Here is a 57,671-nt window from a genome sequence, read left to right on the forward strand (position 1 = left end):
ATTTAAGCAAGCCCAACATCAATCGAAAATCAGTGTTGCAAAAACGGGGGTGACCATAGATTTTTATAGTGCGGTTTCGCGGGTATGACTCTGGTGCGATGATAGGCCGAACGAGTGTGCTGCGTGTCGCGGTGGGTCAAGTTGTTGCAAAATGTAAAGTTATGTCGTTTTAGCGATAGGAAGATTAAGAATGCTTGAAAACGGCGTGATAACCCATACCATCGTGTTGTGAACAATGTTAATCCCTTTAGAGAGGAAATCAGACTGTTATGATGCGTATTGCGCTTTTCCTGATCACCAACCTGGCGGTGATGTTGGTATTTGGGCTGGTTATCAGCCTGACGGGAATTCGATCCAGCAGTGTCCAGGGGCTTATGATCATGGCTGGCCTGTTTGGCTTTGGTGGTGCGTTCGTTTCACTGCTGATGTCCAAATGGATGGCGCTACGCTCGGTGGGCGGTGAAGTGATCGAACAACCGCGTAATGAAACCGAGCGTTGGTTGCTTGAAACCGTGCGGGTACAATCGCAGCAGGCTGGCATTGCGATGCCGCAGGTCGCTATTTATCACGCGCCCGATATCAATGCCTTCGCGACGGGGGCACGACGCGATGCGTCGCTGGTGGCAGTAAGCACCGGTTTGCTGCAAAACATGAGCCGTGATGAAGCAGAGGCGGTCATTGCCCATGAAATCAGCCACGTGGCGAACGGTGATATGGTTACCATGACGCTGATTCAAGGCATAGTGAACACCTTTGTTATCTTTACCTCGCGCTTGATCGCGCAGGTGGCATCCGGTTTCCTTTCTGGCAACCGCGACGACGGTGAAAGCAGTAACGGTAACCCGCTGGTCTATTTTACCGTGGCAACGGTGCTGGAATTGGTGTTTGGTATTCTGGCGAGCATCATCACCATGTGGTTCTCGCGCTACCGCGAGTTCCATGCGGATGCCGGATCGGCGAAACTGGTGGGCCGTGAGAAGATGATTGCCGCGTTGCAGCGTTTGAAAACCAGCTACGAACCGCAGGAAGAAGGCAGCATGATGGCGTTTTGTATCAACGGTAAATCAAAATCTTTCAGCGAGTTATTTATGTCGCACCCGCCGTTGGATAAGCGCATTGAAGCGTTGCGCAGCGGCGCTTATCTGAAATAAAACTTCCACAAAAACAAACCATTCCACAACAGGGAGTCCATTACGGGCTCCCTGTCCGCAATAACGTGTTATCCTCTATACCTCTGTCTTGATAGCATAAATTCCTTTTTTACTGGGAAAACAGGGGATGAAAATCAGGAGAATGTTTCATAAAATAAAACCGTGATCACGGAAAAATGAAATATTGTTTCTATAATACTGGTACTACAGATCTATCGCATCAGGGTGGCGGTGAGTCGCAAGACTTGTGTCATCTGCTGGTGCTAGCCGTATTCTTTTCGATATGTTCTAAGGATTTACGATGGCCAAAGGCAAAAAGATTCCCGTCTCGTTTCATACCTACCAAGACGCAGCAACCGGCACCGAAGTGGTGCGTTTAACTCCTCCCGATGTTATTTGCCATCGCAACTATTTCTACCAGAAGTGCTTCTCCAATGATGGAAGCAAACTGTTGTTCGGTGGCGCATTCTATGGCCCCTGGAACTACTACCTGCTGGATCTGAACACGCAGGAAGCGACACTGCTGACGGAAGGCAAGGGCGACAACACCTTCGGTGGTTTCATGTCTCCTGAAGATGATGCGCTGTACTATGTGAAGAACACTCGCAACCTGATGCGCGTTGATCTGAACACGCTGGAAGAAACCACGATTTATCAAGTACCGGATGAGTGGGTAGGTTACGGTACCTGGGTTGCCAACTCCGATTGCACCAAGATGGTGGGGATTGAGATCAAGAAAGAAGACTGGCAGCCGCTGACCGACTGGAAAAAATTCCAGGAGTTCTATTTCACCAATCCGTGCTGTCGCCTGATCCGTATCGATCTGAAAACCGGCGAAGCGCAGACCATTCTGCAAGAAAAAGGCTGGCTGGGTCACCCGATCTATCGCCCTGGCGACGACAACACTGTCGCGTTCTGCCATGAAGGTCCCCATGACTTGGTTGATGCCCGTATGTGGTTCATCAATGAAGACGGCAGCAACATGCGTAAAGTCAAAGAGCATGCGGAAGGTGAAAGCTGCACGCACGAATTCTGGGTACAGGATGGCTCTGCCATGATCTATGTGTCTTACCTGAAAGATGACACCAACCGTTATATCCGCAGCATCAACCCGGTTACGTTGGAAGATACGCAACTGCGCGTTATGCCGCCATGTTCTCACCTGATGAGTAACTATAACGGTACACTCTTGGTTGGTGATGGTTCCGATGCACCGGTCGATGTACAAGATGACGGTGGTTACAAAATCGAAAACGATCCGTTCCTGTATGTGTTTAACCTGCAAACCGGCAAAGAACACCGCGTTGCACAGCACAACACCTCGTGGAAAGTATTGGGAGGCGATCGTCAGGTAACGCACCCGCATCCGTCCTTTACGCCGGACAATAAACGCATCCTGTTTACCTCGGATGTGGATGGCAAACCAGCCCTTTATCTTGCCGCCGTACCTGATTCAGTTTGGAAGTAACCCCAAAACCCCATCCCGGCAACGGAATGGAGTTTCTTCTATTCGTCACTGTGTTCCCGGTGACGAATAGAATAAGCCCTGAATATTTCGTGTTGCAGTAAGGTCGTCAGCAAACGAGTGAGGTTCGAAAAGCTTATAGGGATAAGTGATTCGGGCAAGCGAGCGTCGCTAACGCCACCGTAATGTGAAGTGTGACGGGTATAATAACTTTAATAATAAGTAAGTCCCTTGATTATCGTTATTGTTCCATTGCTATAATCAGCGTGTTCTCTTTATACTAAAACCATTGTTCTATTTTTTTAAAACAAAAAACTGAGTAGGGTACCCAAAAAAATGGCTATTGCAGATTTAGATAAACAGCCCGATTCCGTGTCGTCCGTTTTGAAAGTTTTTGGTATTTTGCAGGCATTAGGTGATGAAAGAGAGATCGGTATTACGGAACTCTCTCAGCGCGTCATGATGTCTAAAAGTACAGTGTACCGATTTTTGCAGACGATGAAGTCCTTGGGATATGTCGCGCAGGAAGGCGAATCCGAGAAGTATTCGTTAACGCTTAAGTTTTTCGAACTGGGCGCCAAGGCGTTGCAAAACGTAGATTTGATTCGTAGTGCGGATATTCAGATGCGCGAATTGTCCGCGCTGACGAAAGAAACTATCCACCTCGGTGCGTTGAATGAAGATGGTATCGTTTATATTCACAAGATCGATTCCATGTACAACCTGCGCATGTATTCCCGCATTGGTCGTCGCAACCCGCTGCACAGTACCGCCATTGGTAAAGTGTTGCTGGCATGGCGCGATCGTGACGAAGTGGTTGAAATTCTGAGTAAAGTGGAATTTACCCGTAGCACGCTGCATACGGTGGGTAGCGCTGATGAGTTGTTGCCTCTGCTCGATACCGTACGCCAGCAAGGGTATGGGGAAGATAAGGAAGAACAGGAAGAGGGCTTGCGCTGCATTGCTGTGCCCGTCTTTGACCGTTTCGGCGTGGTGATTGCCGGATTGAGTATTTCATTCCCTACCATTCGCTTTGCTGAAGAGAGCATGCACGAATATGTTGCCATGTTGCATCACGCAGCAAAAAACATCTCCGAGCAGATGGGGTATCACGACTATCCGTTCTGAATCGTCTTTCGCTGAACACACGATTGCTTCTCAAAAAGCCTGCCTGACGGTGGGTTTTTTAACATCTAGAGGATGAGAATAATGGCTGAGCATGTGAACCGCTATGGGCAACCTGTCGGCGAAGTGCTTCCTATATGGTCAGTGCGGGCGTTCCCAGGGCGTATCACGCTCACCGGGTGTTTTTGTCGGCTTGAACCATTAAGTGTGGCACGGCATGCCGATGCGCTTTATGCCGCCTACGCCGACGCGCCGGATGGCCGCGATTGGATCTATATGTTTGTCGGCCCGTTTCGTGACAAGGATGAGTACCGTGCTTATCTGACCGCGGTAGAACAGCGGCAGGATACTCAATCTTATGTGGTTATCGACACACGCACCGATAACGCGGTGGGTACATTCTCGTTGATGCGCGTTGATGTGAATCACGGCGTTATCGAAGTCGGTTCTGTCGCTTTTTCCTCTGCATTAAAGCGCACGCCACTTGCGACAGAAGCGCATTTTTTGCTGATGGGCTATGTCTTCGAACAACTGCGCTATCGTCGCTACGAGTGGAAGTGCGATAGCCTGAATGCACCGTCGCGGCGTGCCGCTCTGCGTTTGGGGTTTACCTTTGAGGGGGTTTTCCGTCAGGCTGTCATTTATAAAGGACGGACGCGTGACACTGCCTGGTTTTCGCTGTTGGATACCGAATGGCCACAACGCAAACTGTATTTTCTCGATTGGCTGGCACAGGATAACTTCGATGCTGAAGGAAAACAGATCCAATCGCTTGCCGCTATCAGGCAGTCTCGGCTGAAAGAGGGTTCATGAGCAGGATGTAATAGGCGTGGGCGGCTACGAAGTGATAGTATGACCCGGATATGCTTGGGTTGAGAGTATGAGTTGGGGTTGTTGTGAATATTTTACAGATTGTTTTTATCATGTTGATGGTGCTGTTTGCCTCTCTGGTATGGTTTTTTGTTAATCGCGCCAGTGTCCGTGCCAATGAAAAGATCCGCTTGTTGCAAGAAATTTTGGAACAGCAACGTATTCAAACCGCGTTGCTTCAATCGTTAGCGCCTGCCACTGCGGATGTTACGCCATCTGAGCCTGAAACAGTGTTGCACCCATCGGCCGCACCCGCACCCGAATTTGATGCGTTCAACGTTATTCCCGAGCGCTAAGGCTGATTGCAATAGCTTGGGTGCTCGCCTGCATTGCTTCTACATAGCGCACGTAACCAACGTGATGACGTGCGTACAATAATCAAAAACAGCAAATGGAAAAGTGAATACAACATGGCGGTAGAGAGTGAGCTGGTATTAAAACGGGGATTAAATAATCGCCATATTCAACTAATCGCCTTAGGCGGTGCGATAGGGACGGGGCTGTTTTTAGGGATCTCGCAGACCATTCAGATGGCGGGACCTTCTGTACTGTTGGGATACGGTGTCGCAGGCATTATTGCTTTCCTGATCATGCGCCAGTTGGGCGAAATGGTAGTTGAAGAGCCGGTTGCAGGGTCGTTCAGCCACTTTGCCTATAAATATTGGGGCAGCTTTGCCGGTTTCCTCGCAGGTTGGAACTACTGGGCAATGTTTATCCTGGTGGGCATGGCTGAACTCACTGCCGTCGGGATCTACATTCAATATTGGTGGCCTGATGTGCCCACGTGGGTATCGGCGGCGGTATTTTTTATACTGATCAATGCCATCAACCTGGTGAATGTGAAAGTATATGGTGAAACCGAATTCTGGTTCGCCATCATCAAAGTCCTGGCGATCCTTGGCATGATTGGATTTGGTGCCTGGTTACTGTTAAGCGGGCAGGGTGGAGAGCAGGCTACGGTACGCAACCTGTGGCAACATGGCGGTTTTTTCCCGCACGGCGTCAATAGCCTGGTGATGGCGATGGCGGTGATCATGTTCTCTTTCGGTGGATTGGAACTGGTCGGGATCACTGCCGCTGAGGCAGCCGAACCTAAGCGTTCCATCCCACAAGCGACTAATCAGGTCGTCTACCGCATTCTGATCTTTTATATTGGCTCGCTCTATATCCTGCTGTCGCTTTACCCATGGCAGAACGTGGTCAGCGGCGGCAGCCCGTTTGTGATGATTTTCCATGCGCTGGACAGCAACGCTATCGCCAATGTGCTGAATCTGGTGGTGTTGACTGCGGCGTTGTCGGTATACAACAGCGGAGTCTACTGCAACAGCCGCATGTTATTTGGTCTTGCGACGCAGGGGAATGCGCCGCGCTGGTTGTCTCGCGTCAATGGGCGCGGTGTACCGGTGCGTTCCATTGCGCTTTCTGCGCTGGCGACCTCGATTGGTGTGCTGATTAACTATGTGATGCCAGGTAAGGCCTTCGAGCTTCTGATGGCGCTGGTAGTCTCAACTCTGGTGATTAACTGGATCATGATTTGTGTGGCGCATCTGCGTTTTCGCCGCGCGATGGACCAGCGTGGCGTAGTGACCCACTTCAAGGCGATTTTCTATCCATATGGCAACTACCTGTGTTTGCTTTTCCTGGCAGCCATTCTGGTCATCATGCTAATGACCCCAGGTATCCGGATTTCTGTGTTGTTAATCCCGGTTTGGGTGGGCGTTATCTGGTTGGGTTTTTACCTGTCTCAGCGTCGTAAAGCGGCAGAAATGCTGGCGCATGGCGTGAAAGAATAGCAGGATTAAGCTGATTTTCTTCTCATCGCCGGTGTCATCATGTCGACGCCGGCGATGAAGTGCAGTGAGGTATTATTCGACTTTCGCTACGTCGGTCTTGCCTGCTTTTGCATTGGCAATTGCCGCATTCGCCAGCACGACAAAATCTTCGCTGGAGTGGGTGGCACCAGTTACACCATCAACGTTTTCCGGATTTTGTTTTTCAACCAATCCTTGAGCCAATTTGACTGTATACTCTTCTGGGTTCGCACCTGTTGCGGCTTTCATCTTCTTATTGTATTCCACATCAGTGGTTTTCAGATGACCGTCTTTTTGGCTGTTGTAGTCAAATTTTACGGCAGCGATTTTCCCGTCTTTGTAGGTCACTTCTACAAACGGTTTCCACCCTTTATCATCGAAATTAACGGTTTCAGCGCGGTATGTCCCGTCTTTGATGGCACCATCGGCAGCGTGAACACCCACAGCGAAAAGGCTTGCCACAACAATGGGTATGAACTTCATTTTCATGGTTTCATCCTCAGTATTCTTATCAGTGTATTTGTGCGTAAATGTATAAAGTAATCTGTCTGTTGGGGCCAATTTCAGGCACCAATAGTGGATGAAGAGTACCGCTGACTTTAGTTAAATAAAGTGTTCTGCTTAACAAAACGAGGTCATAACCATTATAATTGTAGGGCAATATGTGACCGGTAAGACAAACACGTTATGATAAGTGGGAAAATAGCGGTTATTTGACGCGCTAACGGACGTTGTAAGTGACTGGTTCATCACTGCTAATGGTGGTAGCATGAAGTTTGTCACCAATCCCACGCTTCGTGGGATTTTGATTTTGTGCCAGGTGTACCAATTTAACGACGGTTGGTTAGATGGTTACACAATGTTTTGAAAACTATATAAATTCATTTTCGTATGTGATCTTTCGTGTGGGTCACCACTGCGAATAAGGGAACTAGAATGCCTGTTATTACGCTTCCTGATGGAAGTCAGCGTCAATACGATCGTGCCGTTTCTCCTTTTGATGTGGCACTGGATATTGGTCCGGGTCTGGCTAAAGCCTGTATCGCGGGCCGCGTTAACGGTGAACTGGTGGATGCCAGCGATCTGATCGACTCTGATGCTCAATTGGCGATTATTACCGCCAAGGATCAAGAGGGGCTGGAGATCCTGCGCCACTCTTGTGCGCATCTGTTGGGACACGCCATCAAGCAACTGTGGCCGGATACCAAAATGGCGATCGGCCCGTTCATCGATAATGGTTTTTACTATGACGTTGATTTAGATCGCACGCTGACGCAGGAAGATATCGATCTGCTTGAAAAGCGCATGCATGAACTGGCCGACAAAGATTACGACGTTATCAAGAAAAAGGTCAGTTGGCAGGAAGCGCGTGATGTCTTCGCCGCGCGTGGCGAGACCTATAAGGTCGCCATTCTGGATGAAAACATCAGCCACGACGATCGTCCCAGTTTGTATAACCACGAAGAATACATCGACATGTGTCGAGATCCGCATGTGCCCAATATGTGTTTCTGCCATCATTTTAAATTGCAGAAAACCTCGGGTGCTTATTGGCGTGGCGATAGCAAAAACAAGATGTTGCAGCGTATCTACGGTACGGCCTGGGCGGACAAGAAACAGTTGGGTGCCTATTTGCAGCGTCTGGAAGAAGCCGCCAAGCGCGATCACCGAAAAATTGGCAAACAGCTCGACCTGTACCATATGCAGGAAGAAGCGCCAGGCATTGTGTTCTGGCACAACGATGGCTGGACAGTATTCCGTGAACTGGAAGCTTTTGTGCGCATGAAGCTCAAAGAGTACCAGTATCAGGAAGTGAAAGGGCCCTTTATGATGGACCGCGTGCTGTGGGAAAAAACCGGGCACTGGGAAAACTACAAAGAAGCCATGTTCACCACCTCGTCAGAGAACCGGGAATATTGCATCAAGCCGATGAACTGCCCGGGGCATGTGCAGATTTTCAATCAGGGGTTAAAATCTTACCGCGATTTGCCGCTGCGCATGGCCGAATTCGGCAGTTGTCACCGCAACGAACCGTCAGGCTCGCTGCACGGGTTGATGCGCGTACGCGGATTTACGCAGGATGACGCCCATATCTTCTGTACCGAAGAACAGGTTCGTGCAGAAGTGAATAGCTGTATCAAGATGGTGTACGACATGTACAGCACCTTCGGCTTTGAAAAAATCGTTGTTAAGCTTTCCACCCGCCCTGAAAAGTGCATCGGTAGCGATGATATGTGGGATCGCGCTGAGCACGATTTGGCGGCTGCGCTGACGGAAAACGGGATTCCGTTTGATTATCAGCCGGGTGAAGGGGCGTTCTATGGTCCGAAAATTGAATTTACTTTGCACGATTGTTTGGAGCGCGCCTGGCAATGTGGTACGGTGCAGCTCGACTTTTCACTGCCGGGCTGTTTAAACGCCTCTTATGTGGGCGAAAGCAACGAGCGTCAGGTGCCGGTGATGATTCACCGCGCCATATTGGGCTCCATGGAGCGCTTCATCGGTATTCTTACCGAGGAGTTCGCCGGATTCTTCCCAACCTGGTTGGCGCCGGTGCAAGCTGTGGTGATGAATATCACCGATGGACAGTCCGAATATGTCAGTGAATTGACGCGAAAACTGCAAGATGCAGGTATTCGTGTAAAAGCGGACTTGAGAAATGAGAAAATAGGCTTTAGAATCCGCGAGCACACTTTACGACGTGTTCCCTATATGCTTGTTTGCGGTGATAAAGAGGTGGATGCGGGCAAAGTGGCCGTTCGCACCCGTCGCGGCAAAGATTTGGGAAGCATCGACGTTAACGAAGTGATCAAGCAGCTGCAACAAGAAATTCGCAGCCGTAGTCTTCATCAGTTGGAGGAATAAGGTATAAAAGGCGGAAAACGAGTTCAACCGGCGCGTCCTAATCGCATCAATAGAGAAATTCGCGCGCAAGAGGTACGCCTAACGGGCGTCGATGGCGAGCAGATTGGCATTGTCAGTCTGAATGAAGCGTTAGAGAAAGCCGAGGAAGCAGGTGTTGATTTAGTTGAAATCAGTCCTAACGCCGAGCCGCCGGTTTGCCGAATCATGGATTACGGCAAGTTCCTCTACGAGAAGAGTAAGGCCACCAAGGAACAGAAGAAGAAACAAAAAGTTATCCAGGTTAAGGAAATCAAATTCCGTCCTGGTACTGATGATGGCGACTATCAGGTCAAACTACGCAACCTGGTTCGCTTTCTGGAAGACGGTGAGAAGGCCAAAATCACCCTGCGTTTTCGTGGACGTGAAATGGCGCACCAACAGATTGGTATCGAAGTGCTTAACCGCGTTCGTGACGATCTGAGTGAACTGGCAGTGGTCGAATCTTTCCCTACGAAGATCGAAGGCCGTCAGATGATCATGGTGCTTGCACCGAAGAAGAAACAGTAAGGCATTCAAGTAATAGAACCCGTGCGGTGTCCGCATCGCGCGGGTTTTGTTCGCCTTAGCTGATTCATTATATCAACAATGCGAAGTGGAAATTAACATGCCAAAAATCAAAACAGTACGTGGCGCCGCTAAACGCTTTAAAAAGGCCGCCAAAGGTGGTTTTAAGCGTAAGCATGCTAACCTGCGTCATATTCTGACCAAAAAAGCGACTAAGCGTAAACGTCATCTGCGTCCGAAGGGCATGGTCTCCAAAGGAGATCTGGGCCTGGTTGTCGCATGTCTGCCGTACGCATAAGTGACCTTTTTGAATCAAGAATAAGACTTTAGGAGAGAGCATATGGCTCGCGTAAAACGTGGTGTGGTTGCTCGTGCACGTCACAAGAAAATTCTGAAACAAGCGAAAGGTTACTACGGTGCCCGTTCGCGCGTTTATCGTGTTGCCTTCCAGGCAGTAATCAAAGCTGGTCAGTACGCTTACCGCGACCGTCGTCAACGTAAACGTCAATTCCGCCAGCTGTGGATTGCACGTATCAATGCAGCAGCTCGCCAAAATGGCTTGTCTTACAGCAAATTCATCAACGACCTGAAAAAAGCCTCTGTTGAAATCGACCGTAAGATCCTGGCTGATATCGCCGTATTCGACAAAGTGGCATTCTCTGCACTGGTTGAAAAAGCGAAAGCAGCCCTGGCGTAAGCCAGTGGAAAGAGGGAGCGTTGCTCCCTCTTTTCGTTTAAGGAGACGCCAGTGTGTCCTTTCTGTCACATTGAGCGATATCCATAACGGTTGTGATTGACTTTTGATTCGCGTCGATTTCCAATAAGACAGTGCTGTTTGTAGTAACATTTTTACCGTAAACGTGTCCGCCGATAGGCTATTGGCGATAAACATCGACACTGGTGACGCGCAAGCGTATTGACATTAAGGTAACGCAAGTATGACTACTGCTATTTTCCGTTTCTTTTTTTACTTTAGCACCTGATCTCAGGAGGCTTTGCGCGTAAGAAAAGAAACGAAAAATAGCGCTTGAAGCCTCCCGCCGGGAGGCTTTTTTGTTTGCGTTTGGTTCTAATCATGATAACTAGTCATACAGGCAGAAGAAGAGGAATGCAATGCCACATCTCGCAGAGCTGGTAGCGAATGCCAGAACAGCCATAGACGCGGCTCAGGATATTGCGACGCTGGATAATGTGCGTGTCGAATACCTGGGCAAAAAAGGGCATTTAACCCTGCAAATGACATCGCTACGCGATTTGCCCGCAGACGAACGCCCTGCGGCGGGTACGGTCATCAACCAGGCGAAGCAGGATGTGCAAGAAGCGCTGAACGTCCGCAAACAAACGTTGGAGTCGGCAGTGCTGAACGCCCGTCTGGCAGAAGAAACCATCGATGTTTCCCTGCCGGGGCGCACTATGGAAAACGGCAGTTTGCATCCGGTCACACGTACCATCGATCGTATCGAAACCTTCTTCGGTGAGTTGGGTTTCTCGGTAGCCACTGGGCCGGAAATCGAAGATGCCTATTACAACTTCGATGCGTTGAATATTCCGGGGCACCACCCCGCGCGTGCCGATCATGATACCTTCTGGTTTGATGCTACGCGTTTACTGCGTACCCAAACGTCGGGGGTGCAAATTCGCACCATGGAAAAACAGCAGCCGCCGATCCGCATCATCGCGCCAGGCCGCGTCTATCGTAACGACTACGACCAAACCCATACGCCGATGTTCCATCAAATGGAAGGGCTGATCGTGGATAAAAACATCAGCTTTACCAACCTGAAAGGCACTTTGCACGATTTCCTGCGTAACTTCTTCGAAGAAGATTTGCAGGTACGTTTCCGCCCGTCCTATTTCCCGTTTACTGAACCGTCCGCAGAAGTGGATGTGATGGGTAAAAACGGCAAATGGCTTGAAGTGCTGGGCTGCGGCATGGTGCACTCTAACGTATTACGTAATGTGGGTATCGATCCGGAAGTGTACTCAGGTTTCGCGTTTGGTATGGGGATGGAGCGTCTGACCATGTTGCGCTATGGCGTAACCGATTTGCGCGCATTCTTCGAAAACGATCTTCGCTTCCTCAAACAGTTTAAGTAAGGCGGGTACAGTATTATGAAATTCAGTGAACATTGGCTGCGCGAGTGGGTCAACCCGGCGATCAGCAGTGACGAACTGTCAGAACAAATTACCATGGCCGGCCTGGAAGTGGATGGCGTTGAGGCAGTTGCGGGGGTGTTTCATGGTGTGGTGGTGGGCGAAGTCGTTGAATGCGGCCAGCATCCCAATGCCGATAAGCTGCGCGTTACCAAAGTTAACGTAGGCGGTGAACGTCTGCTGGATATCGTGTGTGGCGCACCCAACTGCCGTCAGGGGCTGCGCGTTGCTGTTGCAACCATTGGTGCCGTGCTGCCGGGCGATTTCAAAATCAAGTCCGCCAAGCTGCGCAGTGAACCTTCTGAAGGGATGCTGTGCTCGTTCTCCGAACTGGGCATTTCTGAAGACCAAAGCGGCATTATCGAATTGCCGCACGATGCGCCGATCGGCACTGACATCCGTGCCTATCTCGGGCTGGATGATAACGCCATCGAAATCAGCGTGACGCCTAACCGTGCCGACTGCTTGAGTATCATTGGAGTAGCCCGTGATGTTGCAGTGCTGAACCAACTGCCGCTGACGGCACCGGACATTACACCGGTCGCCGCAACGGTTTCCGATACTTTCCCAATCCGCGTAGAGGCGTCTGACGCTTGCCCGCGTTATCTGGGACGCGTGGTACAAGGTATTGATGTGAAGGCGGCAACGCCGCTGTGGATGCGCGAGAAGCTGCGTCGTTGCGGTATCCGCTCAATCGATGCCGTGGTGGATGTGACTAACTACGTGCTGCTGGAGTTGGGGCAGCCGATGCACGCTTTCGATCTGGATCGTCTGGACGGCGGTATCGTGGTGCGTCTGGCGCAGGAAGGTGAAACCCTGACGCTGTTGGATGGCAATGAAGCAACGTTGAGTGCTGACACTCTGGTGATTGCCGATCATAGCAAAGCGCTGGCAATGGGCGGTATTTTCGGCGGTGAACACTCTGGGGTTAGCGGTGAAACCCGTAACGTGCTGCTTGAGTGTGCCTATTTCAATCCGCTAGCAATCACCGGGCGTGCCCGCCGTCACGGCTTGCATACCGATGCCTCACACCGTTACGAACGCGGCGTCGATCCTGCGTTGCAATACAAAGCGATGGAACGTGCGACCCAACTGCTGCTGAGTATTTGTGGTGGTAATGCCGGGCCGGTGATTGATGTGACCAATGACGCTCATTTACCTGCCCGTGCAACGATTACGCAGCGCAGAGAAAAGCTGGACCGTTTGATTGGGCATGTTGTCTCAGACGAACAAGTGAGCGATATCCTGACTCGCCTTGGTTGCAGCGTGGCACGCACCGATGCAGGCTGGACCGCCGTAGCTCCGAGCTGGCGTTTTGACATGGAGATTGAAGAGGATCTGGTGGAAGAGGTTGCCCGTGTTTACGGCTATGACAATATTCCCAATATCCCGACCTATGCGCCGCTCACCATGACGTCGCACCGTGAAGCGGCGCTTTCGCTCAAGCGCGTGAAAACACTGCTGGTTGACCGCGGCTATCAGGAAGCGATTACCTATAGCTTTGTCGATCCTAAAGTGCAATCGCTGATTCATCCCGGTGAAGAAGCGCTGATTCTGCCAAGCCCGATTTCCACCGAAATGTCAGCAATGCGTCTGTCGCTGTGGAGCGGCTTGCTCGGGGCTGTGGTGTATAACCAAAATCGCCAGCAGAGCCGCCTGCGCCTCTTTGAAAGCGGTTTAAGATTCGTTCCTGATAGTCAGGATAAACTCGGTATTCGTCAGGATCTTATGCTAGCTGGCGTGATTACCGGGAATCGCTATGATGAACATTGGGATCTGGCGCGTCAGACGGTTGACTTCTATGATCTTAAAGGCGATTTGGAAGCGCTGCTGTCACTGACAGGTAAACTTTCGGAAATTGAGTTCAAAGCCGAATCGCATCCGGCGTTGCATCCGGGCCAGAGCGCAGCGATTTATCTGGCAGGGGAACCGGTTGGTTTCATTGGCGTAATCCATCCGGGGCTGGAACGTAAACTGGATCTGAATGGCCGTACTGTGGTGTTCGAATTGAGCTGGAACAAGGTCGCAGACCGCGTGGTTCCTGACGCGAGCGAAATTTCTCGCTACCCGTCGAACCGTCGTGATATCGCGGTTGTGGTAGCAGAAAACGTTTCGGCAGGCGAAGTTTTGTCAGAATGTAAGAAAGTTGGGGCAAATCAGTTAGTTGGCGTAAACTTGTTTGACGTGTACCGAGGAAAAGGCGTGGAAGAAGGGTATAAAAGCCTGGCGATCAGTCTGGTATTGCAAGATACCTCTCGTACACTGGCAGAAGAGGATATTGCCGCTACCGTATCACAATGCGTAGAGGCACTAAAACAGCGATTCCAAGCATCCTTGAGGGATTGAACCTATGGCGCTTACTAAAGCTGAAATGTCAGAATGCCTGTTTGAAAAGCTCGGGCTGAGTAAACGGGATGCCAAAGAACTCGTCGAACTTTTTTTTGAAGACGTTCGCCGTGCTCTGGAAAATGGTGAGCAGGTAAAATTATCGGGGTTTGGTAATTTCGATCTGCGCGACAAGAACCAACGGCCGGGACGTAACCCTAAAACGGGTGAAGATATTCCGATTACGGCGCGCCGGGTGGTCACCTTCCGCCCAGGGCAAAAGCTCAAAAGCAGAGTCGAGAACGCCTCTCCCAAAGAGTAGTTCTTACATGCAATTCACAAAAAGGCCGCGTTAGCGGCCTTTTTTATGCCTTGATCGGGGTTAGCATTCTGCGATTGATGCACCCGTGTCGTGGAGGCCTGCCGTGGTGTATGTGCAGGTACAGGGCGGTGGTCATCAATTAGATGGCGTATCGCCAGGATAGGGTGGTGCAATAACATGCGCGGTCCCGACCAGCGCATAATGGCGCGAATCTGTTCGCGCTTGGCCGGTTGATAGCAATGGATTGGGCAATGCTTACAGGCCGGCTTCTCTTCGCCAAACTGACAGCGTTCAAGGCGGTTGGTGGCATATGCAGAAAGTTGCTGGTAGCGATCGCCGTCCGCCACCGCTGTGGGATGATGCTTTTCATACAGATCTATCATCAGCAGAACGGTGCGCAGTTCTCGCAGACGATATTTTCCCATCGGTTTTCGTGCCACGGTTGGCCTCTCATCCGGTCATTTCAATTAATGTATTTTAAATGCATTTAATTGAGTGGGACACCATGAATGTCAAAAAAGCGGGGAAAAAAGGGAGTAGGCAGGAAAACGGCGAGAGACCACGCTCTCGCCTGGAGATTACAGCATAGCGATGAAGCAGTTACCCCTGACCAAACTGGGCCTGATGCAGACGGGCCTGTTATCGAGCAGCGCCTGATGACTGCCTTGCTCAATAATCCGTCCCTCATCCACCACCACGATACGATCGGCGTTCTGGATAGTCGCCAGGCGGTGTGCGATCACCAGCGTAGTACGTCCGCTTGATGGCTCGCTTAGCGATTGCTGTATAGCCTGTTAAGTTGCCGTATCTAACGCGGAGGTGGCCTCGTCCAAAATCAGAATAGGTCGATTTTTAAGGAAAATCCGCGCGATAGATAAACGCTGTTTTTGCCCCCCGGAGAGTTTCACCCCACGTTCACCGACAACGGTATTCAATCCGTCTGGCAAGGTGGCGATCAGTTCATCGAGCTTGGCGCGCTGAGCGGCGTGCATCACTTCTTCATCGCTTTACCGTAAGCGATGTTTTCCCGGATGGTGCCACCAAACAAAAAGACATCCTGTTGCACGATACCGATCTGATGGCGTAATGACGCTTGCGTCATGTTTCGGATATCAATCCCATCGATGGTAATAGCATCCGCGTTTAAGTCGTAAAAACGCGGTAACAGAGAACACAGCGTGGTTTTCCCTGCGCCTGACGGACCAACGAATGCCACGGTTTCTCCTGCGTGAATAGAGAGGGTGATGTCATGCAGCGTGGGTCTTTCTGGGGTGTAACCAAAACTAACGTGATCGAAACGGATATCACCTTTTAGGTGCGTGACCGCACGGGCATCGGGGGCATCCTTGATATCAGGCACCGTATCAATCAATTGGGTGAAGCGCTTAAACCCGGCAATCCCCTTCGGATAGCTCTCCAATACGGAAGTTATCTTGGCAACCGGACGGAAGAACACTTCAATCAGCAGCAGGAAACCAATAAAGCCACCGTAGGAGAGTTCTCCTTGAATCACATACCATATGCCCGCCAGCATGATGATCAGTTGGATCAAGCGTGTGCTGAGATAACTCAGTGTCAGGCTGGTGGTCATGATGCGGTAAGCTTGCAGTTTGATGGTGCGATAGTTCTCATTGTCCTGGGCGAACAGCGCTTTTTCATGAGACTCATTGGCAAATGCCTTCACCACGCGAATACCGCCAATGCTCTCTTCAATGCGCGCATTAAAGTTCCCGACCTGACCGAACAGACGTCGCCAGGTGTCGGTCATCTGCGCACCGTAGCGACTGACCAGGTAGGTCATGAACGGCACAATGACTACGGTAATCATCGCCAAAGGAAGATGCACGGTAGCCATCAGGATAAAGGCACCAATAAAGGTCATGATGGCAAGGAACAAATCTTCCGGCCCGTGGTGGGCTACTTCGCCGACTTCTTCAAGATCTTTGGTTACATGGGTAATGATATGCCCGGTTTTCATATTATCGAAATAGCGGAACGGCAGGTTTTGCAGATGTTCAAAAGCCTGACGACGCATATCGGTTTCGATCCCAACGCCCAGTGCATGTCCCCAGTAATTGACGATCGCCATTAGCGCGGTATTGAGCAAGTAGACCAGCAGCAAAGCCACAGAGGCGAGTAAAATGAGTGACCAGTCCTGAGCCGGTAACAGCTTGTCGATGAACGCCTTGATGGCCATCGGGAAACCAAGCTCGAGTAAATCGGCGATGATGGCACAGCCAAAATCAAGAACAAACAGCCCCTTGTATGGGGCATAGTAAGCAAAAAAACGCTTTAACATACAATATGATGAAATGAGTTAAATAAATGTGAAACGCACTATAACAGGAATTGTCCACTGAAGGGAGTGCGATAAAACCCTACTGTTTTTGTGTCTTTAGTGTGGCCCACCAACAGACCAAAGAACCCAGCGTGATCATGGTTACACCCTGCCAAAAGGCCAAATCAGGCACCGTATGTAGCCAGAGTGCGGCCAGCAGCGTAGAGAACACCGGCGTGAAATAAGATGCGGTCGCGAGCAATGTCATATTGCCGCGCTGAATACCAGTATTCCAGGCAGAATAGGCGACGGCTGTAGATGCTCCCATAAACAGCAATTCCAGCCCGGTCGTGAGTGAAAACGCCATCGGCGGCCTGGCTGAGGCCGCGTATTGAATCCACAGCACCACGCTGACGGCGAAGAAGAACAAGGTATTGCCGCTTTTCCCCCGCGCAAGGCGCTTGGTGATATTGCAATACAGCGCCCAGGAAATGGCGGCAGCGAAGGCCAGGCCGTAGGCCAGCGGGTAGGTCAGAATGTTTTGCCACATCACTAATGGCGACCAGTGGCTTTCGCCCTTCATCATCCAGACGATGCCCACCAGCGCGAGCGCGACCCCAATCCATAGCCCAAGGCTGCTTTTTTGTTGGTTGATAAACACCGCGAACAAGAGCGTGAAACTTGGCCAAAGGTAATTGATCATGCCCATCTCCATCGCCTGTACGCGATTCGCGGCAAAGCCGATGGAGAGCGACAAGAAGATTTCGTAACAGACGAAAAGCAATCCACCGCCGAACAAATAGCCTTTGGAAAAACCGCGCAAAGACGGGAATCCGGAGAACAGAACCAGACAGAGCGTACAGGTGCTGTATATCATCGCCGCCCCGCCGACAGGGCCGAGGGCTTCGGTTAAACTGCGTAACAAGCCGACAGAAGTACTCCAGAGCAGAATGGCTAACAGGCCTGCCAGCGTGGCGCGTTGTGGGGTCATATCCATGTTGATTATCATTGTTCCAAAAGCAAACGGATGCCGTTTCCGACATCCGCGCAGCGTCTACTGTCTGCCTATCAGTGCCAGAAATCGTCAAATATAGTAACCGGAGGACGGCGTTTGTGTTCGGTCTTTTTATACCAGTTTTCGATAATTGCGGCGCGATCGGCGTCGAGCGTTTTTCCTTCCAGATAGTCATCGATTTCGTTATAGGTGACGCCAAGGGCGGTTTCATCAGGTAAAGAAGGGCGGTTCTCTTCCAGATCGGCGGTAGGGGCTTTAGTGTACAGGTGCTGAGGACAGCCGAGTACCTTCAGCAGCGCTTTCCCTTGCCGTTTATTTAAACGAAAAATAGGATTGATATCCGTGCCACCGTCCCCGTATTTGGTAAAGAAACCCGTGACGGCTTCTGCTGCGTGGTCGGTGCCGACCACCAGACCCGAGTTCATGCCCGCAATGCTGTATTGCGCTTTCATACGCTCACGAGCTTTTTCATTGCCTTTGACAAAATCGGACAGCGTTACGCCGATAGCAGCCAGGGTGGCTTCACTCGATTCGACGGCGGGCTTGATATTCACCGTTAACACGCTGTCCGGTTGGATGAAGTCGATGGCATCCTGGCAATCGGCCTCATCCGCCTGAATGCCATACGGCAAGCGTACAGCGATAAACTGATAACGCATATCGCCAGCTTCGCTACGTAGCTCATTGATGGCAGTCTGGCACAGTTTGCCGGTCAGCGTAGAATCTTGCCCGCCGCTGATCCCCAGTACTAACGAACGGATGAAGGGATTGGCCTTAAGATAATTCTTTAAAAAATCAACGCTGATGCGAATCTCGGCATCGGGATAGACAGTAGGCTTAACACCGAGTGCCTGGATGATCTCTTGCTGCAATGACATGGTGGCCCCCTTCCTGAACCTGTTGATACTGCGAAATAATTAGCTTGATGGTTAGAGTGTAAAGCTAATCGTCGTGAAGAAAAAGGACAAGCAGTGCGCGCGTATATTTACTTTTATTGGCGCAAAAAAGGTCAGCGAGGCAATAAAATGGGGTCGAATGTCGATTTGAAAAATTGCCGCGAGCCATCTAGTCTTGTCAGTGACCCATTAATGAATGAGGTAATAACATGAAAAATAATCAACTACTGATATGTCTTGGTGCTGCGGGGGCTCTCCTTCTCTCTGGGTGTTCAGCCTATAATCGTGCAGAAAGTAGTTTTACCGAGCCGGTGGTTAAAGAGGTGAAGACCGGACAGACCAAACAGCAAGTGCTGCAAATTGCCGGCGCGCCTGCATCAGAAGTACGGTTGAAAAACGCCAGAGGGACCTGCTTTAACTACCTGTTGAAAAATCGTGATGGTACGGCGCAGAACTATTTTGTGAGTTTCAACGACCGTGGGCAAGTGTTGAACAAGGGCTTCCAAAGCTGCGAGGCCTATGACACCAATCCCCAACGGTAATCGCGTTTTACGCGTGTAACCGTCTGCATAAACAAAAACCGGCAGGGTAGAGCGCCGATTTTTTTATGACGCCATGCGTTTACCTGGGTATCAGGTGTGGGATGCGTTTAACACGAACTCATCGTCGGCCGCAAAACGCGACTTGTCGGTTTGTCTCAGTAACTGTCTGGTCACCGTACCCGCAGTCATTGAACCGCTCACATTGAGCGCAGTACGTCCCATATCAATCAATGGCTCGATAGAGATTAGCAGTGCCACCAACGTTACCGGCAATCCCATGGTGGGCAGAACGATCAGTGCAGCGAAGGTCGCACCACCGCCTACGCCCGCGACGCCGGCAGAACTGATGGTCACGATGCCCACCAGCGTGGCAATCCACACCGGGTCCAGCGGATTGATACCGACGGTGGGGGCAACCATCACCGCGAGCATGGCAGGATAGAGCCCGGCACAGCCATTTTGTCCAATGCTGGTATCAAAGGAGGCCAGCAAAGCTGGCGATGGATTCCGGCACGCCGATGCGGCGCGTTTGTGCCTCTATGCTGAGCGGAATGGTGGCTGCGCTCGAACGGCTGGTAAATGCAAAGCTCAGCACTGGGGCAATTTTGCGAAAAAAACGCAGTGGGTTGATACCCGTTGAGGCTAACAGCATCCCATGAACCACAAACATGATGCTAAGGCCCAGATAGGAGGCGACGACAAAACTACCCAGCTTGATGATATCCTGCAAATTCGACGTTGCGACCATTTTGGTCATCAGCGCCAACACACCGTAGGGCGTCAGTTTCATCACCAGGCGAACCAACTTCATCACCCAGGATTGCAGCGTATCGATCGCCGCCAAGACGCGTTCACCCTTGGCCGCATCATCGCGATGTAGTTGCAGCGCCGCAATACCGAGCAGAGCGGCGAAAATCACTGTACTGATAATTGACGTGGGGTTCGCGCCAGTAAGCTCTGCGAACGGTTTTTTCGGGATAAAAGACAGAATCAATTGCGGCACATTGAGTTCGGAGACTTTGCCCGCGTAATTACTCTCGATCGCGCTGAGAAGCGCGGTTTCCTTTGCCCCTTGCACCAGCCCTGAAGCGCTAAGGCCAAACAGTAGGGTAATCAACACGCCGATCAGCGCTGCGATCAGAGTGGTTAACAGCAGGGTACCCAGAGTAAGTACGCTGATTTTTCCTAATGATGAAACATTGTGCAGCTTGGCAACCGAATTCAGAATTGAAACGAAAACCAGCGGCATAACAATCATTTGTAACAGTTGAACGTAACCGTTACCCACGATGTTAAACCAGGCAACAGAAGCCTTGATGATCGGATTGTTGCCGCCATACACCAGATGCAGCGCGAAGCCGAACAGCACACCGATAACCAGACCAAGCAGAACCTTTTTCGCCAGACTCCACGTCGGGTTACGGTTTGCATAAGCCAGCAGGGCGATCAACGCCAAAAAAACGATAATATTAGCCAATAGCGCAACAGACATAATGTCTCCTCCCTAAAAATAAAAACGGGCGCTAGGATAACAGCTCCTTATGGCTTCCGTTATACCAATCTGGCGTATCTTTTACTCAAATCGCATAGCGTTCCCGGTGATAAGGAAAAGCACTAGCGGAGCAACTGGCTGAATTGACTGCGGGCCGAGTCATACCAGCGACAGACCTGCTCGTAGCCGTAACAAGCACCTGCGCGCGGTGTGTGGTACAGCGAAAAGCCAATCAGTGCCAGACAGAGTACCCGTTCTAGCTGGTTGCCTTTCTGGCCGTTGATCAGCGGCAAACGAAAGCGCCAACGGCAGGGCCACAGCAAGGGTACTCCGGCTGAGGTTAACATGTCGGCCATGATATGGCTGAGATAGCCAATCAGCATGGCGTGGTAGGCATCGGTCGGGATGGGCCAATCGGCAGGTAATTGCAGACGGATAAAACAAATGACCGCCACAATGGCCAGCAAGCTGTGGGTGAAACCGCGGTGCCCAAAGGCGCGGGCAACAGGCCCAGAGATCCAGCGTAACCCTTGCCCCAATACGGATTTAGGGTGGTCGATATCTGGCAGCAACGCCGTCAGCAGCGCACCCGGAATGATATGCCACCAGTCTCCGTTCGCCAGCGCAGGCGTGAGTTCTGCATTTTTGGCAAAAATAGCGCAGGCGACGGAGAATAGCAGATGTCCTTCCGCAGTCATGGGGTTTCTCAGTGAAATGTTATTTTATCCAGTATAGAGAAATATTCCCCGCTGCGGAAGTTGTGACTGCGTAACTATTTATGTCTTGCGGTTATTTCTTGCTGCTGGCGCTGTCAACAGGCAATGCGCTTAGCCAGGCATCAACTAATTGCGGCCAAACGGCGACCGGCAACCCTGTGGTGCCGCGAATGCCAAAACCGTGTTTGCCTTTTTCAAACAGGTGCATTTCCACCGGAATATGCTTCGCCTTCAGTGCAGAAAACATCACCATGCTGTTCTCAACGGATACTGACGGGTCATCGACGGCATGCACTAAAAAGGTCGGTGGGGTTTGCGCATTGACATGCTGGTCCGGTGAGTAGCGCACAATACCCGCTTCGTCAGAGTGCTGACCCAGCAACTGTTTGCGCGAGCCGGTGTGGCCGATATCATCGCGCATGGAAATCACCGGATACATCAGTACCATAAAGTCAGGTCGCGCACTAAGACGGTCGATATCATCCTGCGGTGGCGTTACCGCGCGGTCAAATTGGGTGCCCAGTCTGGCTGCCACGTGCACGCCAGCGGAGAATCCCATCACACCGATGCGCTGTGGATTGAGCTTCCAGTTGGCTGCCTGTGCCCGCAACGTACGCAATGCGCGCTGTGCATCTGCCAGCGGTGCATCGACCCCTTCTTTGTGGCCTTCTCCCGGCATACGGTAGGTCATCACGAACAAGGTATAACCTTGAGCGTTGAAATAGGGGGCCAGATCGCTGCCTTCTTTATCCAGCACCACGCGTTGATATGAGCCGCCTGGGGTGACCAAAATCCCCACGCCATTAGGTTTTTCTGGCGCATACACAGTAAGTTCCGGGGCTCTTATTCCAGTGGCCGCGCGATCGCGCATCGCCGGATCTTTACTGCGTTCAACCACCTCGGGTTTGGCCGATGACGTTGCCGCCCCCGGTGCTTCCCCCCCCTGTGGCCAGACAGGAAACGTGGTGTTGGCAAAACTGATTCCAGACATTGACACTAATAAGGCTCCAGCAATAAGGGAACGCGAAATCATAGTCTATTACTCGCAACAAAGTCATTAGGGAAGGGGTAAATTAGCATGGAGAGTTTGAGAGGAAAAAAAAGGGTATTCATCACATCGGAGAGAAAACGAACACCCTAAAAACTACAAAATATATATCAAGAAATAACGTTCATACACGAAGAGGGTAATTCAGACACAGAATACATAAACTAAAGCTAACTATCGCAATGCTAAAATTACTGCTGTACGGCTAACGGCTAAGACGTAAAAAAGGGATATTCCGGAACGCTATCACACTTTGTTAACCTGAATATCCCTGAACTGCATTTGCCTAACTTTTAATCGTTAATCACGATTAGAAGCTATATTGAACACCTACGCGGAAACGCGTTTGACGGTGATCGGAAGTGCCATCCTGAATAACGTTACCGATAGCGGTATACGGTTTCCAGTTTTTATCCCATTTGTAGGACAGTTTTACGTCGTGCTCCAGTTTCCAGGTATCTTTATCAAACTGGAAGTTTTGATACTGGTTGGATTTTTTATAATCCATTTCGTAATCAATTTGCCAATTTTTCAGGAAGCTGTAGCTCAAAACACCCGTCAGGTTATAACCGCTCTCAGAAGTCTGCTTACCTGCTTGACCAATATTATTGCTCATACGCTTGTAGTATGGGCGATAGCGGAAAGAATATGACAGGTCGTCAGTGATTTTGACTTTCGCACGAAGATAAGGTTTGTACTCGTTATTGCTGGAGCTACTTGCCATTGTAAAACCAGGCTCTAAAGACCAGGTTTTATTAAATTTATAAACATAGCTAGCAACGACTTCGGTATCGTTACTTACTGATTCATGGAATGGTTTGTTTGGTGTGGTATTTTTAGAAGGTTCACCATTTTTCCATTTGCTTTCCAAAGACAAGCCAAAACCATTGGCAAAACGGTGAGACATTAACAGACGGTCTTTATGACCAGCATCTTTGGTATCTTGCATTTCATGACGATAGTCAATCGTAACAGCCATTGCGTTGACGCTAACGATCGAAGTCACGGCCAGAGCTAATAATTTTAATTTCATTTTATTATTTCCCATCGAGTAATAATATTTATGCTAAAAGACGCATTTGTGCTTATTGGAACAAGTTCTATTTTATTTATTCTCAAATTCTATTTTGTGATCCGGATCGGATTTATTAAAAAAGTAAAATATGGTTTCAAAATGTGAGATTGATCGGCGGGGAAATAAAGTATGCTTCAATTAAAATGAAAAATCCCTGCCATGCAGGATGACAGGGATTTAAGGTGTATATTACATAGACACTATTACTTCATTGCACGTTTCAAAATACGTTCAGACTGACGCTGGAAGTATTTAGACGCTTCATCAACAGTTTTCTGGCCGTAGTCGATAGACTGAATGGTATCACCAAACAGGGCTACGATTTGCGGGTCATCGAAGTACGGAGACACCCCGATTTCGTGCGGTAATGCCAATGCCTGATTCAAACCAGCGACCGCGTTGGAATCATCTTTGATAACGCCATCGCTACGCAGCTGTGCTACTGCTGCCTTGCTCAACGGTACGCCACGTTCCAGACCCAGCGCTTGAACACCTTCTTTGCTGTTCAGCAGGAAGTTGATCAGCATTGCTGCTTCTTTCGGGTGTTTAGACGATTTACCGATAGAGAGCATCTGAGCCGGTTTGAAGAACAGACCTGCGTCTTTAGCACCTGGCAGCATCGGGTAGTTACCCAGGGTAAGCTTGGCAGGCGGTTGCAGGTTATCAGAGTACTTGGTAATGGTGGAGTTCCACATGTAAGTACCTGCCCATTCGCCTGTGATCCACGGCTTCATTTCATACATGTTGCTCTTGCCGAAAGAAGCGTAGTACTTCATGTCAGGCATAACGTGGCTATCAACCAGTTTTTTGTACATGCTGAAGAAGTCAGCCCACTGCGCATCGTTGTACGCGAATTTCTGGGTTTTCACGTCGATAGCAGGAATGCCGTACTTCTGTACAATGTAAGAGTTCAGCAGTGCCAGGGTATCCTGGTGCTCCAGAATAACCGGGAAGTACTGGTTGCCCAGTTTTTCTTTGAACACTTTACCGGCGTTCAACAGCTCATCCCAAGTTTTTGGGTATTCCAGGCCAGCTTTTGCCCAGGTATCAGTGTTGAAGTAGAACACACGTGCAGTAATAGAGATCGGAATACCGTTCAGTTTTCCGTCAACGGTGGTGTTGTTCAGTTCTTTTTGTTCGAACTGAGCCAGATCGATAACCCCTTTCTGTTTGTTCAGATCGTAGAAACCTTCACCGTTTTTAGAGAAAATCGGCAGCCAGTTCCAGTTGGTCTGCATCACGTCAGGCTCGGTGTTACCGGTGATCTGTGTGGTCAAACGTGCCAGGTGGCCGTCCCAACCGGTGTATTCTGCTTTAACGGTGATGTTCGGATTTGCCTTCTGGAAATCTTCAATCGCTTTCAGCGTCTGTTGGTGACGGCCATTGCCGCCCCACCAGGACATACGCAGTTCAACGTTATCCGCTGCGAAAGATTGATGCGCCAGCAATGCCAGAGATGAGGCTATCAACGTGTGTAGGATCGCTTTTTTCATTGGTAACTACTTCTGTTAAAGAGAGATGTTCTGTTTTTGCATCAAAGATATGGCATTTATCCATATCAAACTTAAAGAACACCTGACGGTTCAGGCCATTCTTAATAATCAATCGCGCTTCCTCAGAAGGAATACGACTGGTTATCTCAAAGCCATCAACCTTTATGTACATAAAGAATTCATGACCCATGTTCTCTACGCGCACCAGCTCGCCGACAGAGTGGTTGTCTTCAAACGCTGTATCGGAGACAGAGACATATTCAGGGCGAACGCTGAAGAAGATATCCTGTGTCAGATGAGAGCGAACTTTATCCTGCTGTGCCGCGTTCAGGGGCAGGGTGTAACCACCTACGAGCAGAGCAATCTGACCGTTAGTTTCAACCAGTTTGCCCGGTTTGATGTTCATTTCTGGCACGCCGATAAAGCCTGCCACGAACATGTTTTTCGGATAGTGATACAGGTTATCCGGCGTATCCACCTGCATGATGTGACCCAGTTTCATGACGCAGATACGGTCGCCCATGGTCATGGCTTCGGTCTGGTCGTGAGTAACGTAGACGCTGGTTGCCGGTTTGCCTCTTTTCTTCAGCTGTTTGTGCAGGTCAGAAATACGGATACGCATGGAAGCACGCAGTTTGGCATCCAGGTTGGACAATGGTTCGTCAAACAGGAACACGTCCGGTTTTTTCACGATAGCGCAGCCTACTGCCACACGCTGTGCCTGACCACCGGACAGCTGACGCGGCAGACGATCCATCAGGTCTTCCAGTTCCAGAATTTTGGCCGCTTCGTTAACCTGTTCTTCAATCTTCTCTTTCGGCAATTTTGCCAGTTTCAGACCGAATGCCAGGTTTTCGCGCACTGTCATGTGCGGATAGAGCGCATAGTTCTGGAACACCATCGCGATACCGCGATCTTTCGGTACCAGGTTGTTAACGATGCGCTCGCCGATGCGAACTTCACCGCCACTGATGGTTTCCAGACCTGCCAGCATACGCAGGGTAGTGGACTTGGCACAGCCAGACGGCCCAACGATAACCATAAACTCACCGTCTTTGATGGTCAGGTCGATACCGTGAACTGCTTTGAAACCGTTGGAATATACTTTTTCCAGTTTGTTGAAAACTACTTCAGCCATGATAAATCCTTTATTAACCTTTAATTCCGCTGCTGGTCACGCCCTGAACAAAGTAGCGCTGTGCCAAGAAGAAAATGATGATGGATGGCAGGATCGAAATACTTGCCATTGCTAAGATTTCGTTCCAAGGTGCTCCTTCTGTTACGTCGATGGACATTTTCAGAGCCAACGCAATCGGGTATTTATCCACGCTGTAGACATAGATCAGCGGGCCGATAAAGTCGTTCATAGACCACATGAACTGGAACAATGCGACAGAAATGATGGCCGGTTTCAGAATCGGCGTAACCACATACCACAGCACCTGCCAGGAGTTACAGCCGTCAATCTGTGCTGCTTCTTCCATATCACGTGGTACACCGCGCAGGAACTGAATCAACATGAAGACGAAGAACCCTTGGGTTGCAAATGCGCAAGGCAAGTACAACGGCATGTAACTGTTCAGCATGCCCATTTTACTGAACATGATGTACTGAGGAATCAACAGTACGGTGCTGGGCAGCAGCATGGTAGCGATCAGGGTCGCAAACCAGAAGTTTTTCCAAGGAATCTCGAAGCGGGCAAAGCCGTAAGCCACGATAACCGAGGAGATAATGGTCAGGATCACTTTCGGGATTACAAACTTGAACGTTTTCAACATGTAATGACCGAAGTTGTATTCCGTATCGGTTTTCCAGCCGTTAACGAAACCGTTACTGGTGGCGTGCTCAGGCCACAGTCCCAGCGTGGTAAAGATTTCATGGTTCGGTTTGAACGATGCAGATAACATCCACGCCAGTGGATAAAGCATCAACAGACCGACAAACAGCAAAATCGTGTAACGAATTGCCGCAGTGATTTTCTCTTTACGTAAAGTACGACGAACTTCTGCTTCTGCGAGGGCTTGCGCCGATGACAGATTGGAATAGATATCAGCCATTTTTTCCTCCTTTATCGGCGGAGTAGAACACCCAGTATTTAGACGATTTAAACGATATTGATGCGAACACAGCAACTACCAGGAACAGTACCCATGCCAACGCTGCACCGTAACCCATATCGAAATACTTGAACGCCGTATCGTAGATATATAGCGAGAACAGGTAGGTGTAGTGGGTCGGGCCACCGCCGGTAATAACGTACGGTGCGGTGAATTCCTGGAACGCCTGTTTGGTCTGCATGATAAAGTTGAAGAAAATAACCGGCGTAATCAACGGTACAGTTACTTTCAGGAACATCTGCCATTTAGACGCACCATCGATCATTGCAGCTTCGTACTGAGACTGCGGTACGTTCTGCAACGCGGCGAGGAAGATAACCATCGCGGAACCGAACTGCCATACGCGCAACAGCGTTACCGACATCAGCGCCAGTGAAGGCTCACCCAGCCAGTTGATAGCGTCAAAACCGAACACGGCCAGGAAGCTGTTCAACAGACCGTCGATGGCGAACAGAGCACGCCACAGTACGGCAATGCCTACGCTACTACCGAGAATAGACGGTACATAGTAAGCAGTACGGAAGAAACCGATACCACGCAATTTGAAATTGAGCACAAATGCAATCAGCAGTGCGAAAATCAATTTCAACGGAATGGTCAGGAATACATAGGCAAAGGTAACCCACAGGGATTTCCAGAAGAGGTCATCTTCCAGGAACATCCGATGATAGTTTTCCAAACCCGTAAACTCAGGTGGATTCATCAGGTCATATTCAGTAAAACTGAGCACAAACGATGAAATAAAGGGGAAAGCGGTAAAAACTATCAACCCTATTATATAAGGGGAGATATAGGCTAGCCCCATCCTTTTGTTTTCATTCATAATGCTTACCTACTTAGTAATTGAGAACCATTAAAATAAAAATCAATGTGTTAATAACTCTGGATAAATTAATTCCACGTCATAAACAATTCTGTTTTCCCCATTAAAGCGAAAATCACCGTGGACGTATCCACCCTGCGTTAAAAGTGCCGGTACCGCGTCACGTTTACCGTGACAAGCAGCAACAAACGTCAGTAATGCCAGCGGAATAGGATCATCCAAGCGTAAATAACGATGTTGTACCGAACGAACAAACAAACCATGATGAAAGTGCTGTTTGAATAAGGTTTCCGCTACGCGCCAAGCGCGTTCTGCCCATACTGGGGACTGCGTTTTTTCCGCCAGTTCCGTCAAAGCAACCAACAGGAAAGGCGTTGCGCTGTTTTCCAAGCCATCTTGCTCGCCGCGCGTTGCCATTGTCTCAATCAGGGCGTACAGCTCGTCGTCACCGCTCAAGCTATAAGCACGTACCAGCGGAAGCAAATAATCACCTTCGAGTGCTAAGGGGGCTAATTTGGTGCCTTTCTTGCCGTAATAACCATCACGCGGGAATACAAAGCCAGTCATATCCTGGCCGTTGTTCCACATCGGTCGCAGCGTGTTGCTGACCACGTCATAAGCGTACTGGTAGTAATTTTTTAAGCCTGAAATCACCCAGGCCATAATGTCGCTATCGGGCTGCTGGCGAAGAATATCCAACATTGCCAAAGAGTTATCAATCAATAACGGGCGCATGTCGCGGAACAAGACATCAGCCTCTTTGGCGATAACGCCAAATTCCGGACCAAATTGACGCTGTGCGTGGTCGCCAAACCAGGATTGTGTTTGGTTATCATCTTCAGGCACAGGCTGTCTTTGCAGCGGCGAACTGAACTGATACACCGGCATCCCGGTTTCAGGATTACGTGCCAACACATACTGGCGATATAAATGTTTACCCCATGCCGCCGCTGACACATCGCCGGCAAAGTGCGCGTAAGCGAAGGCGGCGTAAATGAGGTCGGTGCCCGCGTTGACGAAGGTCAATCCTTTGGTCAACGGCAGTTCTGGCCAGAGAGCAGGGTCAACCATATCGTGGCGTGTGTGCTCAAAGACCTGTGGATCGCGCGTTTTGGCGTAATCACCATGACGGCCAAGATCCAGTTGCTGCCAATCTTCAACATGGGCATTCCAGAAACCCTGCAAATAGTTCAACGTCTTTTCTGCGTCGACGCGGTGCAAAAACGAGTAATAGGGCAGATGGTGTTTTAATTCATGCACCATGGCTTTGGATTCCGGCCCTTCACTGCCCAACGTATCCAGATTGATAAAACGGTGTTCGCCCCAATAGAACAGGCCGCTGTTATCATCGACATAATGTTTTAAGAAATAGTCGGTGTAATCCGCTGCCTGCTGCTGATAGCGGGCATCACCGGTAATAACGCTCATGGCGCTTAATGTTCTCAACCAGTTTTGTTGGCTGGCGAAATTCGCGATAGGCGCATCATGACCATCCGGGAATTTCCACACTACGGGTTCTTGCGTGGTTATATCGAAGCCATCTGCCCGCAGGGGCGAAGGATTTTTAAGACTTTGGGCGGCCTGCGATACGCGAGTGATATGGTTATCCAAGGCGGCTAACCATTCGTTGAGTGTCGTTTCAGGGCTGGTGCGTAAAGTCGTAAAAATACTCATCGAGCCCCTTTTTATCGAACTGTGTTGCAGTTCCTTATAAATAGAAACACTATTTCGATTGATTATATTGCGCTATTTGCCCACTCGTCATGCACGCAATCTCGAAAGTGTGATCAAAGTCGGAGCGTTATTTTGATTTTTTTAAGAAGGCGGTTTTAGCAAGGTGTGCGCCGTCTTACTTTAGATAACTAATTGAAATATATTAAATAAAACGCATTGTTGGAACGTTTCGCGTTATCTGTTAAAAAAATGTTTGAGCTTGTCAGCGTGCTATCGGCCAGAAATTGCTACCGTATTGCTTTCATTGGTGAAACCAGAGAAGTGTAGTAAAGAACCGGGATGCTGCTAGCCAGGTCTGCTTGCTGCTACTGGTTCTTGGTACGCTACCTTTGCGCTTGTCCACTGTCGGGAGAACGAAAGCGCCGGGCAAAACAGGTCAGGATGCGTGGCAGTGACAACCTGGCCTGTTCCGGTGCGCGCCCGGTGCTTTCATGTTTGGAAAAGCGTGAATCTTATGGTATATTAGTTTAATAAAAGTGAAATATTTTTTTATTTATTGAGGGCCGTCATGTTTTTACACCTTTTCAGTTTCGTTCGTAACGAATGTTACTAGAATGGCTCAATCCGTATGCTGTGCCTACCCGCATCCCGTTGAGAAATAGGCCATAACAATGAATAGGAGGGAGTGACCATGAAACGCTACTTTATTGATGATGAAACCCCGTGGGAAGAACTGGGCGGCGGTATTAAACGCAAAATCATGACCTGGACTGACAACCTGATGATGGTGTTGGTGCATTTTGATAAAGGTGCTATCGGCACGCCGCATAAGCACTATATTCACGATCAGATCGCCTACGTTGCTCCTGGCAGCTTTGAAGTGGTGATTGAAGGAGAAAAACACATTCTGAAAGCGGGCGATGCCTATTTGGCCGTTAAGAATGAAATGCACGGTGTGGTGTCATTGGAAGATGGCAGCATCCTGATTGATACCTTCAATCCTAAACGCGCCGATTTCCTCTAAGCGCTGCCGCTGTAACGCGTGGTAAACCGGCCAGACACTTGGCTGGTTTATGCGCTCTGTCAGTCCCGTCAGTTTCCAGTCAAATCTTCCAGCGTTAACGCTTGCAGTGAATTCAACTTTTTGTCAGCCAGTACCCAACGTGGATCCTGAGCATGCGCATTGCTTGGTACCACGATGGAGCGCATACGCGCGGCTTTGGTGGCAATCATGCCGTTGACTGAGTCTTCCAGTGTGACGCAGCGTAGCGGTGAAATATCCAGCGCCTGCGCCGCGTTTAAATAGACCTGTGGGTGAGGTTTACTGAAAGGCAGTGATTCCGCAGAGGCCAGCGCATCGAAATAGTGTGTCAGGCCAAAGGTGTGCAATACGTGTTGCAACATAAACAGTGGAGAGGCGGGTGCCAGTCCAATGCGAAAACCCTGTTCACGACACAACTGTAAGGCGTGTTCCACGCCGGGCAAAAGCGGGCGGCTTTCATCCACCAGTTCAAGGGTGCGGGCGATAATACGCTTGACCACTTCACTGCGGCTGGGGGTTGTCCAGGGGGCATGCTGATACCACAGGTCAACCACCAGATCGATACGCAAGCCTAACAAGTCGGGCAGGGTATCGCGCACAGAGGTATCCACCCCTAATACCGCAATCACTTCTACCTCAGCCTGCTCCCATAAAGGTTCTGAATCGATCAGCAAGCCGTCCATATCAAACAAGGCGGCACGAGGCGTGTTGGCTACAGACATTTACGTCTCCTGTCAGGTAAAAAGAGGCCATTTAGCTGAGTTGGCCGCTTCCGGGCCGTTCATTTCAGCGGTGTCACTGGCAGGCTACCACAGTTTTCAGTGTCATGGGACGACGTGTAAGGGGGCCTGCACTACCTATCAACGGTAATTATGGTTATAATGTAATGGGATATGCCAGCGGCTTCTGTTTCGGCGTTGCCTGCCCACTACCTTGCCGTCGATCGTGCCAGGTGAAGGCTATTTTATCGCGTCATTTATAAGGGGAACTCATGACGTACCAACAGGCGGGTCTTATTGCAATTATAAAACGCATTGCAGGATGGATCCTTTTTATCCCGGCTCTGCTATCAACTTGCATTTCGCTGGCGAACTATGTCTATCAATATACGCAAAAAAAGCAGGGCATTGATGCGGTACTTCTGGATTTCCTGCACCTGATGATCGACATGACGCGTTTTAACACGCCGTTTATTAACCTTTTTTGGTACAACTCGCCGATGCCGGATTTCTCCCGGCCCTTCGCCGCGGCCAGTATCATGTTCTGGATTATCTATTTGCTGATTTTTGTCGGGCTGGCGCTGCAAGTGAGCGGCGCGCGCATGTCGCGGCAGGCGCAGGCGGTGCGTGAAGGCATTGAGGATCAGGTGATTCTGGAGAAAATGAAAGAGAGTGAGGGACGAACCCGTGAAGAACTGGCGTCACGAGCAGAAGTGCCACACCACACCATTTTTCTGCAATATTTCCCGCTTTATATTATGCCGATCATTACCGCCGTTGCCGGTTACCTGGTTTTGCCCCTGCTGGGTGTTCCTGTGTGATAGCTGTTGCCGCCCTTTCGCCATCATGCGCAAGGGCGGCGTGATTTAAGTGGTCAACTGCTGCTCAATAGCGTGTTGCGCCACAATAATGTGCTGCCCGCCAAACAGATTTGCTCGATTGAGCAGATAATAGATTTGGTAGAGCGGCTGGCGTTCGATAAAGCCTTTATCCAGCGGCCAGACGTTTTGGTAACCGTCATAGATTTGCCGCGGCAGCGAGGGGGTGAGGGGTAACATCGCCAAATCACACTCTCTGTCTCCCCAATAGCTGGCAGGATCGAACAGGAAACTGCCATCGTGATAACTGGCGCAGTTATCGGGCCAAAGGTCGCCGTGCAGCAACGAGGGTTGGGGTTGATGTCCGGCCAGTTGCGATTCCACCTGCATAATCAACGAATCGATATCGCCGAAGTACATCCCTTTTTCGGCTGCCAACTGTAACTGCCAGCCAATTCGCTGTTCAGCAAAGAACGTGGCCCAACGCCGCTGCCAGCTATTAGGTTGTGGCGTGGTTGAGAGGTCATTGTCAAAATCCAGGCCAAACTGAGGCTGGTCGCTCCACTGATGCAGATGTGCTAGTTGCTCTCCGAGGCACCAGACACTGTGAGCGTCCAGCGGTTTGGGGGCGAGGTATTCCATCAGCAGGAAGCTGTGGTCCCGCGAACTGCCGACGCCATACACAGCAGGAACACGCACGGTACGACTGCGTGCCAGCAGCGCAAGCTGATCGGCTTCAGCGGTGAATTTGGGCAACATCTCACGGATATCGCTCTTTACGAAAACATCATACTCCCCGTATTTGACCTGCCAAACGGTGTGCATCTCGCCAGCTTCACACGCCTGGTACTCGAAGATATCAGCGGTTCCAAGATGTTCATCCAATAGCTTGCCGATTGCTTGCCACATAGCGCCACCCCCCGTTGATGATGTTACGTAGAGATTGTTACCTTAGCGTATTCCTTATCAGTAAACCTGAAGCTGTCGCGCAGCATGGGCAATCCCCGCTGTGTCTGAAACCTAGAGCAGTATAGCCTGAATCGTCAGCAGCGGGCTAAAAAACGCGCTATCGTCTTAAGACAACGCAGTCTGCGCGGTACGCTGACGTCGGGTACGAACCTGATGAATGGTCAAGGCCAGGGCGAAGAACAGCGCTTGCACCAACACAATACAGGGCCCCGTGTCACCATCCAGATAAAAACTGATCAGCGTACCGGTAACGCAGGAAAACACCGACACGCAGGTGGCAACGATCAGCATACCATCGAAGGTTTTACACACCATAAACGCGACGATACCGGGGGCGATAAGCATGGCGATGACCAAAATTACCCCAACGGCTTGCAGCGAGGCAACGATCGTCATCGCCAGTAGGCAAAGCAGGCCGTAGTGGAGCCATTTGACTGGCAGGCCAATCACGCGGGCATGGTGCGGATCAAAGCAATACAGCATCAGGTCACGGCGTTTGAGCATGACAATCACCAGCGTAACACCGGCAATCAGCAGGATTTGCGTCAACTCCTGTGCGGTGATCCCTAACACATTACCAAAAAGAATATGCGACAGATGTTGGTCGGAATCTACCCGAGCAAACATGACCAGCCCGAGGGCGAACATGCCAGAGAAAACGATACCCATCACGGTATCTTCTTTGACACGGCTATGCTCTTTCAGATAACCGGTGGCAAGCGCGCACAGCACGCCAGAAGCAAATGCGCCCACCGCAAAGGGAATACCGAGCAAAAATGCCACAACAATGCCGGGCAGTACGGCATGGGAGATGGCATCCCCCATTAAGGACCAGCCTTTAAGCACCAGATAGCAGGAGAGCACCGCACACACGACACCCGTGACGACGGCGGCCAGCAGTGCGCGTTGCATGAACGGATAGGCAAGCGGCTCCAAAATCCAATCAAACAGCAGGCTCATGACAGATCTCCTTCTGTCGCACGGTGGCGCGCGCGCCGTGTTGCCAGCAAGCCATGTTTCGGGGCAAACAGAAACGCCAGCAGGAAAATCAGCGTTTGCAACGTGACAATCACTCCTCCCGTTGCGCCATCAAGATAAAAACTGAGATAGGCGCCTAATGCGCTGCTGATGGCACCGAGTCCAATGGCAATCACAATCAGTCTGCCAAAGCGGTCGGTTAACAGGTAAGCGGTAGCCCCCGGCGTGATCACCATAGCAATTACCAAAATAGCGCCTACGGTTTGCAGCGCGGCGACAGTGCAGGCGCTGAGCAGAGTAAAAAACAGGATTTTGAGTTTCAATGGCGATAAACCGATGGAACGGGCGTGGTTCTCATCAAAAAACACCGCCAACAGATCTTTCCATAGCACGCACATGATGATGAAAGTGATGCCGATGATAATTTCGACCTGAAGCACGTCCTCATCGGCAATGCTGAGGATATTGCCAAAAATAATCGACTGTACATTAACCGAGGTGGGGTTAAGGGAGATGATGAGCAACCCGGCGGCAAAAAAAGTGGAAAAGATAAAGCCGATAATGGCATCTTCACGCAAACGTGTGATGTGACGGATAAGCGTCATGGCCAAGGCGGCCAGCATTCCGGTAAAAAAAGCGCCTGCCGCATAGGGCAACCCCAGTGCGTAGGCTCCCGCGACGCCGGGCACCACTGAGTGGGAGAGGGCATCGCCCATCAGTGACCAGCCTTTGAACATCAGGTAAGCGGAAAGAAAGGCACAGACACCGCCCACGATGGCACTTACCCAAATCGCCTTCACCATGTAGTTGTAATGGAACGGTTGCAACAAAAGTTCAAACATCTACGTTAGTTATCCTCTTGCCGGGAGCGGAATGCCGGTCTGTCGCTGGGGGGTGAGCCATAGAAGACGGCAGGGCGTTCGTCATCGGTCAATACTGTGACGGTTCGGGCGTCGTCGTCGTCATGCAGGTGCTCGCCACCGAGATTAATGTGGTGCAGTACGCCGCCAAAGGTTTTCTCCAGATTACTCTGGGTGAAGGTGGCCGCAGTGGGGCCGGCTGCCAGCACGGTACGGTTGACCAGAATCACACTGTCGCAAAATTCAGGTACGCTGCTGAGGTTGTGGGTTGCTACCAAAATCAAATGTCCCTCGTCGCGCAAGGTGCGCAGCAGATCGATAATGGCGTTTTCGGTTTTCACATCAACGCCGGTAAAGGGTTCATCCAACAGCAGCACACACCCTTGTTGCGCCAGCGCCCGCGCCAGGAAAACCCGCTTTTTTTGACCGCCGGAGAGTTCACCGATTTGGCGTTGACTCAGTGCACTCATGCTGACACGGGCCATGGCATCGTTTATCACGTCACGATCTTGCTGGCGCGGGATGCGCAAAAAGTTCATTTTGCCGTAGCGCCCCATCATCACCACGTCGGAAACTAGCACGGGAAAATTCCAGTCAACCTCTTCCGTTTGCGGCACATAGGCGATGAGATTTTTTTTCAATGCCTCACTGATAGCTTCACCGTTAAGACGGACCTGGCCCGAAGAGGGTTTCACCAGCCCCATGATGCTTTTGAATAGGGTGGATTTACCGCTGCCGTTGACCCCGACCAGAGCGCAGATCGTGCCGCCGCTCAGTGAAAATGACGCGTTTCGAATCGCCTGGTGGCCATTGCTGTACGTCACAGAGACATCGTCGACGGTGAGGGCTAATTCAGGTGTACGACTCATTGGTTGAATCCTTCGGCGATGGTGTTCACCGTGGTTTGCAGCAGATCCAGGTAGGTGGGAACCGGACCCTTTTCATTAGACAATGAGTCAACATACAACACGCCGCCATATTTCGCGCCGGTTTCTTTACTGACCTGCTTAGCCGGTTTATCAGAAATAGTGCTTTCACTAAACACCACCGGGATGTGTTTTTCACGCACGGTATCGATCACGCGGCGCACTTGCTGGGGCGAACCCTGCTCATCAGCATTGATCGGCCACAGATAGACTTCGTTGAATTGATAATCGGTGGTGAGGTAACTAAAGGCCCCTTCGCTGGTGACGAGCCACCGCTGTGCATCTGGAATCCTCGCCAAACGTTCACGCAGGGGGGCATCCAGTGCGGTGATTTTTTCCGCATAGGCTTTAGCATTACGATTATAGATCTCCGCGTTATCCGGATCGTATTGCACCAGCCCCTTACGAATGTTCTCGACATAAATTAAGGCGTAGCTGGGGGACATCCAGGCATGTGGGCTCGGGTTGCCGTTATAGGCCCCTTCACGGATAGGCAGTGGCGTTATCCCTTCCGTCACCGTAACCGCCGGGACATCTTTAATATTTTCAAAGAAGCGACTAAACCAGCGTTCCAGATTCAAACCGTTCCACAAGATAAGATCTGCGGACTGCGCCTTAACGATATCCCGCGGTGTGGGCTGGTAGTCATGGATCTCTGCGCCCGGCTTGGTTATCGACTCAACGATAGCCGCCTCTCCCGCGATGTTCTGCGCGATATCCTGAATAATGGTAAAGGTGGTTACCACCTTGAGTTTGTCTTTGGCATTCGCTGGTGAAGCGAGAGTGAATGCGGCGAAGAGCGCCAGAGGTAGGGTAAGGTTTATAATTCGAGAAGGGGTGAAGGCCTGAAAGAAACGCATAGACATATCCTTACAAGTCGCGATGGTTAATTATTATATGAAAATAATTCTCAATCGTATTTAAGTCAAGCGTCTCTTGCGATAACTGCGACGCTGATACCCTGTGTTTATCCACTGCCGTGTGCTTTTGAGCGATCCCTGCATATCCTGAACATTGCCTTGTTGTAAAATCGTGATTCTGGTTAACAAATCTTACTTAACGTAACGAATGAAGTCTAACTGTTGCTGCTGTGTTTATGATGTTTTTTCGTTGGAAGCTAAATGCTCTCTGGCGGCACAACATGCATAAAAAAAATTGTTGATCGGCCGATATACCAAAAAGTGTGCAATGGAAGTATGCAATGTTGGGAGGGTATTCGCAATGGGAGAAAAATCAGAAAGGCGCTGGAAGATGGCCAGCATCATTCTCTTGGTAGTACTGGCGTTATTAGTTGGCATAATGGTTCAAGAGTATTAATGGATCCTGGCGGGAGGAATCTGTGTCATAGGATGCATTTTCCTCCCGGTAGCATAATAATAAGAAACCACTCCTTTTATTTTCTTATCGTAAATAAGTTCTAAATTTATAACATTTTGCTATGGTAAACGCGCCTTAACGGTAGCAAGGATTCCTAACAAGTTACATTTTACGAGTTAATAAATAAAACCACGGATATTCAGTGAGTTATGTTCGAGCTGTTTGTGATGCCGATGGCGTGTTTTATGCTGCTGTTACAGGGGATGAAGCCTTATTTTGTGCGGCACCTCTGCGACTGAAGAAAAATGGCTTGCCATCGTTTTCAGAGTGTGTAATAACGCATCTGGGTGAAACGAGGTACAGTTCTGTATATGAGTGGCATTTTCAGTAAGGAAGTTAATGATACAACCGTTAGCGTTGCGAACTACTTGTCTGCCGATCCTTATCTTGGTGCCTCAAAGCAGTAACGACTTTGGTTTGTCTGTATAACGCCTTTGGGCAGTTTAAACAATTAAAGGAAATGTGTAAAATGGCAAAGATTAAAGGTCAGGTTAAGTGGTTCAATGAGTCCAAAGGTTTTGGTTTCATTACGCCTGCTGACGGCAGCAAAGACGTGTTTGTTCACTTCTCTGCAATTCAAGGTACCGGTTTTAAAACGCTGGCTGAAGGCCAGAGCGTAGAGTTCGAAATTCAAGACGGCCAGAAAGGTCCTTCTGCTGTTAACGTAACCGCGCTGTAATTACCGTTTCCGGTGCAAAACCCGCCATGGTGTGGGTTTTTTGTTGTCTGCCTTTCTCATTGCCGCCTATCCGCACGTGTTTTTATCGCTCTGTAGGAAAATATGTCCATGTTTTATCAATGCCCGCTCTGCCATCAGCCGTTACAGGCTAACGATCGCCAATGGTCATGCGGTACGCATCATTTTGATCGCGCCAGAGAAGGCTACGTCAATCTTTTACCGGTGCAATTTAAGCGCTCCAAAATGCCTGGTGACAACGCAGAGATGATGCGTGACCGTCGCCTTTTTCTGGATGCAGGTCATTATTGGTCGTTACAGGCTGCGCTATTGCAACACATCCATCGCGTGCTCGTCTCACAGGCGCAGGCACTGCTGGATATTGGTTGTGGTGAAGGGTATTACACCGGGGCTTTGGCGGACGCGTTACCGGCAGTTCAGATTTTCGGCCTGGATATCTCTAAGGTCGCTATTCAGCGGGCCGCAAAACGCTATACGACGGTTAAATTTTGCGTTGCCTCAAGCCGACGTTTACCGTTCGGGGATGCCACGCTGAATGGAATACTGAAAATTTATGCGCCCTGTGACGCCGAAGAGTTGGCTAGAACCGTAAAAGCGCAGGGATGGGTGATCACCGTTTCTCCCGGTCCGCGTCATTTGTACCAGCTTAAGGCCCAGGTCTATGATGCTGTCATGCTGCACCCGATAAAAGCAGAGGTGCTGCCGGGTTTTACGCTGCAAGCAGAGCACTCGATGGCGTATGGAAATGTCCTTGGGCGGTGATGAGGCAGCGGCATTGTTGCAAATGACGCCCTTTGCCTGGCGCGCGACGCAAGCGGTTAAACAGCAACTGTTGGATACCGAGCGCTTTGCGTGTGAGACGGATTTCATTATCCGCTTTCATCAGAGAGATGTTGAGTCGCATTAAAAAAGGGAGCGTAGGCTCCCTTTTTATTAACGTGTGCTAATCAGGCAACGCTGAACAGGTGTTCGTAGAGAATATTGCTGCCAATACCAATCAACACCACACCGCCAAAAATTTCAGCTTTTTTCCCCATCAGCGGACCGATGTAGTGGCCAATCATCATACCCAATGTCACCATAATCATGGTGGCGCAGCCGATAACCATCACGGTATGAAAGATATTGACCTGCAAGAAGGCCAGACCTACACCGATGGCCATAGCATCGAGACTGGTGGCGATGGCGGTACAAACCAGGGCAAACAGCGTATGGCGGCGCACCGGTTCATCGTCCTCGTTATGCGCGCTGCTTATGCCTTGCATAATCATGTGCCCACCGAGGATGACCAACAGCGTGAAAGCCACCCAATGATCCCACTCAATGATATATTGGCTGGCGAAGAAACCCAGCGCCCAACCTATAAGCGGGGTAATGGCTTCGATCAGCCCAAAGATTAATCCGGTGCGAATCGCGTCGCGAAAGCGTGGTTTGTGCAGGACGGCACCTTTACCGATGGAAGCCGCAAAGGCATCCATGGACATGCCAAAAGCAAGAATAAGCGTAGCAGAAAGATTCATAGCAATAGCCTCGGCTGGGCGGTTCTTCATATCCACATGTCGCCTTCCCAACCTAAATAGGGGACATGTGTCTATGGTCTCGCCTGCATCACTGCTGCCCGCACCACGTTTTTACTATACCTGCTGCCGTATATCCGCTTCTGCATGACGTAGGTACTGGCAATCTTGTGGTATAAAACGAGTATGTTGATACGGGCATTTCTGAAACTGATATTCAGAAATTGGCTACTCCCCAAATGACGGCGCAACCTTACCATAATATTTACGCGTGAAACAACCGATAAAAAGCAGGGATTTCTTTATTATTGCTTTAAATATAATTGATAATTATTTTTATTATCATATGGGGTATTGAGTTCACAAAATAGTAACAGGGTTAACAGGGTTAAATATAATCAGCCATCGTGTGGGAACTTAATGAATGAACTGGGTATATTAAAAAACGATTTACTTATATTATTGATTTTCAATCATAAATTTATATGTTTTTTCAAGGTCGTCTAATTGTTGTACGTTTATCAGTAAACGACGCTTTTCCAAATCGACCACAAGTATGCCGTCTTCGGATAAATTCATGTTACGAATACGGGTATAAGGAATAAAAATGTTGGCATAGATAAAACCGGTTGCCTTGAATAATAATTTTGGGCGGCGAATATAAGAGAGATATAGGGACATTGCCACCAGAGATAGTAATAACGTGGTAGTTAATACCGTACCGTTATGAATGATATTCTCATAGATAAGAATGCCGATAAGACCGATGAAAATCAGCGTATCCAGCCGATTGGTGCGACGCAACGGCACCCGCAACAGGGTACCTCCCTGACGCTGTGGTTGGATAAATTCATCAAAAATGGCATACTCCAACATAAGCGCAATAACGACGATCATCACAATATCCGTTGTTGACATAGTATGCTCCTGAGTCTTTGCGTTGAGCTAAACGAGTTATAGGGCGAAAAATAAAGGACGCGGCGTGAGTCACGGCGCGTCCGGTAGTTTACACAGGCTCGCTGACGATGAGCGGTACACGCATCGCCCATTGCCGCTGCTGAGTGCTGTCGGTGTTAAACGCCCAGCAGCCCAATCCAGTAGCCAAAGATACCAATAGCAAAGAAGCCGATAATCAACCACAGAGCATTCACTTTACGCCGTAACAACCACATACAGCCGAACGTCAGCAGCAGCGGTACCAACCCAGGCATCAACTGATCGAGGATCGATTGCACCGTGGTGACCGTCGTTTCACCGTTCTGATTGGTGACGCGCGAAACCACCATGGGAATGTTTACATGGGTCCACTTGTTAACTAACGCCCCCATGACAAATAGGCCGAGGATAGATGCCCCCTCGGTCATCTTTTGCAGGAAGCCGCCACACATGTCACTGACGATATCAATACCTTTACGGTAACCGTAAGCAACGCCGTAGTAGCGCACTAGCAAACGTACCAGGTTAAACAGCACGAAGAACAAAATGGGGCCAAGCAGGCTGCCACTCATGGCAATACACGCACCCAATGCGGCAAATACCGGACGGGCGGTTCCCCAGAAAATCGGGTCGCCGACACCAGCCAAGGGTCCCATCAGACCGACTTTCAGACCGTTGATCGCGCCGTCATCAATCGGAGCGCCGTTTGCACGCTGTTCTTCCATCGCCATGGTGACACCCAGGACTGGTGCGGCCACGAAAGGTTGCGTGTTAAAAAACTCAAGATGGCGTTTGATAGCTTGTTTACGCTCTTCCGAGTTTTCCGGGTACAGACGTCGAATGACTGGCACCATGGAAAAACAGAATCCCAGTCCCTGCATACGCTCGAAGTTCCACGATCCCTGAAACAGGTTGGAGCGAATAAACACCGCACGGATATCACTGGGCGTCAGTTTTTTCTCTTGCGTTGAATCAACCATTTCTCTCACCCCTGTTAGTCCAGTTCGTTATCAAGATCGTTGTTGCCCGATGCGGTGGCGAGTTGCCCCTGCGCCTTGTTGTATTTCGGGCTTAACTGGATGTACATGATCGCCATGACGATACCAATAACCCCCAGCGCAACCAGGTTGAACTGGGTGAAGGCGGCAGTTACGAAGCCAAGATAGAAGAACGGCATGAGGTAGCCAGCACGCATCATGTTGATAACCATTGCATAACCAACCACTACGATCATACCACCTGCGATATTCAACCCGTTGGTTACCACCTCCGGGATGGAGTTCAGCAGTGTGTGGACGGCTTCCGTACCGACGGACACGGCCACAATCAGCGCCGGAATGGCGATACGCATTGCCTGCAACAGCAGGGCGGAGACATGAATCCAACTGATGGCGTTTAAATTACCGCGTTCCGCTGCGCTGTCAGCGGCGTGTTGGAAGGCCACGGTGATGGTACGAACGATAATGGTCAATACCTGACCTGCGGCGGCAAGCGGGATGGCCAGCGCAATACCGGCACCAACGCCCTGACCACCGGCGATAACCAGAATGGTAGAGATGATGGACGCGAGTGCAGCATCAGGTGCTACAGCAGCACCGATATTCATCCATCCCAGCGCGATCATTTCCAGGGTACCACCGATGATGATTCCGGTTTGCAAATCACCGAGCACGGCACCAATCAACGTACAGGCGACCAGAGGGCGGTGAAACTGAAATTCATCAAGAATAGACCCCATCCCGGAGACGCATGAGACGAGAAATATCAGCACAAGTTGAAGTGTTGTTATCTCCATTGTACTTCTCCTATGAGAAAACTGTCTGAGTAAATATGGTCAAAATAAACATAGTCGAGACACAGCATTAACGTGCCATAGTGCGGCAATGCTATTGTCGTTAGTTATTTACCTTGGCAATCAGATCCATCATTTTAAGTTTAGAATCGGTGGATACCTTTCTGACTTCCAGTTCAATGCCGCGCGCATCCAACGCCTTGAAGGCTTCGATATCCTTGGCATCAATGGAGACGGCGTTATTCACCTGGGTTTTACCTTGACGATACGCCATGCCGCCGATGTTCACGGAGGTGATTTCAACGCCATTCTCAACCAGACGCTGCACATCGGTGGGATTGGTGAACAACAGCATCACGCGGTCGTTGGCGTATTTTGGGTTTTCATACACCCGAATCGCTTTGGCAACGTCTACCACGTGGGCAGTTACACCGGGAGGGGCAACCTGTGTCAACAGCGTTTTGCGCACGTTATCGGCGGCAACTTCGTCACTTACGACGATAATGCGGCTGACATTGGTCTCTTTGGTCCAGCGGGTTGCTACCTGACCGTGAATCAAGCGGTCATCAATACGCGCGAGGCCAATCTTCATATGCCCACCAGGGCCAACCTGGGCGGGGGCAACGGCTTTAGCTACCGGTTTGTCGGCAGGCGTCGGTTCAGCGGCTTTCATCGCTTTCACGCCTGCGCGACCCGCTTCAAGCGCGATAGCGATCAACTCCTCGAAGCTAGGGTTATCGTCGCGCGCCATAAACGTTTCTGCCAGCATCGGGATATTCACCCCGGCAATCACGTCATGGTTGGCCTTATCCGTGACCAGACGGCTGGCGGCATTGAACGGGCTACCGCCCCAGGTATCAACAAGAAACAGCACGCCAAGCGACGTATCCAACGTTTCGAGCTTAGCCTGATATTTCTCAATTAACGTTTCCGCATTTTCACCGGGAACGAAATCAATCCAGGCAACGTTACTTTGTTCACCCAGAATCATTTCCGCTGTTTTCAGCAGCGGCCCGGCGGTGGATCCGTGAGTGCACAACATAATTGCAATACTCACTTGCTACCTCCTCATTCTCTTTAAGGTACTCAATGCATCCGGTTAAGGGGAAGACAATTAACCGAAGTGATATCAGTATGAACGCAAGTTTTTACTCAAGAATCACAAAAGAATAAAAAGCATGCGCTGTAGCGTTATATGCTATGAAACGATTCAGGCTCCCCATCATGGGTGTAATGTCCGATTTATTTTACCCACTGAAAAAATAAATAGTGTGACGTTACTCACGTATTTGCTGGTTAAAACGTCGTTTGTTATGTGATTGAGAATAATATCACGGGCATGTTAAGAAACGTTGTGCATTGCGTTTTTTGGTAGCAAAGAAATCTTTGTAAAAATTCGAAACAACCTGCTAGAGTAGCTCCCTGTTTAATTGCTTAGGAGCACAGGGTTTCGACCCACTCTATATGGACCGTCACCGACAATCCTTTCTTACCCAGCCGGCCTGCGCCGGTGCTGTTTCTGGGGCTGACCTGATAGATCACCCACTTATCGATAGCCGCCAGGGCGGTATTTTTTCTCTTGCTGTTTCCCCTATGCTGCGCCACATCACACCGACGGTGTTGATGCTGTCTGCTTGCACCATTTCTGGAGTCTGACATGGAATTTTTGCTAGATCCCTCAATCTGGGCGGGCCTGTTGACGCTGGTAGTATTGGAAATCGTTCTGGGCATCGATAACCTGGTGTTCATCGCCATTCTGGCGGATAAGTTGCCGCCGAAGCAGCGCGACAAGGCCCGTGTTATTGGCCTCTCGCTGGCGCTCTTGATGCGTCTGGGGCTGCTGTCTCTGATTTCATGGATGGTGAAACTGACCAACCCACTGATCACTATCGCTGGTTACGGTTTCTCCGCGCGCGATATGATCTTGCTGGCGGGGGGGCTATTTTTGTTATTCAAAGCCACTACGGAGCTGCATGAACGGCTGGAAAATCGGCCGCATGAGCATAACGGGCCCAAGGTTCACGCCAGCTTCTGGGCGGTTGTCGCACAGATTGTGGTGCTGGATGCCGTCTTCTCACTGGATGCGGTGATCACGGCTGTCGGTATGGTTAACCATATCGGCGTGATGATGACGGCGGTGGTGATTGCGATGGTGGTGATGCTGCTGGCATCCAAGCCTCTCATGAACTTTGTCAATGCCCACCCGACGGTGGTGGTACTCTGCCTTAGCTTCTTGCTGATGATCGGTTTGAGCTTGATGGCGGAAGGTTTTGGTTTTCACATTCCGAAAGGTTACCTGTACGCTGCGATCGGTTTCTCGATTCTCATTGAGCTGTTTAACCAGATTGCGCGCCGCAATTTCATCAAGCACCAGTCGCGACGCCCGATGCGCGAGCGGACTGCCGAAGCGATCCTGCGTCTGATGGGCGCGCGTAAAGCCAGGGACGATGAAGAAGCCAAACCGGCATCTCCCGCCATGGAAACCTTCGCAGAAGAAGAACGCTACATGATCAGCGGTGTATTAACGCTGGCATCGCGCTCGCTGCGCAGTGTGATGACGCCGCGTACTGAGATCTCCTGGGTGGACAGTGAACGCTCGATTGACGATATTCGCGTGCAATTACTGGATACGCCGCACAGCCTGTTCCCGGTTTGCCGTGGTTCTCTGGATGAGTTGGTCGGTGTGGTGCGTGCCAAAGAATTGCTGGTGGCGCTGGATAACGGTGTAGATGTGGAGAGCTTTGCTGCTGCCACACCGCCGCTGGTGGTGCCGGATACGCTGGATGCCATCAATCTGTTACCGGTACTGCGCCGTGCCAAGGGCAGCCTGGTTGTCGTCACCAACGAGTTTGGTGTGGTACAGGGGCTGGTGACGCCGTTGGATATTCTGGAAGCGATTGCCGGTGAATTCCCGGATGAAGATGAAACGCCGGATATCGTGGTTGAAGAGGGTGGCTGGTTGGTGAAAGGCGGCACCGATTTGCACACGTTGCAACAGGTGCTGGACAGCCATGAACTGGTCGATCCGAAAGAAGAATATGCGTCGTTGGCGGGGTTGTTGCTGGCACACAGCAATGAAATTCCCAAGGTGGGCGAGGTGATTGAACTGCATCACTTCCGCTTTGAGATCATGGCCGTATCGGAATACCGTATCGAACTGGTGCGGGTGACGCGTTTGGCCGATCCTTATGCGGATGAAGAAGAGTAATATTTGCTACTGACACTGTAACTTTTTCCTCGTCATCCTCGGCGAAAGCCGGGGATCTCTGTGAGAAAAAGCGCGTTTCTTCGGCAAGAGATTCCCGCTTTCGCGGGAATGACGGAGGTCGGCGTATGCGCTGTTAATCACATTGTACTTTCACGGCCAAACCACCACGCGAGGTTTCGCGGTATTTGGCATTCATGTCTTTGCCGGTTTCGTACATGGTTTCAATCACTTTATCGAGCGATACGCGCGGTTCACTGGTGCGCCGCATGGCCATGCGTGTTGCATTGATGGCTTTCACCGAGGCGATGGCATTGCGCTCAATGCACGGTACCTGAACCTGACCTGCGACAGGATCGCAAGTGAGACCGAGGTTGTGCTCCATACCAATTTCAGCGGCAACACACACTTGCTCCGGACTGGCACCGAGTAATTCAGCCAGGCCTGCTGCCGCCATGGAGCAGGCCACGCCGACTTCACCCTGACAGCCAACTTCTGCCCCGGAGATCGAGGCATTCATCTTGTACAGTATGCCAATCGCTCCGGCAGCGAGGAAGTAACGCAGGGCAATGTCGGTGGTGATCGGCTCAATAAAATGATCGTAATAAGCCAATACCGCCGGAACGATCCCGCAAGCACCGTTGGTCGGCGCGGTTACGACGCGGCTGCCAGCGGCGTTTTCTTCATTCACGGCGAGGGCAAACATGTTAACCCAATCGACCACATCCATTGGGTCGTTGGAGTGTTTGCCTGAGGCACCCAGAATACGACGCAGCGCCGAGGCGCGACGCGGCACGCGCAGCGGGCCGGGCAACACCCCTTCGGTATTGATACCGCGCTCGATGCAGGCATGCATGGTTTGCCATACATCAGCGAAGTAGCGCTCAATCTCATCCCGGCTGTGTAGCGCCAACTCATTGCGCATCACCAACCCGGAAAGAGACAGACCGTGCTGTTTACAGTGCACCAGCATCTCTTTTGCCGAGTGGAAGGGAAACGGTACCTGAACGGCCCCTGCGCTGTTTTGTCCAAAGTGGGCTTCATCAACGATAAATCCACCGCCGATGGAGTAATAGGTGTTGCGATACAGAGGGAGGTCGCCGCCAAAAGCGGTAATCGTCATGCCATTCTCGTGCAGGGAGAGATTTTCACTGCGAAAATTCATGCCGCCGTGCAGTGGAAAATCCACTTCATGCTGACCGTTTGCCAGCAGCAAGCGTTCGCGCTGTTCCACGTCGCGGATAAATCCCGGAATGGCATCGATGGCGATGGTATCGGGCATGTTGCCCGCCAGTCCCATAATGATGGCGATGTCGGTATGGTGACCTTTCCCGGTCATGGAGAGCGAGCCATAGACGTCAACGGCGATGCGGGTAACATCGCCAAGTTTACCCAGCTCAATCAAATCATCGACAAATTGCTTACCGGCTTTCATCGGTCCAACCGTATGAGAGCTTGAAGGGCCAATACCGATCTTGAACATGTCGAAAACGCTTATCACGCGAAAGCTCCTCAAAAGCGCAGATTTAGAATAATATTCCTTGAATCGCGCTATTATAGTGGGGTTTATATGGCAGGAGTGTGCTTTTCACATGAAAAAATCTTATGCGCCAGGTGAAGATAACTTATAGTAGATCCGTATCACCCTTGCGTTTGCCATGGATAATCAGGGGAATAGAAATACCCCTGTTTATGTATGGCTAATGTCCACGCAGGGGATCATCTTATGTATGGCTAATGTCCACACAGGGGATCATCAGAATAAAATGCTATATTTCAGTCTGTTGAGGCGGAGACTTGAAGCGCAAGCTGGCGAATGATGGCGGCAGTCAGCCCCCAGACAAACTGCTGCCGATACCAGGACAGATAAACGCGGTGCGTTTGGCGCTGTCGCTCAATATCCAGTGGATAATAGCGCGCCAGCGAAAACGCATCGGTCAACGGCATTTCAAACAGTTCTGCCACCTCATCCGCATTGGGCACAACGCGAATATTGGCCGGTAACAGCCCAACCACGGGCGTGACCTGAAAGCCGCTGACACTGTCCAGTGGCGGCAGGGTGCCTAACACCTTCACGACCTCAGGGGCAATAGACACTTCCTCTTGGGCTTCGAGCAATGCCGTGGCGATGAGGCTGGCGTCGCTACTGTCTGCGGCACCGCCGGGGAAGGCAACTTGCCCGGCATGCTTACGCAGCGTGCTGGCGCGCCGGGTCAGCAACAGCGCCGGGGCATCGGTGTGGCACACAATCGGCACCAGCACAGCCGCTTTACGCACTTGGCGCACCGGTTTGGCCTGCGGTGCACGCTGCAACTGAAAGCGCGTGACGAAGTTCGACAAATCGTCAGTCAGCGGGGGGAATGGAAAGGTAACTAGCTGAATTACTGTACTCATAACCTGTGCGCCACGTTCAGAAGAGGAAGAGTTCGGCCCAGTTTATCCAGGGTTTCCTGGTATTCCGCCTGTTCCTGGCTGTCTGCCACGATACCACCGCCCGCCCAGCAGTGAAGCTGCCCCTGTTCTGCAATCAGAGTGCGAATGGTAATGCTGGTATCCATGGTGCCACAGACGCTGATATAACCAATGCTGCCACAATAGGCGTTGCGGCGATGCGGTTCCAGCTCTTCGATAATCTCCATAGCGCGAATTTTGGGCGCACCGGTGATGGATCCACCGGGAAAACAAGCGCGCAGCAAATCCGTGGCATGGCTGTTTTCCGGTAGCCTTGCTTCGATGGTACTGACCAGATGGTGCACTGCCGGAAACGGCTCAACGTGAAACAGAGCAGGCACCCGCACGCTGCCGGGTACGGTAACGCGACCAATATCATTACTCAGCAGATCGACGATCATTAAATTCTCTGCCCGATCTTTCTGCGAGGCAGCAAGCGCCGCGACCCGGCGCGCATCTTCCTGTGGATCGGCAGCGTCCCCTTGATGGGGCGTGTTTCAATGCGCTGGTTTTGTAACTGCAAGAAACGCTCTGGCGATACACTGATGATGCAATGCTCCGGCAAGCGGCTAAACGCAGAAAACGGGGCCCGATTGGCATCAGAGAGCGAGAGAAAAGCCTGCCATTCATCAGCGCGATAACCTGCGCTGAAGCGCTGTGCCAGGTTGACCTGATAGCAATCCCCCGCGCGCAGATAGGCTTGAATGTGTTGGAAGCGGATGCCGTACTCTTCCCGTGTCATATTGGACTGCCACGGGGTAGTCAGTTGGAAATCGCCAAGGGAAGTCACATTTGGCGGCGCGGATAACCAGGCCAGCCGCGCCTCATGGTTGTCATAGGTCACCAGCGTAAGCGTCTGCTGCTGGTGGTCGGCGATCAGCGCCCAGTCGTAGATGCCCACCGCCATGTCCGGCAGGTGGATATCTTGCTTTGCCTGTGACGGCAGTTTTTCGATACGTAGTCCGAGATCGTAACCAAACAGGCCAAACGCACCGCCTTGAAAAGGCATATCGGGATGCGTGTGCGCGGTGATTCCGGCTCGCGTCATCGCTTGGCGCACCAACAAGAAGGGATCTTGCGTGGATCGCTCTGTGCCCTCCGCGCGCGTGATGAGCGTCTCATCGTCCTGAGTGGTTAACGTTGCTAAGGGGTCGGCCACCATGATATCGAAACGGTTGTGTTGGTGATCGGCAAAACCGGAGTGCAGCAGCATGGCCCATGGTTGATGAGAAAAGCAGGCAAACAGATGCAGCTGCGCATCCGGCTGATAAGGCAGTCTGTGAAAATCAGGTAAACGAGAATCCATCGGTGTTATGTCATCGTGCAGGTGCTGATTAATATCGTCATTAGCGTTATGATGCGTGTTTATAGGCCACGCGAGTGCGTCAGCCTAGCACAATTCGCTTACGGCGTATAAGGAAGCTGACTGAATGTTTAATGATATGCCCCCTTTAACCCACTCGCAGCAGCAAGATGCGGTTGAACGTATTCAATCGCTGATGGTGCAAGGTATGAGCAGCGGAGAGGCCATCGCACTGGTTGCCGCTGATTTACGGCGGCAACATAGAAGTGACGAGGATGATTAAGCCCTAACACAGGCGCTTAGCGCACGCCTTTCAGAATGCACTACAGCGCGGCGATGGCCTTGATTTCCACTTTATATTTCGGGTTCATCAGACGCGCTTCTACAGTACAGCGTACCGGTGCCTGGCCTGCCACCACCCAGGCATCCCAGGCGGCATTTATGGCGCTAAAGTCTGCTGCGTCAGCAAGGAAAATCGTCACATCCAGCAGACGCGTTTTGTCTGAACCATTCTGACTCTGGATGGCATCAAGCTGTGCCAGGGTGCTTTCGGTTTGCGCCTCGGCATCGGCATCCAGATTCTCCGGCACGCTAGTGTAGTAAAGGGTGCTGTTATGAATTACGGCATCAGACCAGCGGGCTTCTGGTTGAATTCTGATAATGTCTGTCATTGGATGTCTCCCTGTATCAATCCTAAAAGATAAAAATTGTTTTGCAGCCTACCATGATTCTGCAGGGTGAGGCGATGCGATCGCGATGCAGGGTGGCTGCCGGGGCAGACACAGGGCATAATTGGGCAATGGCTTCACCGCATCCCTTCCAGTTTTGGTTGTGGCAATTGGGCAGTGACAAATAGAGAGCGTGTGTGACAAAACATTCCGTACAGGACGATTTTTCTCCCGAAGGCCCCCTGGCGCGAGCCATTGACGGTTTTAAACCGCGTGAACCTCAGCGCGATATGGCTGCTGTGGTAGAGCGTGCCATTGTCGAACAACACGCGCTGGTGGTGGAAGCGGGCACCGGGACCGGCAAAACCTATGCTTATTTGGTTCCGGCGCTGCGTTCCGAACGCAAGGTCATTGTCTCCACGGGTTCGAAAGCCCTTCAGGACCAGCTTTTTTCACGTGATTTGCCGCGCATCGCCACCGCCTTGGGTTACGCCGGGCAGGTCGCGTTGCTCAAAGGCCGATCGAACTATCTGTGTATCGAGCGGCTGGAGCAACAATCACTGGCTGGTGGCGATCTGAGCGGTGAAGCGTTGAGCGAACTGGTACGTTTGCGGGGATGGTCATCGGCCACGATGGACGGTGACATCAGTACCTGCACCGACGTGGCGGAGGATAGCGCGGTGTGGCCGTTAGTCACCAGCACCAATGACAACTGTCTGGGGAGCGATTGCCCGCATTATAAAAAATGCTTCGTGGTCAAAGCGCGGCGTAAGGCGATGGAATCCGATGTCGTAGTGGTTAACCATCACCTCTATCTGGCCGATATGGTGGTCAAAGAGAGCGGGTTTGCTGAGCTGATCCCGGATAGCGATGTGGTTATTTTCGATGAAGCGCATCAGATCCCCGATATCGCCAGCCACTACTTTGGTCAGCAGCTCACCAGCTGTCAATTGCTCGATCTGGAGAAAGATATCATTATCGCGTATCGCACCGAAGTGCGCGATGCGGCTCAACTGCAAAAATCCGCCGATCTCTTATCGCAAAGCACACAGGATTTTCGGCTGGCACTGGGGGAGCCCGGTTTTCGCGGCAACCTGCGTGATGTGCTGGCGCAGCCCTCGCTGCAACGCGCGCTGCTGTTGCTTGATGATGCGCTTGAACTCTGCTATGACGTTGCCAAACTGTCGCTCGGGCGCTCGGCGCTGCTGGATGCAGCCTTTGAACGCGCTACCCTGTATCGCGCTCGTCTCAAGCGGCTACAGGACGTGCAACAGGCCGGTTACAGTTATTGGTATGAATGTAATGCGCGGCACTTTGTGCTGGCGCTGACCCCACTCTCCGTGGCAGACCGTTTTCGTGAGCTGATGCAAGAGAAGAAGGCCGCGTGGATATTTACCTCGGCGACGCTGTCAGTCAATGACCGGGTCGAACACTTTACCGAGCGTTTGGGATTGGGCCATGCCCAATCCATGCTGCTGCCGAGCCCGTTTAATTATGCGCAGCAGACGCTGCTTTGCGTGCCGCGTTTTCTGCCGGAGATGCAGCAACGCGGTGCGGCACAACGGTTGGCCACTCAGTTGCGTCCACTCATTGAGGCGAATCGCGGCCGTTGCTTTATGTTGTGTACCTCGCACCAAATGATGCGCGATCTGGCCGCAGAGTTCCGCGCCTCACTTACACTGCCCGTGTTGCTTCAGGGCGAAACCAGCAAGGCGCAACTGTTAGCGCAGTTTGTCTCTGCGGGGAATGCGTTGCTGGTGGCGACCAGCAGCTTCTGGGAAGGGGTGGATGTACGCGGTGATGCGCTCTCTTGTGTGATTATCGATAAACTGCCGTTTACCTCGCCAGATGACCCGTTGCTGAAAGCGCGTATCGAAGATTGCCGCCTGCGCGGCGGCGATCCGTTTGACGAGGTACAACTGCCCGATGCGGTCATCACCCTGAAACAAGGGGTGGGGCGTTTGATTCGCGATGTGGACGATCGCGGCGTTATCGTTATCTGCGATAACCGTCTGGTGATGCGTCCTTACGGTAAAACCTTTCTGCAAAGTCTGCCGCCCGCAGCCCGCACGCGCGATCTGGCGCAAGCGATCCGTTTTCTTTCCCGCACCGAGGCGGTGTGATGCCTCGGAGTAATTCCATTCGCGGTGTGCTATTCTAGGCCTCGTTATTTTGTTTCCCTGCCTGAGGTCGGCATGTCTACGCGAATTTTAGCGCTTGATACTGCGACGGAAGCCTGTTCCGTTGCACTCTGGAATGATGGTCAAATTTTCTCCCTGTATGAAGTATGTCCCCGTGAGCATACCCAACGCGTGTTGCCGATGGTGCAACAGGTGCTGGCTGAAACCGGTGTGGCGTTGAACAGTCTGGATGCGCTGGCATTTGGCCAAGGCCCCGGCAGTTTTACCGGTGTACGAATCGGTATTGGTATTGCTCAGGGGCTGGCGTTAGGCGCAGATTTGCCGATGCTGGGTATCTCCACGCTCGCCACGATGGCGCAAGGAGCCTGGCGTCGCACGGGGGCAACGCGCGTGCTGGCGGCGATTGACGCCCGCATGGGGGAGGTCTATTGGGCCGAATATCAGCGTGATGTTGATGGCAACTGGCAGGGCGACGAACATGAAGCCGTGCTGACGCCACAGCAGGTACTGGAGCGTACCCTATTGCTGCGCGGTGACTGGGCGACCGTTGGAACCGGGTGGGAGGCGTATCCGACACTGGCTGCCCACGCGGAGATAGTTCTGACGCCGGGCGATATGCTGCTGCCACAGGCGCAGGATATGCTGCCGCTGGCGTGCCATCAGTGGCAGTCAGGTAACGCGGTCGCCGTTGCCGATGCCTTGCCGCGTTATCTGCGCAACAATGTCACCTGGAAAAAATTACCCGGTCGCGCCTGATAACCGCGCAACTTATTGCATTACTGCCTACTCTAATGAGTAGGTAATGGCAAAGGGATCAGTATTATGGCGATTTCTTATTGGTCAAAACAGGTGACGTTCGCGGCGCTGGCACTCTTGCTGGCAGGCTGCTCCTCGATTCCTGAATCCATCCAGAGCAGTTCAGAAAGACCGTACGACCGTTTGTCGCAAATCAAGTTGATGCCCCAGATGGCCTTGGGCCAGGAGGCGCGTCTCGGCGGTCGCGTTGTGGCCGTGCATAACGAAAATGACAAAACCCGACTGGTGATTGTCAGCCTGCCGCTGGATCGCTGGGCGCGGCCCCAGTTGAAGAGCGTTTCGGAAGGGCGATTTATTGCCAATGTCAAAGGCTTCCTTGAACCTCTCGATTTTCAGGGGCGACTGGTGACGTTAGTGGGTTCGGTCGTGGAGATGGAGCAAGGTCAGATAGGCAGCAGGCCTTATCGCTTTGTGGTGATCAATGTGACGGGTTATCAACGCTGGAATGAAACGCAGCAGGTCATCTTGCCGCCCGGCGCGGCCGATCCGTGGGGGTGGGATTGGCGTTACCGGCGGGGTTGGGGCTTTGGCAATGACTGGGGCCCGGCACGTATCGAGACCATCGTGACACAATAAATGACGGTTTTTCTCTCGCGGAAAAACGCAGAACAACGAGGCGACGCAGGTCGCCTCATTTTTTTGATACATATGATTAACAATAAGGCGTGATCGAACTCTCAACCTCGATATTGTCTCAGCAGCAACTGGTAAGCCGAGTTAAAATAATGTTAATTAAACGAGCGGTGGGAGAATCATCATGCCACTAAAAAAATACCTTGGGAGTGATACTTTGGAGAAAATCTGGTTAACGCGTTATCCGGCAAACGTGCCCGCCGAAATTAATCCGGATAACTATACGTCGTTGGTCGATCTTTTTGAAAATGCGGTTGCCCGATATGCAGACCTGCCCGCATTTATTAACATGGGTGAGGTAATGACTTTCCGCAAGTTGGAAGAGCGTAGCCGCGCGTTTGCCGCTTATTTGCAAAACCAGCTCCATCTGTAAAAGGGCGATCGTGTGGCACTGATGATGCCGAACCTGTTGCAATATCCGGTCGCGTTGTTTGGCATTTTGCGCGCCGGCCTGGTGGTGGTTAACGTCAATCCTCTTTATACGCCGCGTGAACTGGAACACCAGTTGAAAGACAGCGGCGCAACCGCCATTGTCATTGTGTCCAACTTCGCGCATACGCTGGAAAAGGTGGTGTATAATACCGACGTTAAACATGTGATCTTGACGCGCATGGGCGATCAACTCTCCACCGCGAAAGGGACGCTGGTCAACAAGCGTCTGGTGCCGAAATACCATCTGCCGGATGCCATCTCGTTTCGCAGTGCTCTGCAACAAGGACGGCGACTTCAGTATATCAAACCACAAATCGTGAATGCCGATCTGGCATTTTTGCAATACACCGGCGGTACCACCGGGTTGTCGAAAGGCGCGATGCTGACACACCGGAATATGCAGGCGAACCTGGCACAGGCGAAAGCTGCTTATGGTCCGGTGTTGCAAGAGCGCCATGAATTGGTGGTCACCATGCTGCCGCTCTACCACATCTTTGCGTTGACGGTAAACTGCCTGCTGTTTGTTGAACTGGGTGGGCAGAACCTGCTGATCACCAATCCGCGTGATATTCCGGCGGTGGTGAAAGAACTCGGTAAATACCCGTTTACGGCGGTCACGGGTGTTAACACCTTGTTTAACGCGCTGCTGAATAACAAGGCCTTCCATGAGCTGGATTTTTCTACGCTGCGTTTGTCGGTGGGGGGCGGCGCCTCGGTGCAGCAATCGGTGGCGGAGCGGTGGGAAAAGTTGACGGGAAAACACCTGCTGGAAGGCTACGGCCTGACGGAAAGCTCACCGCTGGTGGCGGGCAACCCCTATGATTTAAAATACTACATCGGCAGCATCGGTCTGCCGGTGCCGTCCACCGATGTGCGCATCGTGGATGACGAGGGGCAAGATGTGGCGCCGGGCGAATCGGGTGAACTGTGGGTGAAAGGTCCGCAGGTGATGCTAGGCTACTGGCAGCAATCGGCCGCGACCCAAGAGGTGCTGAAAGAGGGGTGGCTGGCGACCGGCGATATTGTCACGGCAGATGAAGAGGGGTTTCTGCGCGTGATTGATCGCAAAAAAGACATGATTCTGGTGTCGGGGTTTAACGTTTATCCGACAGAAATTGAGGAAGTGATTGCGCACCATCCAAAAGTGTCCGAGGCGGCGGTGATCGGTGTGGAAAGCGAGCTGAGCGGTGAAGCGGTTAAAGCCTACGTTGTGGCCCGTAACAGCAGCCTGAGCAAAGATGAATTGATCAGCCATTGCTGCCGTAATCTGACCGCCTACAAAGTGCCAAAACTGGTGGAGTTTGTGAAAGAATTGCCGAAATCCAATGTGGGAAAAATTCTGCGGCGCGAGTTACGTGCCGACAATGGCAAACAAAAGTCACCCGATGAAGGTGTCGCAAAGGTTTCCTGATTTATCAATAAAACGTCTGCCAGATCGCAGCAAGACAGGTTATCATAGCAAAAGGTTAACAACGCCGGTTATACCGGCGTTGTTTTTGCAGTAGCCGACAGTTAAAAACAAGAGAACACGTTTTGAATTATCAGTTAATCAGCGACAACAATGGCCTGGAACAGGTTTGTCAGCAGGCGCGTCAGCACACGCAGGTCGCGCTGGATACCGAATTTGTCCGCACTCGCACCTATTATCCGCAGTTGGGTCTTATCCAGCTTTTTGACGGTGAAACCCTCTCTCTGATCGATCCCCTCACTATCAGTGCGTGGCAGCCGTTTGTGGCGCTGTTGCAGGATGCGCAGGTGACCAAGTTCCTGCACGCCAGCAGTGAAGATCTTGAGGTGTTTCTTAATGCGTTTGGCGTGTTGCCGCATCCGTTTATCGATACACAGATTTTGGCTGCCTTTCTCGGTAAGCCCTTGTCGTATGGATTTGCTGCATTAGTGGCAGATTATCAAGGTGTGATGTTGGATAAGACTGAATCGCGTACCGACTGGCTGGTTCGTCCGTTGACTGAGAAACAGTGTGACTATGCCGCCGCAGATGTCTTCTATCTGTTGCCGATGGTTGAGAAGATTGTAGCCGAAACGCGTGAAGCCGGATGGCTGGACGCGGCGTTGTATGAATGCCGGTTACTGTGTCAGTGTAAACAGGATATCCTCGCGCCGGAACTTGCCTATCGTGAATTTGGTAACGCCTGGCAACTGCGTGGTAAGCAACTGGCTTGCCTGCAACTGCTTGCTCAGTGGCGGCTGAATCTGGCGCGCCAGCGCGACAGCTCAGTCAACTTTGTGGTACGGGAAGAAAATTTGCTTCAGGTGGCGCGCTGCATGCCGTCCTCGTTGGGCGAGTTGAGTGCACTTGGGCTGAGCGGCCCGGAAATCCGTTATCATGGTAAAACACTGCTCGATATTGTCGCCCAAGCCAATGCGCTGCCGGAATCCCAGTACCCCGCGCCGATCGTGAACCTGATCGATTACCCGGGCTATAAGCGCGTGTTTAAAGACATCAAAACTCTGGTGACGCAGGTGAGTGAACGTAGCGGACTTTCTGCTGAGTTACTGGCATCACGTCGTCAGATCAACCGCTTGTTGAATTGGCATTGGAAGCTGTTTGCTCAGGAGGGCTCGGTACCTGAAATGTTGAACGGCTGGAGAGCCGAACTGTTCGCTGCGCCGCTACGCGATTTGTTGACTCGCGAAGGGTAATAGCAGAATAACCCCCACATGGTGCGGGGGTTATTTAATTCCTTGGACTCATTTAGCGGGTTCTTCCGGTTCTGGCAGGGTGACGTTAAGTTCAAGCACGGAGATATCATCCCCTTTTTGCTCCAACTGAACCGTCACCATTTCCGGGTCAATCTGTACGTATTTACAGATCACCGCCAAAATATCCCGCTTTAACTGTGGCAAATAATGTGGCTCACTGTCGCCACGGCGGCGTTCCGAAACGATAATTTGCAGCCGATCCTTGGCAATATTCGCGGTGTTTTTTTTGCGGGACAGAAAGAAGTCGAGTAAGGCCATAATTTATCCCCCAAAAAGGCGTTTAAGAAAACTCTTTTTCTCTTCCTCAATGAAACGATAGGGACGATCTTCACCCAGCAAGCGATCGACGGTGTCAGCGTAGGCTTTTCCTGCGTCGGAAGCGATATCAAGGATCACCGGTTCCCCCTGGTTTGATGCACGCAGTACGGACTGATCTTCGGGGATAACTCCAACCAGCGAAATACGAAGGATCTCCAGTACATCTTCCATGCTTAACATATCACCGCGGCTAACGCGGCCTGGATTGTAACGGGTGAGCAGCAGGTGCTCTTTAATCGCATCCTGACCACGTTCGGCCCGGCGTGATTTGGAAGCGAGGATACCAAGAATGCGGTCAGAGTCGCGCACCGATGACACTTCCGGGTTGGTGGTAATAATGGCTTCGTCGGCAAAATAGAGCGCCATCAATGCACCCGTTTCAATCCCGGCCGGGGAGTCACAGATGATAAAATCAAACTCCATTTCTGCCAGCGTATCCAACACTTTTTCCACGCTTTCGCACGTCAGCGCATCTTTGTCGCGGGTTTGTGACGCGGGCAGGATATAGAGATTTTCCGTGCGCTTATCTTTGATTAATGCCTGATTCAGCGT

At 51.1% G+C, this 57,671-nt stretch carries 54 protein-coding genes, 5 pseudogenes and 1 other annotated feature (1 of these 60 running past the window's edge); of the genes and pseudogenes, 28 read left to right on the plus strand and 31 right to left on the minus strand.

What is annotated here, in order from left to right; all coding sequences use genetic code 11:
* Window positions 1–269 precede the first annotated feature (269 nt).
* The 6 genes from htpX to CS369_RS10180 all read left to right on the plus strand — a co-directional run bounded on the left by htpX (window position 270) and on the right by CS369_RS10180 (window position 6,404).
* Entirely contained in the window at window positions 270–1,151 is an 882-nt protein-coding gene (gene htpX / locus CS369_RS10155) for a protease HtpX (RefSeq protein WP_196906986.1), read from the plus strand.
* Between the two features lie 301 nt (window positions 1,152–1,452).
* On the plus strand, window positions 1,453–2,619 hold the full coding sequence (gene ogl, locus CS369_RS10160; protein ID WP_196906987.1) for an oligogalacturonate lyase: 1,167 nt from the start codon (window positions 1,453–1,455) through the stop codon (window positions 2,617–2,619).
* 333 nt (window positions 2,620–2,952) lie between these two features.
* Window positions 2,953–3,744: a DNA-binding transcriptional regulator KdgR gene (gene kdgR / locus CS369_RS10165; protein WP_196906988.1), complete on the plus strand. Its 792-nt coding sequence runs from the start codon at window positions 2,953–2,955 to the stop codon at window positions 3,742–3,744.
* 81 nt (window positions 3,745–3,825) lie between these two features.
* Entirely contained in the window at window positions 3,826–4,554 is a 729-nt protein-coding gene (locus tag CS369_RS10170) for a GNAT family N-acetyltransferase (protein ID WP_196906989.1), read from the plus strand.
* A 110-nt stretch (window positions 4,555–4,664) separates the two neighbouring features.
* Window positions 4,665–4,907, plus strand: coding sequence for a YebO family protein (locus tag CS369_RS10175; protein WP_196907058.1), 243 nt, complete (start codon window positions 4,665–4,667; stop codon window positions 4,905–4,907).
* Between the two features lie 114 nt (window positions 4,908–5,021).
* Window positions 5,022–6,404, plus strand: coding sequence for an amino acid permease (locus tag CS369_RS10180; protein ID WP_196907059.1), 1,383 nt, complete (start codon window positions 5,022–5,024; stop codon window positions 6,402–6,404).
* Window positions 6,405–6,476: 72 nt separating this feature from the next.
* On the opposite strand, the gene CS369_RS10185 is transcribed toward CS369_RS10180, so the two are convergent.
* Window positions 6,477–6,911 carry an FMN-binding protein gene (locus CS369_RS10185; protein ID WP_195313310.1) on the minus strand — a complete coding sequence of 145 codons (435 nt, stop codon included), beginning with the start codon at window positions 6,909–6,911 and terminating at the stop codon, window positions 6,477–6,479.
* Window positions 6,912–7,358: 447 nt separating this feature from the next.
* Between CS369_RS10185 and thrS the strand changes: the two genes are divergently transcribed.
* The 8 genes from thrS (at window position 7,359) to ihfA (ending at window position 14,631) form a co-directional block, all read left to right on the plus strand.
* On the plus strand, window positions 7,359–9,287 hold the full coding sequence (gene thrS, locus CS369_RS10190; protein WP_196906990.1) for a threonine--tRNA ligase: 1,929 nt from the start codon (window positions 7,359–7,361) through the stop codon (window positions 9,285–9,287).
* 3 nt (window positions 9,288–9,290) lie between these two features.
* Window positions 9,291–9,833: a translation initiation factor IF-3 gene (gene infC / locus CS369_RS10195; RefSeq protein WP_196907060.1), complete on the plus strand. Its 543-nt coding sequence runs from the start codon at window positions 9,291–9,293 to the stop codon at window positions 9,831–9,833.
* Window positions 9,834–9,930: 97 nt separating this feature from the next.
* Window positions 9,931–10,128, plus strand: coding sequence for a 50S ribosomal protein L35 (gene rpmI, locus CS369_RS10200; protein ID WP_196906991.1), 198 nt, complete (start codon window positions 9,931–9,933; stop codon window positions 10,126–10,128).
* Window positions 10,129–10,170: 42 nt separating this feature from the next.
* The gene (rplT, locus tag CS369_RS10205) at window positions 10,171–10,527 is read left to right on the plus strand and encodes a 50S ribosomal protein L20 (protein ID WP_196906992.1); all 357 of its coding nucleotides are present in this window, start codon (window positions 10,171–10,173) and stop codon (window positions 10,525–10,527) included.
* 236 nt (window positions 10,528–10,763) lie between these two features.
* Window positions 10,764–10,888: a sequence feature (Phe leader region), on the plus strand.
* Window positions 10,769–10,813, plus strand: coding sequence for a pheST operon leader peptide PheM (pheM, locus tag CS369_RS10210; RefSeq protein ID WP_195313495.1), 45 nt, complete (start codon window positions 10,769–10,771; stop codon window positions 10,811–10,813). It overlaps the preceding feature by 45 nt.
* Before the next feature lie 55 nt (window positions 10,889–10,943).
* Window positions 10,944–11,927: a phenylalanine--tRNA ligase subunit alpha gene (gene pheS, locus CS369_RS10215; protein ID WP_196906993.1), complete on the plus strand. Its 984-nt coding sequence runs from the start codon at window positions 10,944–10,946 to the stop codon at window positions 11,925–11,927.
* A 15-nt stretch (window positions 11,928–11,942) separates the two neighbouring features.
* The gene (gene pheT / locus CS369_RS10220; protein WP_196906994.1) at window positions 11,943–14,330 is read left to right on the plus strand and encodes a phenylalanine--tRNA ligase subunit beta; all 2,388 of its coding nucleotides are present in this window, start codon (window positions 11,943–11,945) and stop codon (window positions 14,328–14,330) included.
* Between the two features lie 4 nt (window positions 14,331–14,334).
* Window positions 14,335–14,631, plus strand: a complete 297-nt coding sequence (gene ihfA / locus CS369_RS10225; protein ID WP_196906995.1) for an integration host factor subunit alpha — start codon at window positions 14,335–14,337, stop codon at window positions 14,629–14,631.
* Window positions 14,632–14,645: 14 nt separating this feature from the next.
* On the opposite strand, the gene CS369_RS10230 is transcribed toward ihfA, so the two are convergent.
* The 4 genes and pseudogenes from CS369_RS10230 to nadE form a co-directional block, all read right to left on the minus strand.
* On the minus strand, window positions 14,646–15,071 hold the full coding sequence (locus CS369_RS10230) for a nitrous oxide-stimulated promoter family protein (RefSeq protein WP_280514764.1): 426 nt from the start codon (window positions 15,069–15,071) through the stop codon (window positions 14,646–14,648).
* 138 nt (window positions 15,072–15,209) lie between these two features.
* Window positions 15,210–16,930 (minus strand): annotated as a pseudogene (locus CS369_RS10235) (ABC transporter ATP-binding protein).
* 79 nt (window positions 16,931–17,009) lie between these two features.
* On the minus strand, window positions 17,010–17,900 hold the full coding sequence (gene yddG, locus CS369_RS10240) for an aromatic amino acid DMT transporter YddG (protein WP_196907062.1): 891 nt from the start codon (window positions 17,898–17,900) through the stop codon (window positions 17,010–17,012).
* A 77-nt stretch (window positions 17,901–17,977) separates the two neighbouring features.
* On the minus strand, window positions 17,978–18,802 hold the full coding sequence (gene nadE, locus CS369_RS10245) for an ammonia-dependent NAD(+) synthetase (RefSeq protein ID WP_196906996.1): 825 nt from the start codon (window positions 18,800–18,802) through the stop codon (window positions 17,978–17,980).
* Window positions 18,803–19,029: 227 nt separating this feature from the next.
* On the opposite strand from nadE, the gene osmE reads away from it, so the two are divergent.
* Window positions 19,030–19,362: an osmotically-inducible lipoprotein OsmE gene (osmE, locus tag CS369_RS10250; protein ID WP_196906997.1), complete on the plus strand. Its 333-nt coding sequence runs from the start codon at window positions 19,030–19,032 to the stop codon at window positions 19,360–19,362.
* 90 nt (window positions 19,363–19,452) lie between these two features.
* Here the strand turns inward: osmE and CS369_RS10255 are convergent.
* The 9 genes and pseudogenes from CS369_RS10255 to pelW form a co-directional block, all read right to left on the minus strand.
* Window positions 19,453–20,854 (minus strand): annotated as a pseudogene (locus CS369_RS10255) (L-cystine transporter).
* 122 nt (window positions 20,855–20,976) lie between these two features.
* Window positions 20,977–21,552 (minus strand): metal-dependent hydrolase, encoded by a 576-nt coding sequence (locus tag CS369_RS10260; protein WP_196906998.1) that lies wholly within the window; start codon window positions 21,550–21,552, stop codon window positions 20,977–20,979.
* A gap of 91 nt (window positions 21,553–21,643) precedes the next feature.
* Complete coding sequence (gene paeX, locus CS369_RS10265) at window positions 21,644–22,603, minus strand: pectin acetylesterase PaeX (RefSeq protein ID WP_196906999.1); 960 nt, start codon at window positions 22,601–22,603, stop codon at window positions 21,644–21,646.
* Between the two features lie 325 nt (window positions 22,604–22,928).
* A complete protein-coding gene (locus CS369_RS10270; protein ID WP_196907000.1) occupies window positions 22,929–23,651 on the minus strand; it encodes an oligogalacturonate-specific porin KdgM family protein in 723 nt (240 codons plus the stop codon).
* 245 nt (window positions 23,652–23,896) lie between these two features.
* Window positions 23,897–25,186 (minus strand): ABC transporter substrate-binding protein, encoded by a 1,290-nt coding sequence (locus tag CS369_RS10275; RefSeq protein ID WP_196907001.1) that lies wholly within the window; start codon window positions 25,184–25,186, stop codon window positions 23,897–23,899.
* A complete protein-coding gene (locus tag CS369_RS10280) occupies window positions 25,110–26,324 on the minus strand; it encodes an ABC transporter ATP-binding protein (RefSeq protein ID WP_196907002.1) in 1,215 nt (404 codons plus the stop codon). Before CS369_RS10280 ends, CS369_RS10275 begins: the two co-directional genes overlap by 77 nt.
* Window positions 26,325–26,337: 13 nt before the next feature.
* The gene (locus CS369_RS10285; RefSeq protein WP_196907003.1) at window positions 26,338–27,243 is read right to left on the minus strand and encodes a carbohydrate ABC transporter permease; all 906 of its coding nucleotides are present in this window, start codon (window positions 27,241–27,243) and stop codon (window positions 26,338–26,340) included.
* A complete protein-coding gene (locus CS369_RS10290) occupies window positions 27,236–28,126 on the minus strand; it encodes a carbohydrate ABC transporter permease (protein WP_196907004.1) in 891 nt (296 codons plus the stop codon). The genes CS369_RS10285 and CS369_RS10290 overlap by 8 nt, the downstream gene beginning before the upstream one ends.
* Before the next feature lie 42 nt (window positions 28,127–28,168).
* Window positions 28,169–29,800 (minus strand): pectate disaccharide-lyase PelW, encoded by a 1,632-nt coding sequence (gene pelW, locus CS369_RS10295; protein WP_196907005.1) that lies wholly within the window; start codon window positions 29,798–29,800, stop codon window positions 28,169–28,171.
* Window positions 29,801–30,491: 691 nt separating this feature from the next.
* On the opposite strand from pelW, the gene CS369_RS10300 reads away from it, so the two are divergent.
* Entirely contained in the window at window positions 30,492–30,824 is a 333-nt protein-coding gene (locus tag CS369_RS10300) for a cupin domain-containing protein (RefSeq protein ID WP_196907006.1), read from the plus strand.
* 68 nt (window positions 30,825–30,892) lie between these two features.
* Here the strand turns inward: CS369_RS10300 and hxpB are convergent, their stop codons facing one another.
* Window positions 30,893–31,564 carry a hexitol phosphatase HxpB gene (hxpB, locus tag CS369_RS10305; protein WP_196907007.1) on the minus strand — a complete coding sequence of 224 codons (672 nt, stop codon included), beginning with the start codon at window positions 31,562–31,564 and terminating at the stop codon, window positions 30,893–30,895.
* A gap of 269 nt (window positions 31,565–31,833) precedes the next feature.
* On the opposite strand from hxpB, the gene CS369_RS10310 reads away from it, so the two are divergent.
* Window positions 31,834–32,382, plus strand: a complete 549-nt coding sequence (locus tag CS369_RS10310) for a YniB family protein (protein WP_196907008.1) — start codon at window positions 31,834–31,836, stop codon at window positions 32,380–32,382.
* Window positions 32,383–32,427: 45 nt separating this feature from the next.
* Here the strand turns inward: CS369_RS10310 and CS369_RS10315 are convergent, their stop codons facing one another.
* The 5 genes from CS369_RS10315 to CS369_RS10335 all read right to left on the minus strand — a co-directional run bounded on the left by CS369_RS10315 (window position 32,428) and on the right by CS369_RS10335 (window position 36,978).
* Window positions 32,428–33,288, minus strand: coding sequence for a fructosamine kinase family protein (locus CS369_RS10315; protein ID WP_196907009.1), 861 nt, complete (start codon window positions 33,286–33,288; stop codon window positions 32,428–32,430).
* Window positions 33,289–33,453: 165 nt separating this feature from the next.
* Window positions 33,454–34,308, minus strand: a complete 855-nt coding sequence (locus tag CS369_RS10320) for a metal ABC transporter permease (protein WP_196907010.1) — start codon at window positions 34,306–34,308, stop codon at window positions 33,454–33,456.
* Complete coding sequence (locus tag CS369_RS10325; protein ID WP_196907011.1) at window positions 34,305–35,168, minus strand: metal ABC transporter permease; 864 nt, start codon at window positions 35,166–35,168, stop codon at window positions 34,305–34,307. Before CS369_RS10325 ends, CS369_RS10320 begins: the two co-directional genes overlap by 4 nt.
* Before the next feature lie 5 nt (window positions 35,169–35,173).
* Window positions 35,174–36,055: a manganese/iron ABC transporter ATP-binding protein gene (locus tag CS369_RS10330; RefSeq protein WP_196907012.1), complete on the minus strand. Its 882-nt coding sequence runs from the start codon at window positions 36,053–36,055 to the stop codon at window positions 35,174–35,176.
* Entirely contained in the window at window positions 36,052–36,978 is a 927-nt protein-coding gene (locus tag CS369_RS10335; RefSeq protein ID WP_374191051.1) for a metal ABC transporter substrate-binding protein, read from the minus strand. The genes CS369_RS10330 and CS369_RS10335 overlap by 4 nt, the downstream gene beginning before the upstream one ends.
* 822 nt (window positions 36,979–37,800) lie before the next feature.
* On the opposite strand from CS369_RS10335, the gene CS369_RS10340 reads away from it, so the two are divergent.
* The 3 genes and pseudogenes from CS369_RS10340 (at window position 37,801) to rlmA (ending at window position 39,093) form a co-directional block, all read left to right on the plus strand.
* Window positions 37,801–37,896: a DUF2627 domain-containing protein gene (locus CS369_RS10340; protein WP_196907014.1), complete on the plus strand. Its 96-nt coding sequence runs from the start codon at window positions 37,801–37,803 to the stop codon at window positions 37,894–37,896.
* 62 nt (window positions 37,897–37,958) lie between these two features.
* Window positions 37,959–38,168, plus strand: a complete 210-nt coding sequence (gene cspE / locus CS369_RS10345; RefSeq protein WP_196907015.1) for a transcription antiterminator/RNA stability regulator CspE — start codon at window positions 37,959–37,961, stop codon at window positions 38,166–38,168.
* Between the two features lie 108 nt (window positions 38,169–38,276).
* A pseudogene (gene rlmA / locus CS369_RS10350) lies at window positions 38,277–39,093 on the plus strand (23S rRNA (guanine(745)-N(1))-methyltransferase).
* Window positions 39,094–39,133: 40 nt separating this feature from the next.
* Here rlmA and mntP read toward each other — a convergent pair.
* The 5 genes from mntP to manX form a co-directional block, all read right to left on the minus strand.
* On the minus strand, window positions 39,134–39,706 hold the full coding sequence (mntP, locus tag CS369_RS10355) for a manganese efflux pump MntP (protein ID WP_196907063.1): 573 nt from the start codon (window positions 39,704–39,706) through the stop codon (window positions 39,134–39,136).
* A gap of 456 nt (window positions 39,707–40,162) precedes the next feature.
* Window positions 40,163–40,621 carry a DUF986 family protein gene (locus CS369_RS10360; protein ID WP_196907016.1) on the minus strand — a complete coding sequence of 153 codons (459 nt, stop codon included), beginning with the start codon at window positions 40,619–40,621 and terminating at the stop codon, window positions 40,163–40,165.
* Window positions 40,622–40,776: 155 nt separating this feature from the next.
* Window positions 40,777–41,619, minus strand: coding sequence for a PTS mannose transporter subunit IID (locus CS369_RS10365; protein ID WP_196907017.1), 843 nt, complete (start codon window positions 41,617–41,619; stop codon window positions 40,777–40,779).
* A gap of 14 nt (window positions 41,620–41,633) precedes the next feature.
* The gene (locus CS369_RS10370; RefSeq protein WP_196907018.1) at window positions 41,634–42,434 is read right to left on the minus strand and encodes a PTS mannose/fructose/sorbose transporter subunit IIC; all 801 of its coding nucleotides are present in this window, start codon (window positions 42,432–42,434) and stop codon (window positions 41,634–41,636) included.
* A 100-nt stretch (window positions 42,435–42,534) separates the two neighbouring features.
* A complete protein-coding gene (manX, locus tag CS369_RS10375) occupies window positions 42,535–43,488 on the minus strand; it encodes a PTS mannose transporter subunit IIAB (protein ID WP_196907019.1) in 954 nt (317 codons plus the stop codon).
* A 407-nt stretch (window positions 43,489–43,895) separates the two neighbouring features.
* On the opposite strand from manX, the gene CS369_RS10380 reads away from it, so the two are divergent.
* Both CS369_RS10380 and CS369_RS10385 read left to right on the plus strand, forming a co-directional pair.
* On the plus strand, window positions 43,896–44,087 hold the full coding sequence (locus CS369_RS10380; protein ID WP_196907020.1) for a hypothetical protein: 192 nt from the start codon (window positions 43,896–43,898) through the stop codon (window positions 44,085–44,087).
* A gap of 1 nt (window position 44,088) precedes the next feature.
* Window positions 44,089–45,639, plus strand: a complete 1,551-nt coding sequence (locus tag CS369_RS10385) for a TerC family protein (protein ID WP_196907021.1) — start codon at window positions 44,089–44,091, stop codon at window positions 45,637–45,639.
* 133 nt (window positions 45,640–45,772) lie between these two features.
* Here the strand turns inward: CS369_RS10385 and CS369_RS10390 are convergent, their stop codons facing one another.
* From CS369_RS10390 to pabB, 3 genes and pseudogenes are all read right to left on the minus strand, one after another.
* Window positions 45,773–47,137 (minus strand): L-serine ammonia-lyase, encoded by a 1,365-nt coding sequence (locus CS369_RS10390; protein ID WP_196907022.1) that lies wholly within the window; start codon window positions 47,135–47,137, stop codon window positions 45,773–45,775.
* Window positions 47,138–47,412: 275 nt separating this feature from the next.
* Entirely contained in the window at window positions 47,413–48,030 is a 618-nt protein-coding gene (locus tag CS369_RS10395) for a CoA pyrophosphatase (protein ID WP_196907023.1), read from the minus strand.
* A pseudogene (gene pabB / locus CS369_RS10400) lies at window positions 48,027–49,393 on the minus strand (aminodeoxychorismate synthase component 1). The gene CS369_RS10395 and the pseudogene pabB overlap by 4 nt, the downstream one beginning before the upstream one ends.
* 124 nt (window positions 49,394–49,517) lie before the next feature.
* Between pabB and CS369_RS10405 the strand changes: the two are divergent.
* Window positions 49,518–49,673: a YoaH family protein gene (locus CS369_RS10405; RefSeq protein ID WP_196907024.1), complete on the plus strand. Its 156-nt coding sequence runs from the start codon at window positions 49,518–49,520 to the stop codon at window positions 49,671–49,673.
* A gap of 40 nt (window positions 49,674–49,713) precedes the next feature.
* Here CS369_RS10405 and CS369_RS10410 read toward each other — a convergent pair whose 3' ends face one another.
* Entirely contained in the window at window positions 49,714–50,061 is a 348-nt protein-coding gene (locus CS369_RS10410) for a RidA family protein (protein ID WP_196907025.1), read from the minus strand.
* Between the two features lie 194 nt (window positions 50,062–50,255).
* Between CS369_RS10410 and CS369_RS10415 the strand changes: the two genes are divergently transcribed.
* The 5 genes and pseudogenes from CS369_RS10415 (at window position 50,256) to rnd (ending at window position 56,741) form a co-directional block, all read left to right on the plus strand.
* Complete coding sequence (locus tag CS369_RS10415) at window positions 50,256–52,181, plus strand: ATP-dependent DNA helicase (RefSeq protein ID WP_196907026.1); 1,926 nt, start codon at window positions 50,256–50,258, stop codon at window positions 52,179–52,181.
* Window positions 52,182–52,253: 72 nt separating this feature from the next.
* On the plus strand, window positions 52,254–52,955 hold the full coding sequence (gene tsaB / locus CS369_RS10420) for a tRNA (adenosine(37)-N6)-threonylcarbamoyltransferase complex dimerization subunit type 1 TsaB (RefSeq protein ID WP_196907027.1): 702 nt from the start codon (window positions 52,254–52,256) through the stop codon (window positions 52,953–52,955).
* A gap of 66 nt (window positions 52,956–53,021) precedes the next feature.
* Window positions 53,022–53,591 carry a Slp family lipoprotein gene (locus CS369_RS10425; RefSeq protein ID WP_196907028.1) on the plus strand — a complete coding sequence of 190 codons (570 nt, stop codon included), beginning with the start codon at window positions 53,022–53,024 and terminating at the stop codon, window positions 53,589–53,591.
* Between the two features lie 214 nt (window positions 53,592–53,805).
* Window positions 53,806–55,491, plus strand: a pseudogene (gene fadD, locus CS369_RS10430) (long-chain-fatty-acid--CoA ligase FadD).
* A gap of 122 nt (window positions 55,492–55,613) precedes the next feature.
* Window positions 55,614–56,741 carry a ribonuclease D gene (gene rnd, locus CS369_RS10435; protein WP_196907029.1) on the plus strand — a complete coding sequence of 376 codons (1,128 nt, stop codon included), beginning with the start codon at window positions 55,614–55,616 and terminating at the stop codon, window positions 56,739–56,741.
* 48 nt (window positions 56,742–56,789) lie between these two features.
* Here the strand turns inward: rnd and minE are convergent, their stop codons facing one another.
* Window positions 56,790–57,059: a cell division topological specificity factor MinE gene (minE, locus tag CS369_RS10440; RefSeq protein WP_196907030.1), complete on the minus strand. Its 270-nt coding sequence runs from the start codon at window positions 57,057–57,059 to the stop codon at window positions 56,790–56,792.
* Window positions 57,060–57,062: 3 nt separating this feature from the next.
* Window positions 57,063–57,671, minus strand: partial view of a septum site-determining protein MinD gene (minD, locus tag CS369_RS10445; protein WP_196907031.1) — the 3' portion only. Its footprint extends 204 nt past the window's final position; 609 of the gene's 813 nt are visible here — the last part of the coding sequence; its start codon lies off the right edge, out of view; its stop codon occupies window positions 57,063–57,065.

The organism is Candidatus Symbiopectobacterium sp. 'North America', assembly GCF_015762685.1.
Classification (GTDB): Bacteria; Pseudomonadota; Gammaproteobacteria; order Enterobacterales; family Enterobacteriaceae; genus Symbiopectobacterium.

Excerpts from the sequence above, each read along its gene's own strand:
- htpX (WP_196906986.1), top strand. The coding sequence starts at position 270 with ATGATGCGTATTGCGCTTTTCCTGATCACCAACCTGGCGGTGATGTTG.
- ogl (WP_196906987.1), top strand. The coding sequence starts at position 1,453 with ATGGCCAAAGGCAAAAAGATTCCCGTCTCGTTTCATACCTACCAAGAC.
- kdgR (WP_196906988.1), top strand. The coding sequence starts at position 2,953 with ATGGCTATTGCAGATTTAGATAAACAGCCCGATTCCGTGTCGTCCGTT.
- CS369_RS10170 (WP_196906989.1), top strand. The coding sequence starts at position 3,826 with ATGGCTGAGCATGTGAACCGCTATGGGCAACCTGTCGGCGAAGTGCTT.
- CS369_RS10175 (WP_196907058.1), top strand. The coding sequence starts at position 4,665 with ATGTTGATGGTGCTGTTTGCCTCTCTGGTATGGTTTTTTGTTAATCGC.
- CS369_RS10180 (WP_196907059.1), top strand. The coding sequence starts at position 5,022 with ATGGCGGTAGAGAGTGAGCTGGTATTAAAACGGGGATTAAATAATCGC.
- CS369_RS10185 (WP_195313310.1), bottom strand. The coding sequence starts at position 6,911 with ATGAAAATGAAGTTCATACCCATTGTTGTGGCAAGCCTTTTCGCTGTG.
- thrS (WP_196906990.1), top strand. The coding sequence starts at position 7,359 with ATGCCTGTTATTACGCTTCCTGATGGAAGTCAGCGTCAATACGATCGT.
- rpmI (WP_196906991.1), top strand. The coding sequence starts at position 9,931 with ATGCCAAAAATCAAAACAGTACGTGGCGCCGCTAAACGCTTTAAAAAG.
- rplT (WP_196906992.1), top strand. The coding sequence starts at position 10,171 with ATGGCTCGCGTAAAACGTGGTGTGGTTGCTCGTGCACGTCACAAGAAA.
- pheS (WP_196906993.1), top strand. The coding sequence starts at position 10,944 with ATGCCACATCTCGCAGAGCTGGTAGCGAATGCCAGAACAGCCATAGAC.
- pheT (WP_196906994.1), top strand. The coding sequence starts at position 11,943 with ATGAAATTCAGTGAACATTGGCTGCGCGAGTGGGTCAACCCGGCGATC.
- ihfA (WP_196906995.1), top strand. The coding sequence starts at position 14,335 with ATGGCGCTTACTAAAGCTGAAATGTCAGAATGCCTGTTTGAAAAGCTC.
- yddG (WP_196907062.1), bottom strand. The coding sequence starts at position 17,900 with ATGACCCCACAACGCGCCACGCTGGCAGGCCTGTTAGCCATTCTGCTC.
- nadE (WP_196906996.1), bottom strand. The coding sequence starts at position 18,802 with ATGTCATTGCAGCAAGAGATCATCCAGGCACTCGGTGTTAAGCCTACT.
- osmE (WP_196906997.1), top strand. The coding sequence starts at position 19,030 with ATGAAAAATAATCAACTACTGATATGTCTTGGTGCTGCGGGGGCTCTC.
- CS369_RS10260 (WP_196906998.1), bottom strand. The coding sequence starts at position 21,552 with ATGACTGCGGAAGGACATCTGCTATTCTCCGTCGCCTGCGCTATTTTT.
- paeX (WP_196906999.1), bottom strand. The coding sequence starts at position 22,603 with ATGATTTCGCGTTCCCTTATTGCTGGAGCCTTATTAGTGTCAATGTCT.
- CS369_RS10270 (WP_196907000.1), bottom strand. The coding sequence starts at position 23,651 with ATGAAATTAAAATTATTAGCTCTGGCCGTGACTTCGATCGTTAGCGTC.
- CS369_RS10275 (WP_196907001.1), bottom strand. The coding sequence starts at position 25,186 with ATGAAAAAAGCGATCCTACACACGTTGATAGCCTCATCTCTGGCATTG.
- CS369_RS10280 (WP_196907002.1), bottom strand. The coding sequence starts at position 26,324 with ATGGCTGAAGTAGTTTTCAACAAACTGGAAAAAGTATATTCCAACGGT.
- CS369_RS10285 (WP_196907003.1), bottom strand. The coding sequence starts at position 27,243 with ATGGCTGATATCTATTCCAATCTGTCATCGGCGCAAGCCCTCGCAGAA.
- CS369_RS10290 (WP_196907004.1), bottom strand. The coding sequence starts at position 28,126 with ATGAATGAAAACAAAAGGATGGGGCTAGCCTATATCTCCCCTTATATA.
- pelW (WP_196907005.1), bottom strand. The coding sequence starts at position 29,800 with ATGAGTATTTTTACGACTTTACGCACCAGCCCTGAAACGACACTCAAC.
- CS369_RS10300 (WP_196907006.1), top strand. The coding sequence starts at position 30,492 with ATGAAACGCTACTTTATTGATGATGAAACCCCGTGGGAAGAACTGGGC.
- hxpB (WP_196907007.1), bottom strand. The coding sequence starts at position 31,564 with ATGTCTGTAGCCAACACGCCTCGTGCCGCCTTGTTTGATATGGACGGC.
- CS369_RS10310 (WP_196907008.1), top strand. The coding sequence starts at position 31,834 with ATGACGTACCAACAGGCGGGTCTTATTGCAATTATAAAACGCATTGCA.
- CS369_RS10315 (WP_196907009.1), bottom strand. The coding sequence starts at position 33,288 with ATGTGGCAAGCAATCGGCAAGCTATTGGATGAACATCTTGGAACCGCT.
- CS369_RS10320 (WP_196907010.1), bottom strand. The coding sequence starts at position 34,308 with ATGAGCCTGCTGTTTGATTGGATTTTGGAGCCGCTTGCCTATCCGTTC.
- CS369_RS10325 (WP_196907011.1), bottom strand. The coding sequence starts at position 35,168 with ATGTTTGAACTTTTGTTGCAACCGTTCCATTACAACTACATGGTGAAG.
- CS369_RS10330 (WP_196907012.1), bottom strand. The coding sequence starts at position 36,055 with ATGAGTCGTACACCTGAATTAGCCCTCACCGTCGACGATGTCTCTGTG.
- CS369_RS10335 (WP_374191051.1), bottom strand. The coding sequence starts at position 36,978 with ATGTCTATGCGTTTCTTTCAGGCCTTCACCCCTTCTCGAATTATAAAC.
- CS369_RS10340 (WP_196907014.1), top strand. The coding sequence starts at position 37,801 with ATGAGTGGCATTTTCAGTAAGGAAGTTAATGATACAACCGTTAGCGTT.
- cspE (WP_196907015.1), top strand. The coding sequence starts at position 37,959 with ATGGCAAAGATTAAAGGTCAGGTTAAGTGGTTCAATGAGTCCAAAGGT.
- mntP (WP_196907063.1), bottom strand. The coding sequence starts at position 39,706 with ATGAATCTTTCTGCTACGCTTATTCTTGCTTTTGGCATGTCCATGGAT.
- CS369_RS10360 (WP_196907016.1), bottom strand. The coding sequence starts at position 40,621 with ATGTCAACAACGGATATTGTGATGATCGTCGTTATTGCGCTTATGTTG.
- CS369_RS10365 (WP_196907017.1), bottom strand. The coding sequence starts at position 41,619 with ATGGTTGATTCAACGCAAGAGAAAAAACTGACGCCCAGTGATATCCGT.
- CS369_RS10370 (WP_196907018.1), bottom strand. The coding sequence starts at position 42,434 with ATGGAGATAACAACACTTCAACTTGTGCTGATATTTCTCGTCTCATGC.
- CS369_RS10380 (WP_196907020.1), top strand. The coding sequence starts at position 43,896 with ATGGACCGTCACCGACAATCCTTTCTTACCCAGCCGGCCTGCGCCGGT.
- CS369_RS10385 (WP_196907021.1), top strand. The coding sequence starts at position 44,089 with ATGGAATTTTTGCTAGATCCCTCAATCTGGGCGGGCCTGTTGACGCTG.
- CS369_RS10395 (WP_196907023.1), bottom strand. The coding sequence starts at position 48,030 with ATGAGTACAGTAATTCAGCTAGTTACCTTTCCATTCCCCCCGCTGACT.
- CS369_RS10405 (WP_196907024.1), top strand. The coding sequence starts at position 49,518 with ATGTTTAATGATATGCCCCCTTTAACCCACTCGCAGCAGCAAGATGCG.
- CS369_RS10410 (WP_196907025.1), bottom strand. The coding sequence starts at position 50,061 with ATGACAGACATTATCAGAATTCAACCAGAAGCCCGCTGGTCTGATGCC.
- tsaB (WP_196907027.1), top strand. The coding sequence starts at position 52,254 with ATGTCTACGCGAATTTTAGCGCTTGATACTGCGACGGAAGCCTGTTCC.
- CS369_RS10425 (WP_196907028.1), top strand. The coding sequence starts at position 53,022 with ATGGCGATTTCTTATTGGTCAAAACAGGTGACGTTCGCGGCGCTGGCA.
- minE (WP_196907030.1), bottom strand. The coding sequence starts at position 57,059 with ATGGCCTTACTCGACTTCTTTCTGTCCCGCAAAAAAAACACCGCGAAT.